Origin of the sequence: Pseudomonas sp. VE 267-6A, from assembly GCF_024126555.1 — a bacterium.
In the GTDB taxonomy this organism is placed as follows: Bacteria; Pseudomonadota; Gammaproteobacteria; order Pseudomonadales; family Pseudomonadaceae; genus Aquipseudomonas; species Aquipseudomonas palmensis.
Genome location: NZ_JAMYBY010000016.1, coordinates 1 through 57,671 on the forward strand (window position 1 = coordinate 1; position 57,671 = coordinate 57,671).

Genomic DNA, 57,671 nt, shown 5'->3' on the forward strand with positions numbered 1-57,671 from the left:
CACGCTGTGTGCGCTTTACACCTTGCTCCATCTGACTCTCCGGAAATTCGGGATGGGAGGTGTAAACCTTATTCAGGACGGGACAGCACGCACAAAAAAGCCGACTCAAAAAGTCGGCTTTTTTGTGCGTTTGGTGCAGAGGGAGATTCGAAAATAGCCTCTAACCTCCATGATTTGGTGGGTCTTGATCCTCCTAGAGAGTATTTCTACTCACAAATCTACTCACATTGGGATGAGCTTTTTCGCTAGGACAGGCGCTAGTCAGTTCAGTCTCAAAATGACATCATTGAGTGCAGAAGCTGATCTCATGGAGTCTGTCTGTGGATGCGATAAATAATTTTCTGGCCACTTATAGAGTCGGTGACTACGCCGGAATTCTAGGTCTAATCGTCTCGGTCATCGGTTTTATATGGACCGTTCGAGCTGCGGTATCATCTAGAGACGCTGCATTGCAAACTAAAGCTGTTGTGCAGGATATACGAAATGATATGCGAAGAACTGAAACAGTTTCCGATTTTTCAGCTGCGGTAGCAATCATGGAGGAGATCAAGCGTTTGCATCGATTGCAGTCTTTGGAACTGCTGCCTGATCGATACTCTCAAATTACTAAATTCTTAATAGGCGTCAGGTCAGCTAATCCGCTTTTGACAGAGGATGAACATAAGGTAATTCAAAGTGCTATCACACAGTTTTCAGCGTTGGAGCGTCTAATTGACGGCTGCTTGGCCAAAACGACTCAGCTTGATACTGCTAAAGTTAATGGTTTGGTATCTAAGCAACTTGAAGCTGTCCATGGCTTGCTTGTAAGCATGAAATCAAAGATTGGCGGAGTGGGCAATGAGTAATCAAAAATTTGTCTCAATTATCAAGAAGCTCATCGAGAAAACTGACTCTGGTGAGTTGGATTGGCAACCTACTGAAATAACAGGCACTTATCAGGTTTCGTTTCCTCGGTTTTCTGTTCGCATATTTTCTCGAGAAGGCGATATGGGGCCGGATATCCACGTGCAGGTTATAAGCGAAGATGGAAGTATCTTGGATGATGTCAAGGATGGGGAATTATCCCAACTAATGCCCGGGGCGTATACTCTCATGGGTAACCTTCTACAGAACGCTAGACGATGCGCTATGGGCGTGGACGCAGCATTAGATGCTCTTCTGGAAGAATTGACTAAAGACGATATACCATTTTAGGGTTTTCAAGGTGAGTGGGTGGCCCTCAACGTTGGGGGTACCCATATCTACCACTGTCTCCTGTGGGTGCAGGGTGGGTGCATTTACCTCCCGTCATCATGGAGGTAGCCACCAGTTGCACCGAGGAGATGATCTGACTCTTGCAAGCCGTGCATCTTGGCCAGATAGCCCATCAGATCAGTGCTGGATCGAGCGTTCACCGTATAGGCACCAAACGAAGTTTGGTGCGGTGACATCACTTATGTCTGGGTTCAAGGTCGCTGGCACTATTTGGCTGCCATCATCGATCTACTCGCCCGCCGCGTGTTGGGCTGGGCATTTTCCGCGAATCCCGATGCCGACCTGGTGATCAAGGCCTTGGACATGGCCTATGAACAGCGTGGTCGGCCACAGAATGTGCTGTTTCACAGCGACCAAGGAAGCCAATATGGCAGCCGAAGCTTCCGTCAGCGGCTGTGGCGTTATCGGTTCAAACAGAGCATGAGTCGACGGGGAAACTGCCACGACAACGCGCCGATGGAGCGGTTGTTTCGCAGTCTGAAAACAGAATGGGTGCCAGAGGTGGGCTACATGAGTGCTTCGCTGGCACAGCAGGATATTGGTCGGTTTTTGATGCAGCGCTACAACTGGCAACGGCCACATCAATTTAATAGCGGGCTGGAGCCTGCTGTGGCCGAAGAAAAACTTAACGCAGTGTCCGGGATTAGTTGACCACTACAGTTCCGTGCAACACGTATACACAGCAACAGCCCGAAAAAAGCGGCCTCTCTCACAGCGACATTGATGCTGCACCCCTTTAACCGTTCAACTCGATCTAGGTTTCAATCCAGAGCCTCGACGTGAAGCTTTTTGGGGTGTTTGCGCCGAAACAGGTAGAGAGAGAAAAGCCCCATGCACAGTTATACGCCCCCCATTATGATGACGGGAGTATTCGTCTTCTCGAGGCTCGGAGTTAGTACCGTGCTAACAGTTTCCGGATTGGCCAACAATCCGATCAACATCATCGCGCCACCGCCAACGAGTGGCACCCAGGTAGATATGCTGCTCAGAATCATCCGGAAAAAGCGTGTGGGTCGATTGCGCTTAAGGCTGCGTGACCGAGTTATCCGCCCCACAGATTTCAAGCCCTTGGGTAACCCTCGCAACGTCCCGCGGATTTCAGCATGGCGTTTAGCGCTTGTGTGGAGAATTTCCACGACTACGCCGTCCCCAGAGCCCAGAAAGCCAAAACCCATTACTGACTCGTTTGGGGCCTCCATGGTGGGAGTTTGAACCCAAAATCCATTCACTACACGGGTCGACTTCAGGATCATGACGGATAGGATTGCTCCGTCATATCCGACATGGAAACGTAATGGGTCGAGGCCAACTAGGTCGTCACCCGAGATTGTGTTTTCGCCAGTGTTCCAGAGGACAATGACCGACTTGGTCAGTCGAGGAATGTTGGTCCCGTGATAATGAACCGAGATGCCGCTAGGGAGTGCGTCGGAGGCGCTTCCCAGCAAATGCTCTCCAAGATACGCATAGCTGAGACTCGTTCGTTGCCTGGTGAGGAAATAAACGATAGGAACGCTAATCAGGCCTAAGAGACCAATGATTGATCCCACCCACCCTGGGGACAAGAAGCTGAGGGTACTGTCAAACCAGCTCATAATCCTTACTATGACGAGGCTAGGACGAAGGCTCTTTGTACGTTGGGCCAAAAAAGGGCCTGCATCGCTGCAGGCCCTTGCTTTGTCTGATGCCGAAACCGAGCTGTGCGCTTGCACTCGCGACAGCCACAGTTATGCCAAAATTACGGCGTAGAAAGAAAAAAGCCTGTAGATCAATGATCTACAGGCTCGTATTGGTGCCCCGAGGGAGACTCGAACTCCCACTCCTTTCGAAAACGGATTTTGAATCCGCCGCGTCTACCAATTCCGCCATCAGGGCTTGTGGCGGCGAAGTATAGTGAGGCGCCTACCGTTGGTCAATCAGCTTTCATGGTCAATTTTGCCGCTTTCCGCTAAACTTTGCGGCCCTGTCAAACCGATCACCATCATGCGCGTCGCCGATTTCTCCTTTGAGCTTCCAGATTCCCTGATCGCCCGCCATCCACTGGCTGAACGGCGCAGCAGCCGGCTGTTGACCCTCGACGGGCCTACCGGCGCGCTCGCGCATCGCCAGTTCACCGACCTGCTCGAGCACCTGCGCCCGGGCGATCTGATGGTGTTCAACAACACCCGGGTGATCCCGGCCCGACTGTTCGGCCAGAAGGCCTCCGGCGGCAAGCTGGAGATCCTCATCGAGCGCGTGCTCGACAGCCATCGCGTGCTCGCCCACGTGCGCTCGAGCAAGTCGCCCAAGCCAGGCACCCAGCTGCTGATCGACGGCGGTGGCGAAGCCGAGATGGTCGCGCGCCACGACGCGCTGTTCGAGCTGCGCTTCACCGAAGAGGTGCTGCCACTGCTCGACCGCGTCGGCCACATGCCGTTGCCTCCTTATATAGACCGCCCCGACGAAGGCGCCGACCGCGAGCGCTATCAGACGGTCTATGCGCAGCGCTCCGGCGCCGTGGCCGCGCCCACCGCCGGCCTGCACTTCGATGAAGAGCTGATGGGCAAGATCGCCGAAAAGGGCGTGAGCACCGCCTTCGTCACCCTGCACGTGGGCGCCGGCACCTTCCAGCCGGTGCGCGTGGAGCGCATCGAAGATCACCACATGCATAAAGAGTGGCTCGAAGTGGGCCAGGACGTGGTGGACGCCGTGGCCGAATGCCGGGCGCGCGGCGGGCGGGTGATCGCGGTCGGCACCACCAGCGTGCGCTCGCTGGAAAGCGCGGCGCGCGACGGTACGCTCAAGCCGTTCAGCGGCGATACCGACATCTTTATTTTCCCGGGCCGCCCGTTCCACGTGGTCGACGCCCTGGTGACCAACTTCCATTTGCCCGAATCCACGCTGCTGATGCTGGTTTCGGCCTTCGCCGGTTACCCCGAGACCATGGCTGCCTACGCCGCAGCGGTGGAAAACGGCTACCGCTTCTTCAGTTACGGTGATGCCATGTTCATCACCCGCAATCCGGCGCCACGCGGGCCCGAGGATCAAGCATGAGTCGCACCTGTCGTATGTCCTTCGAGTTGCTGGCCACCGACGGAAAGGCCCGTCGCGGCCGCCTGACATTCCCCCGGGGCGTGGTCGAAACCCCGGCCTTCATGCCGGTGGGCACCTATGGCACGGTCAAGGGCATGCTGCCGCGCGACATCGAGGCCATCGGCGCGCAGATGATCCTGGGCAACACCTTCCACCTGTGGCTGCGCCCGGGCACCGAGGTGATCAAGGCCCACGGCGACCTGCACGACTTCATGAAGTGGCAGGGCCCGATCCTCACCGACTCCGGCGGCTTCCAGGTGTTCAGCCTGGGCGCGATGCGCAAGATCAAGGAGGAGGGCGTGACCTTCGCCTCCCCGGTGGACGGCTCCAAGGTGTTCATGGGCCCGGAAGAGTCGATGCAGGTGCAGCGCGACCTGGGCTCGGACGTGGTGATGATTTTCGACGAGTGCACCCCGTACCCGGCCGATGAAGATGTGGCGCGCATCTCCATGGAGCTGTCGCTGCGCTGGGCCCAGCGCTCCAAGAACGCCCACGGCGACAGCACTGCGGCGCTGTTCGGCATCGTGCAGGGCGGCATGCACCGCAACCTGCGCGAGCGTTCGCTGGAGGGCCTGGACAAGATCGGCTTCGACGGCCTGGCCATTGGCGGGCTGTCGGTGGGCGAGCCCAAGCACGAGATGATCAAGGTGCTGGACTACCTGCCGGGCATGATGCCGGCTGACAAACCTCGTTACCTTATGGGGGTAGGCAAGCCGGAAGATCTCGTTGAGGGTGTGCGCCGCGGCGTCGACATGTTCGATTGCGTGATGCCCACGCGCAATGCGCGCAACGGTCATCTGTTTGTCGATACCGGCGTGCTTAAAATCCGTAACGCGTTCCATCGCCATGATGATTCGCCACTGGATCCGACCTGTGACTGCTACACCTGCCAGAACTTCTCCCGCGCTTATCTGCATCACCTGGATAAATGCGGCGAAATGTTGGGCAGCATGTTGAATACCATCCACAACTTGCGTCATTACCAGCGCCTGATGGCTGGTTTGCGCGAGGCTATTCAACAGGGTACATTGGCCGCCTTTGTCGATGCCTTTTACGCCAAGCGCGGGCTGCCTGTGCCGCCCTTGGATTGATGTTCTGTCGAACCTGACACACGTACAACAACTTGCAACTTGGAGTGCTAAATGAGCTTTCTGATTCCTGCCGCTTACGCGGACGCAGCAGCCCCGGCAGCTGCCGCCGGCCCAGCCGGTACCGGCTTCGAGTGGATTTTCCTGGTCGGTTTCCTGGTCATCTTCTACCTGATGATCTGGCGTCCACAGGCCAAGCGCGCCAAAGAGCAGAAGAACCTGCTGAGCAACCTGCAGAAAGGTGACGAAGTTGTCACCAACGGCGGTATTGCCGGCAAGATCGTCAAAGTGGCCGATGACTTCGTGGTGCTGGAAGTGTCCGACACCGTGGAACTGAAGTTCCAGAAGGGTGCTATTGCCGCGACCCTGCCCAAGGGCACGCTCAAAGCGATCTAAGTTTCAGATTTTCTACAATCGACGGGGCGCGCAAGGCGCCCCGCGTCTTGAACGGGCGGCGTGATGCTGAACAAATATCCTCTATGGAAATACGCACTGATCCTGGCGGTACTGGCGATCGGTTTTATTTATTCCGCTCCCAACCTCTACCCTGACGACGCGGCTATTCAGGTCAGCGGTGCCAGCACGGCGCTGCAGGTCAGCCAGGCCGACCTGGACCGTGCCACCAAGGCACTGGCCGACGCCGGTATCGCGGTCAAGGGTGCAAGCCTGGGCGAGAAGGGCAAGGGCGCACTGGTGCGTCTGGCCAAACAGGACGACCAACTGCCGGCCAAGGACGTTGTGCGCAAGGCGCTGGGTGACGACTACGTCGTTGCACTGAACCTGGCCCCGACCACTCCGCAATGGCTGCGCAACCTGGGTGCAAGCCCGATGAAGCTGGGCCTGGACCTGTCCGGTGGTGTGCACTTCCTGCTTGAAGTGGACATGGACAAGGCCATGGCGGCACGTCTGAAGGTGTACGAAGGCGAAGTCAAAAGCCTGCTGCGCAAGGAGCGTGTGCGCTACCGCAGCCTGCCGCAGCAAGATGGCGGCATTCAACTGGGCTTCTCCGATGACCAGTCCCGCGAACAGGCTCGCAGCCTGATCCGCAAGAATTTCAACGATTTCGAGCTGACCACCACCGAGCGTAACGGCCTGTCGGTGCTGCGTCTGGCGATTACCCCGGCCAAGGTCGCGGAAATCCGTGAATACTCGATCAAGCAGAACCTGACCACGGTACGTAACCGCGTCAACGAACTGGGTGTGGCCGAGCCACTGGTTCAGCGCCAGGGTGCCAACCGCATCGTGGTCGAGCTGCCAGGCGTGCAGGACACCGCCGAAGCCAAGCGTATCCTGGGCAAGACCGCGAACCTGGAGTTCCGTCTGGGTGCCGAGCCGGGTGCGTCCAAGGCCACTACCGAGACCTTCGAGTTCCGTGAGGGCGGTCGCCCACCGGCAGCGGTCGAGCGTGGCCTGATCATCACCGGTGACCAGGTCACCGACGCCCAGGCCAGCTTCGACGAGCAGGGTCGCCCGCAGGTGAACATCCGCCTGGATGGCCACGGCGGCGAACTGATGAGCCGCGCCACGCGCAGCAACGTCGGGCGCAGCATGGCGGTGATCTTCATCGAACAGCGTCCGGTTACCCGCTACGTCAAGCAGATGGTCGACGGTGTCGAGAAAGACGTGCCGGTGCAGTCGTTCGTGGAAGAGAAGCGCATCATCAGCCTGGCGACCATCCAGTCGCCGCTGGGCAGCCAGTTCCGCATCACCGGCCTGAACGGCCAGGGTGAATCGTCCGAACTGGCCCTGCTGCTGCGTGCCGGTGGTCTGGCGGCGCCGATGTACTTCGCCGAAGAACGTACCATTGGCCCGAGCCTGGGTGCCGACAACATCACCAAGGGTATCGATGCATCGCTGTGGGGCATGCTGTTCGTGTCGCTGTTCATCATGGCCATCTATCGTGCCTTCGGCCTGATCGCCACCATCGCCCTGGCGGGCAACATGGTGCTGCTGCTGGCGCTGATGTCGCTGCTGGGGGCTACGCTGACCCTGCCGGGCATTGCCGGTATCGTGCTGACCATGGGTATGGCGGTCGACGCCAACGTACTGATCTTCTCGCGCATACGTGAAGAACTGGCCAATGGCATGTCGGTGCAGCGCGCCATCCACGAAGGCTTCAACCGTGCCTACACCGCGATCGTCGATGCCAACCTGACCACCCTGCTGGTGGGCGGCATCCTGTTCGCCATGGGTACCGGTCCGGTCAAGGGCTTCGCGGTTACCATGTCCCTCGGGATTTTCACCTCGATGTTCACGGCCGTCATGGTCACCCGCGCAATGGTCAACCTGACCTGCGGTGGGCGGGATATCAAGAAGTTGTGGGTATAAGGGGCTGCCATGTTACGTACCATTAACTTCATGGGTGTGCGGAACGTCGCGTTCGGCGTCACCCTGCTGCTGACTGTGCTGGCACTGTTCAGCTGGTTCTACAAAGGGCTCAACTTCGGCCTGGACTTCACCGGCGGTACGCTCATCGAGCTGACCTACGAGCGCCCGGCCAACCTTGGCGAGGTTCGTGAAGAGCTGGTCAGGTCCGGCTTCCACGATGCCGTGGTGCAGAGCTTCGGTGCTACCACCGACCTGCTGGTGCGCATGCCGGGCGACGACCCGATGCTGGGCAACAAGGTGGCCGAGGCGCTGCAGAAGATCAGCACCGACAACCCGGCCACGGTCAAGCGTGTCGAGTTCGTCGGCCCGCAGGTGGGCGAGGAACTGCGTGACCAGGGTGGCCTGGGCATGCTGCTGGCGTTGGGCGGCATCCTGGTCTACCTGGCATTCCGCTTCCAGTGGAAGTTTGCGGTGGGCGCCATCCTGTCGCTGGTGCACGACGTGATCGTGACCATGGGCATCCTGTCGTTCTTCCAGATCACCTTCGACCTGACGGTGCTGGCGGCGGTGCTGGCGATCATCGGCTATTCGCTCAACGACACCATCGTGGTGTTCGACCGGGTACGGGAAAACTTCCGCGTGATGCGCAAGGCTTCGCTGATCGAGAACATCAACGTCTCGACCACCCAGACCCTGCTGCGTACCGTGGCCACCTCCGTGTCCACTTTGCTGGCGATCGCGGCGCTGCTGTTCTTCGGTGGTGACAACCTGTGGGGCTTCTCGCTGGCACTGTTCATCGGTGTAATGGCCGGTACCTACTCGTCGATCTACATCGCCAACGTGGTGCTGATCTGGCTGAACCTGAACAGTGAAGACCTGATCCCGCCGGTGAAAACCGAGGGTGTGGACGAGCGTCCATAAGGCTTTTTGCCACTGTCCTGAGCGGTACAAGAAGGCGCGAGTATTGAACTCGCGCCTTTTTTTATGCTCCAAGGCTGGGAGAAGCGCGGGCGTGTTCCCGCAGGTAAATCAGGAGGTTCACGTGAACAAGTCAATGCTGGTGGGTGCGGTGCTGGGTGCTGTCGGTGTCACTGCCGGAGGTGCCGTGGCTACCTACAGCTTGGTCAAGGGCGGGCCGCAATACGCGCAGGTGACGTCGGTGCAGCCGGTCAAGCAGACCGTCAAGACGCCACGGGAAGTCTGCAAGGATGTCACGGTGACCCGTCAGGCGCCGGTGAAGGATCAGCACCAGATCGCCGGTACCGTGCTGGGCGCCGTGGCAGGTGGGTTGCTGGGTAACCAGATCGGCGGCGGCAATGGCAAGAAGATCGCGACCGTGGCCGGTGCCGTCGGTGGTGGCTATGCCGGCAACAAGGTGCAGGAAGGCATGCAGAACCGCGATACCTACACCACCACGCAAACCCGCTGCAACACGGTCAATGACCTGAGCGAGAAGGTGGTAGGGTACGACGTGAAGTATTCGATTGGCGACAAGGCCGGGCAGGTGCGCATGGAGCGCGACCCGGGTTCGCAGATCCCGCTGGACGAGAATGGCAAGCTGGTACTGACGCAGGCGCAGCCTGGGCAGTGATGACCCTTTCGCCGGCAAGGCGGGCTCCTACAAAGCCATGCGCAACCTGTAGGCGCCGGCTTTGCCGGCGAAGAGGCCCGAAAGCCAGCCACAAAAAAGCACCCCGAAGGGTGCTTTTTTATTGCCCGGCTGAAACTCAGCGCTTCAGCGAGGCCGGCAGGTGCGGCTGGATCGCCGTCAACACCGCCTTGAAGCACTTGATGTTGCCGGCAACGATGTGGCCCTTCTCGAGGAAGTCATGACCACCGGTGAAGTCGCTCACCAGGCCGCCCGCTTCCTGGATCAGCAGTGCGCCTGCCGCCATGTCCCACTCGCTCAGGCCCGACTCCCAGAACGCATCGAAGCGGCCGGCGGCCACGTAGGCCAGGTCCAGGCTCGCGGCGCCGGCGCGGCGGATGCCGGCGGTCTGGCCGACCAGGGCGCGGAACATGCCCAGGTAGTTGTCCAGGCCATCCATCTGGTTGTCACGGAACGGGAAGCCGGTACCCAGCAGGGCGCCGTCCAGGCTGGTGCGACCGCTGACGCGCAGGCGGCGACCATTGAGCTGGGCGCCACGGCCACGGCTGGCGGTGAATTCTTCCTGGCGTACCGGGTCGAGGACCACGGCGTGTTCCAGGCGGCCGCGGTACTTGCACGCGATGCTCACGGCAAAGTGCGGGACGCCACGCAGGAAGTTGGTGGTACCGTCGAGCGGGTCGATGACCCACAGGTAGTCCTTGCCTTCTTCGCCGTTGCCAGCATGCAGGCCGGTTTCTTCACCGTAGATGGAGTGGTTCGGGTACGCCTTGCGCAGGGCGTCGACGATGACTTTTTCCGCCGCGCGGTCGACTTCGGAGACGTAATCCTTGGCGTCTTTCTCATCTACCTTGATGGTATCCAGGCGCTCGATGGAGCGGAAAATCAATTCACTGGCGCTGCGGGCGGCGCGCAGCGCGATATTCAGCATGGGCTGCATGGACGTTTCACCTGGGTCGTTAAAGAAAGCCGAACATTCTAGCAGAAAACTTTGAACGAAGAAGGGCGACATTTGCTTTCATAGCGTAATGCCGGTCGCTTCTGTAAGATTTGCTCCCTTCCTTCCGTGTCTGTGAGCCGTGCCCGTGCTGCCAAGAATTCGTGTCGTCCTGGTCAATACCAGTCACCCCGGCAATATCGGCGGGGCTGCGCGCGCCATGAAAAACATGGGCCTGTCGCGCCTGGTGCTGGTCGAGCCGAACGACTTTCCTTCCCACGAGGCCAGTGCCCGTGCCTCCGGCGCCGATGACGTGCTGGCGGGTGCCGAGGTGGTGGCCACGCTCGAGGATGCGCTGGTGGGCTGCACCCTGGTGGTGGGCACCAGTGCCCGCGACCGGCGCATCCCGTGGCCCCTGCTCGATCCGCGCGAATGCGGCGCCAAGGTCGTCGAGCAGGCAGGCGAGGGTGCCGAGGTGGCGCTGGTGTTCGGCCGTGAACATGCCGGCCTGACCAACGACGAGCTGCAGCGATGTCATTATCACGTGCATATCCCGTCCAACCCGGATTTCAGTTCGCTGAATCTGGCGGCTGCGGTCCAGGTCCTGGCCTATGAAGTGCGCATGGCCTGGCTGGCAGCCGACGGGCAGGCGTCGAAAGTCGAGAAGGTCGAAGTGGCCTCGGTGCGCAGCGCAGAGCTGGCGACCATGGACGAAATGGAGCTGTTCTACCAGCACCTGGAGTCCGCGCTGGTGGACATCGGCTTTCTCGACCCGACCAAGCCCAAGCACCTGATGCCGCGTTTGCGTCGCCTGTACGGGCGCAGCGCGGTGAGTCGATCGGAAATAAGCATTTTGCGCGGCATCCTCACCGAAACCCAGAAAGCGGCCCGGGGCGATGCGCACAAGCGGAAGGATCAGTAAATGTTCGAGCGTCTGCGTGAAGATATCCAAAGCGTTTTCCACCGTGACCCGGCGGCGCGCAATGCCTTTGAAGTGCTGACCTGCTACCCGGGCATGCATGCGATCTGGCTGCACCGCGCGGCGCATGCCCTGTGGGTACGGGACTGGAAGTGGCTGGCGCGGCTGGTGTCCAACTTCGGGCGCTGGATGACCGGCATCGAGATTCACCCCGGTGCAAAGGTAGGCCGGCGCTTCTTCATCGACCACGGCATGGGCATCGTGATCGGCGAAACCGCCGAGATCGGCGATGACGTGACCCTGTACCAGGGCGTGACCTTGGGCGGCACCAGCTGGAACAAGGGCAAGCGCCACCCGACCCTGGAGGACGGCGTGGTGGTGGGGGCCGGCGCCAAGGTGCTGGGCCCGTTCACCGTGGGCGCAGGGGCCAAGATCGGCTCCAATGCGGTGGTCACCAAGGCGGTGCCGGCCGGCGCCACGGCGGTAGGTATTCCGGGGCGTATCATCGTCAAGTCCGACGCCGAGCAGGAGGCCCGGCGCAAGGCCATGGCCGAGAAGATCGGCTTCGACGCCTACGGCGTGAGCGAAGACATGCCCGACCCGGTGGCCCGCGCCATCGGCCAGTTGCTCGACCACCTGCAAGCGGTGGACGGGCGCCTGGAGGACATGTGCGGTGCGCTCAAGAACCTGGGTAGCGACTACTGCGCCAAGGAACTGCCGGCCCTGCGTGACGAAGACTTCGCGGACGTGAAGGCCGACGCCCGCAGCGACGCGTCGACGCATTGACAGAAGGGCGTGCGCTGGCGCGCCCTACTTTGCTACACTCTGCGCCGCCTCTCAGGCGCAATCCCGACTAAAGCAGTAGGTCTTATAGTTGACTTAAATGCTCGGGAATCGCATACTCGCACACATCCCGTAACTCCCGTGGTACCAAATAGCCATGCGACTGACTACAAAAGGCCGATACGCCGTGACTGCCATGCTTGACCTGGCGTTGCACGCGCAAAACGGGCCGGTGTCCCTGGCCGACATTTCCGAGCGCCAAGGCATCTCCCTTTCCTATCTGGAGCAGCTGTTTGCCAAGCTGCGTCGCAGCAGTCTGGTTTCCAGTGTGCGCGGTCCAGGCGGCGGCTACCAGCTGTCGCGCGTGATGGAAAGCATCCAGGTAGCCCAGGTGATCGATGCGGTCAACGAATCGGTCGACGCTACACGCTGCCAGGGCCTGGGTGATTGCCACGCTGGCGATACCTGCCTGACCCACCACTTGTGGTGTGATCTCAGCCAGCAGATTCACGAATTTCTGAGCGGTATCAGCCTGGCTGACCTTGTTACTCGCCGTGAGGTGCAAGAAGTCGCCCAGCGTCAGGACCTGCGCCGCATGGCGGGCCGGACACCGCATCTGGACAAGATTGAGACATCCGCCGTCGAATGACCGTTTCGACTGCGCGATGAGCCCGCCTGATAGGAGATATTCAATGAAGTTGCCGATCTACCTCGATTACTCCGCGACCACCCCGGTCGACCCACGTGTCGCCCAGAAGATGAGCGATTGCCTGCTGGTCGACGGGAACTTCGGTAACCCGGCCTCGCGTTCCCACGTCTTTGGCTGGAAAGCCGAAGAAGCGGTCGAGAACGCTCGCCGCCAAGTCGCCGACCTGGTCAACGCCGACCCGCGGGAAATTGTCTGGACCAGTGGCGCCACCGAGTCCGACAACCTGGCAATCAAGGGCGTCGCGCACTTCTACGGCACCAAGGGCAAGCACCTGATCACCTCGAAGATCGAGCACAAGGCCGTTCTGGACAGCACCCGTCAGCTGGAGCGTGAAGGCTTCGAAGTCACCTACATCGAGCCGGGCGCCGATGGCCTGATCACCCCGGCCATGGTCGAGGCAGCCCTGCGTGAAGACACCATCCTGGTGTCGATCATGCACGTGAACAACGAAATCGGCACCATCAACGACATCGCCGCCATTGGCGAGCTGACCCGCTCGCGTGGCGTCATGTTCCACGTCGATGCCGCGCAGTCCACCGGCAAGGTCGAGATCGACCTGCAGAAGCTGAAGGTCGACCTGATGTCGTTCTCGGCGCACAAGACCTACGGCCCCAAAGGCATCGGCGCGCTGTACGTCAGCCGCAAGCCGCGCGTGCGTCTTGAAGCCACCATGCACGGCGGCGGTCACGAGCGCGGCATGCGTTCGGGCACCCTGGCTACCCACCAGATCGTCGGCATGGGCGAAGCCTTCGCCATCGCCAAGGAGCTGATGGCCAGCGAGAACCTGCGTATCAAGGCCCTGAGCGACCGCTTCTACAAGCAGGTCGAGAACCTTGAAGAGCTGTACATCAACGGCAGCATGACCGCGCGTATTCCGCACAACCTGAACCTGAGCTTCAACTACGTCGAAGGCGAGTCGCTGATCATGGCCCTCAAGGACCTGGCAGTGTCTTCGGGTTCGGCGTGCACCTCGGCATCGCTCGAGCCGTCCTACGTGCTGCGCGCCCTGGGCCGCAACGACGAACTGGCGCACAGCTCGATCCGCTTCACCTTCGGTCGCTTCACCACCGAAGAAGAAATCGACTACGCCGCGCAGAAGGTCTGCGAGGCCGTGACCAAGCTGCGCGAATTGTCGCCGCTGTGGGATATGTACAAAGACGGCGTCGACATCTCCAAGATCGAGTGGGCTGCGCACTAAGTAGTCGCCAGCAAGAGCGGCTCTCTGATGAGGAAGGAATAGCACCATGGCTTACAGTGAAAAGGTCATCGACCACTACGAAAACCCACGCAACGTCGGCAAGATGAATGCCGAGGACCCGGATGTCGGTACCGGCATGGTCGGCGCGCCTGCGTGCGGCGACGTGATGCGCCTGCAGATCAAGGTCAACGAGCAGGGCGTCATCGAAGATGCCAAGTTCAAGACCTACGGCTGTGGTTCGGCCATCGCTTCCAGCTCCCTCGCTACCGAGTGGATGAAGGGCAAGACCCTGGACGAAGCCGAAACCATCAAGAACACCCAGCTGGCCGAAGAACTGGCGTTGCCGCCGGTGAAGATCCACTGCTCGGTACTCGCCGAGGACGCCATCAAGGCGGCCGTGCGCGATTACAAGCAGAAGAAAGGTTTGCTCTAAGTTCGCCTGTTGCAGGTAAGGAGTCTCGATGGCTATCAGCATGACAGAAGCCGCCGCCAACCACGTGCGGCGCTCCCTCGAAGGACGCGGCAAGGGTGACGGCATTCGCCTGGGCGTTCGCACCACCGGCTGCTCGGGCCTGGCCTATGTGCTGGAGTTCGTCGACGCGCCGGACAGCGAGGACCAGGTGTTCGAAAGTCACGGCGTCAAGGTGATCATCGACCCGAAAAGCCTGGTGTACCTGGACGGAACCGAACTGGATTTCGTCAAGGAAGGGTTGAACGAAGGCTTCAAGTTCAACAATCCCAACGTGCGCGGTGAGTGTGGCTGCGGCGAAAGCTTCAACGTCTGAGGCTGCGCGTGGGTACTCCTTGTCATTTCGCCCTGTTTGACCTGCAGCCGGGCTTTCGCCTGGACCTCGACAAGCTGGCCGCACGCTATCGCGAGCTGGCCCGCGAGGTTCACCCGGACCGCTTCGCCGATGCCCCCGAGCGTGAACAGCGCCTGGCGCTGGAGCGCTCGGCCGGCCTCAACGACGCCTACCAGACCCTCAGGAGTGCGCCCAAGCGGGCGCGCTACCTGTTGGCGATGGGGGGCCACGAAGTGCCGCAGGAAGTCACTGTCCACGACCCCGAGTTCCTCTTCCAGCAGATGCAATGGCGAGAAGAGCTCGAAGACCTGCAGGACAGTGCCGACCTCGATGGCGTGGCCGCGTTCAAGCGCCGCCTGAAGGTCGCCCAGGAAGCACTCAACGAGGACTTCGCCGCCTGCTGGGAGGATGCTGCGCAGCGTGAACAGGCCGAGCGCCTGATGCGCCGCATGCAGTTCCTCGACAAGCTCGCCTATGAAGTGCGCCAGCTGGAAGAGCGCCTCGACGATTAACCCGGTGGCGCCGTTGGCGACACCCCTGGTATCAGATAAGCATGGCCCTACTGCAGATCGCCGAACCCGGTCAGACGCCACAGCCCCATCAGCGCCGCCTGGCCGTGGGCATTGACCTTGGCACCACCAATTCGCTGGTCGCTGCATTGCGCAGCGGCATTTCCGAACCGCTGCCAGACGCCGAGGGCCGGGTCATCCTGCCGTCGGCGGTGCGCTATCACGCCAACCATGTCGACGTGGGCTACAGTGCCCGTGACGCGGCCTCCAGCGACCCGCTGAACACCGTGCTGTCGGTCAAGCGCCTGATGGGGCGCGGCCTGGCCGACGTCAAGCAACTGGGCGAGCAACTGCCCTACCGCTTTGTCGGCGGCGAGTCGCACATGCCGTTCATCGACACGGTGCAGGGCCCGAAAAGCCCGGTGGAAGTCTCGGCCGACATTCTCAAGGTGCTGCGCCAGCGCGCCGAAGCCACCCTGGGTGGCGAGCTGGTCGGCGCGGTGATCACCGTGCCGGCGTACTTCGACGACGCTCAGCGCCAGGCCACCAAGGACGCTGCGCGCCTGGCCGGGCTGAACGTGCTGCGCCTGCTCAACGAACCGACCGCTGCGGCTGTGGCCTATGGCCTGGACCAGAACGCCGAAGGCGTGGTGGCCATCTATGACCTGGGCGGCGGCACCTTCGACATTTCCATCCTACGCCTGACCGGCGGTGTGTTCGAAGTGATGGCCACCGGCGGCGACAGCGCCCTGGGCGGCGATGACTTCGACCATGCGGTGGCCGGCTGGATCATCGAGCAGGCGGGCCTGTCTGCCGACCTCGACCCCGGCACCCAGCGTCAACTGCTGCAAGCTGCCTGTGCGGCCAAGGAAGCGTTGACCAACAGCGATGTCGTGTCCGTGAGCCATGGCGCCTGGCAGGGCGAGCTGACCCGTGCCGGCTTCGACGCGCTGATCGAACCGATGGTGGCGCGCAGCCTCAAGGCCTGTCGCCGCGCCGTGCGCGACAGTGGCATCGAGCTGGATGAAGTCGAAGCCGTGGTCATGGTCGGTGGTTCCACTCGCGTGCCGCGTGTGCGCGAGGCGGTGGGCGCGCTGTTCGGGCGTACCCCGCTGACCGAGATCGACCCCGATCAGGTGGTGGCCATCGGCGCCGCGATCCAGGCCGATACCCTGGCCGGCAACAAGCGCGACGGCGGCGAACTGCTGCTGCTCGACGTGATTCCGCTGTCCCTGGGGCTGGAAACCATGGGCGGGTTGATGGAGAAGGTGATCCCGCGCAACACCACCATTCCGGTTGCCCGTGCCCAGGAATTCACCACGTACAAGGATGGCCAGTCGGCCATGATGATCCACGTGCTGCAGGGCGAGCGTGAGCTGATCAGCGACTGCCGCTCCCTGGCGCGCTTCGAACTGCGCGGCATTCCGGCCATGGTGGCCGGTGCGGCGAAGATTCGCGTCACCTTCCAGGTCGACGCCGACGGCCTGCTCAGCGTTTCGGCGCGCGAGCTGGGCTCGGGTGTGGAATCGAGCATTCAGGTCAAGCCGTCCTACGGCCTGACCGACGGCGAGATCACTCGCATGCTCAAGGACTCCTTCGAGCATGCCGGCTACGACAAGGTGGCGCGCCAGCTGCGCGAGCACCAGGTCGACGCCGAGCGTCTGCTCGAAGCGGTGCAGGGCGCGCTGGACGCCGATGGCGAGCGCCTGCTGGACGCCGAAGAGCGCCTGGCGATCGAACAACAGATGCAAGACTTGCGTGATTTGATGAACGGTACCGATGGCGCCGCCATCGAGCAGCAGACCAAGCGTCTGTCGCAAGTGACCGATGCCTTTGCCGCCCGTCGCCTTGATTCGACGGTAAAAGCCGCTTTGGCCGGGCGCAACCTGAATGAGATCGAGGAATAACTGATGCCGCAGGTGATTTTTCTGCCCCACGAGAAGTTCTGTCCGGACGGAATGGTGGTGGAGGCCGAAACCGGTAAGTCCATCCTTGAAGTGGCCCATGACAACCACATCGAGATCGAAAGCGCCTGCGGCGGCGTCTGCGCCTGCACCACGTGCCACTGCGTGATCCGCGAGGGTTTCAACTCGCTGAACGAGGCCGACGAGCTGGAAGAGGACTACCTCGACCGCGCCTGGGGCCTGGAGCCCACGTCGCGCCTGACCTGCCAGGCCAAGGTCGGCACCGAGGACGTGACCGTCGAGATCCCGAAATACTCGCTCAACCACGCCGCCGAAGCGCCGCACTGACCGTTGGAGTCATCATGAGCCTGAAATGGGTTGATGTACTTGAAATTGCAATTCAGCTTGCCGAAAGCAAGCCGGAAGTCGATCCTCGCTACGTGAATTTCGTCGAACTGAGCCGCTGGGTGCAGGCCCTGCCCGACTTCAGCGACGATCCGAACCGTGGCGGAGAGAAGGTGCTTGAAGCCATTCAGGCCGCCTGGATCGAAGAAGCCGACTGAGCGCACTCGGCAGGTTAGGCAATCCCCCGGAACCCGCGTATAATTCGCGGGTTTAATTTTTCGCTTCACTTACTGTTTCTGGAGTTACACCATGGCTGTTCAACGTACTTTCTCCATCATCAAGCCTGACGCCGTTGCCAAGAACGTGATCGGCGAGATCACCACCCGTTTCGAAAAAGCCGGCCTGCGCGTCGTTGCCTCGAAACTCAAGCAACTGTCCAAAGCCGAAGCCGAAGGCTTCTACGCCGAGCACAAAGAGCGCGGCTTCTTCGGTGACCTGGTTGCCTTCATGATCTCCGGCCCGGTCGTTGTACAGGTTCTGGAAGGCGAAAACGCCATCGCTCTGAACCGTGAGCTGATGGGCGCCACCAACCCTAAAGAAGCTGCTGCCGGTACCATCCGTGCCGACTTCGCCGAGTCGATCGACGCCAACGCCGTTCACGGTTCGGACTCCGAAGCCGCTGCTGCTCGCGAAATCTCGTACTTCTTCGCAGCTACCGAGGTAACCGCTCGCTAAGCGACAGCTTACGAGTGAGGGTGAATCCATGACGACATCGACTGGTAAAACTAACCTGTTGGGCCTGACCCAGCCGGAAATGGAAAAATTCTTCGAGTCCATCGGGGAGAAGCGTTTCCGTGCCGGCCAGGTAATGAAATGGATTCACCACTTTGGCGTCGATGATTTCGACGCCATGACGAATGTCGGCAAGGCCCTGCGCGAGAAGCTCAAGGCCGTTGCCGAGATTCGCGGCCCCGAAGTGGTCAGCGAGGACATCTCCAGCGACGGCACCCGCAAGTGGGTGGTGCGCGTGGCGTCCGGCAGCTGCGTCGAGACCGTGTACATCCCCCAGGGCAAGCGTGGCACCCTGTGTGTCTCGTCCCAGGCCGGTTGCGCCCTGGACTGCAGTTTCTGCTCCACCGGCAAGCAAGGATTCAACAGCAACCTCACCGCCGCCGAAGTGATCGGCCAGGTGTGGATTGCCAACAAGTCGTTCGGCAGCATTCCCGCCACCATCGACCGCGCCATCACCAACGTGGTGATGATGGGCATGGGTGAGCCGCTGCTCAACTTCGACAACGTGGTCGCCGCCATGCACCTGATGATGGACGACCTGGGCTACGGCATTTCCAAGCGCCGTGTGACCCTGTCCACCTCCGGCGTGGTGCCGATGATCGACCAGCTGGCCAAGCACATCGACGTGTCCCTGGCGCTGTCGCTGCACGCACCCAACGACGCCCTGCGCAACGAGCTGGTGCCTATCAACAAGAAGTACCCGCTCAAGATGCTGCTCGAGTCGTGCATGCGCTACATGGCCGAACTCGGCGAGAAGCGTGTGCTGACCATCGAGTACACCCTGCTCAAGGACGTCAACGACAAGCTCGAGCACGCGGTCGAGATGGTCGAGCTGCTCAAGAACATCCCGTGCAAGATCAACCTGATTCCGTTCAACCCGTTCCCGCACTCCGGCTACGAGCGTCCGAGCAACAACGCGATCCGCCGCTTCCAGGACCACCTGCACCAGGCCGGCTACAACGTTACCGTGCGCACCACCCGTGGCGAGGACATCGACGCGGCCTGTGGTCAGCTGGTGGGGCAGGTGATGGACCGCACGCGCCGCAGTGAGCGCTATATCGCGGTACGGCAGCTCAATGCCGACGCCGATATGCCGCAAACCGGCGCGGCGGGCAACTGAGGCCGACATGGGCCTGCGCGCCGCGCTGCCAACCCTGTTGCTGACGCTGCTTGCCGGCTGCGTCGGCAGCGGCAGTTCCGACCCGCTGCAAAGCGGCAAGGGGCGCGAAGAGGCACGCCAGGCCTATGTGCAGCTGGGCCTGGGTTATTTGCAACAAGGTTTGACCGAACGCGCCAAGGTGCCGCTGAAAAAGGCCCTTGAACTGGACGCTCGCGACCCGGCAGCCAATGCCGCGCTGGCCCTGGTGTTCCAGCGCGAGGACGAGCCGGCGCTGGCCGAGGGGTATTACCGCAAGGCCCTGGCTGCCAACCCCGACGACCCCCGTATTCGCAACAATTTCGGCAGTTTCCTATATGCGCAGGGGCGCTATGCCCAGGCGCAGCAGATGTTTCGCCAAGCGGCGGCCGATACCCTGTATCCTGAACGCTCCCGGGTTTTCGAGAACCTTGGCCTGACCGCCATCAAGCTGGGTCAGCGCGAGCAGGCGCGTGAACACCTGCAAAAGGCTTTACGGCTCAACCAGCAGCAACCGCGCGCGTTGCTCGAAATGGCTGAGTTGTCTTACGAAGACAGGCATTATGTGCCGGCGCGCGACTACTACGATCGTTTCAGCCAGCTGAGCGATCACGGCCCCCGCAGCCTGCTGCTGGGTTCGCGCCTGGCAACTGTATTCGAAGAACCTGACAAGGCCGCCGAACTGGGCGTGCAATTACAACGACTTTATCCCGGTACGCCGGAATATCAGCAATACCTGTCGGAGCAATGATGAAAGCGGCGCATCCCGAAGTAGCAGCAGCGACTCGCCAGAATCCCGGTGAGACCTTGCGTCAGGCCCGTGAAAGCAAGGGCTTGTCGCAGGCCGAAGTGGCCCGCAAGCTCAACCTGACCGTGAGTTCCCTGAACAACCTTGAAACCGGCGCGTTCGACAAGCTGCCAGGGCATACCTTCGCCCGCGGCTATATCCGTGCCTACGCCAAGCTGTTCGAGATGGACCAGGCCGAACTGGTGCTGGCCTTCGACCAGGCCACCGGCAGCAATTCCCAGGGCAGCGACGTGCATGCGCTGGGGCGTATCGAAGAGCCGGTACGCCTGTCGCACAACATCCTGCGCATCGTCAGCCTGTTGCTGCTGATCCTGGTGATCGGCGGTGGCTTCTTCTGGTGGCAGGACCAGACCAGCCTGCGCGGCAAGGACCTGGCCAGCCTGGCCATGGAACACGTCGAGGTCGAGAGCGCCGACGGTACCACCCAGATCCACCCGCTGGACGAGCCTGAAGACCAGGCCGTGGCCGAAAGCCAGGAAGCGCCGGCTGCCAGCGCACCGGCCGAGCAGGCCCAGCCTGCCACCGACGAGGCTGCCGCACAGGCCCCGGCCGCCAGCAGCCCGGCGCCAGCTGTGCCTGCCGCACCCGTAACCCCGGCTCCCGTAGCGCCGGCCCCTGCGGCCAGCGCCCCGGCTGTGGCTGCCGCCCCTGCGCCTGCAAACCCCACCACCCCCGCTGCGCCAGCGGCTGCACCGGCTGCCGGCAGCGCCTCGTTGCACATGCAGTTCGTTGCCGATTGCTGGACTTCGGTCACCGACGGCAACGGCAAGGTGCTGGTCAATGCCACCAAGCGCAAGGGCGAGACCCTCGAGCTGACCGGCAAGCCGCCGTTCGCGGTACGCCTGGGCTTTGCCCGTGGCGCACAGATCAGTTTCAACGGCCAGCCCGTCGACGTGGCGCCGTTCACCAGTGGCGAGACTGCTCGCCTGAAGTTGGGACAATAAGTCATGCACGGCGAATCTCCGATCAAACGTCGCGAATCGCGCAAAATCTGGGTAGGTAATGTGCCTGTCGGCGGCGATGCACCCATCGCCGTCCAGAGCATGACCAACACCGACACCAACGACGTCGATGCCACCGTCGCACAGATCACCCGCCTGGTGGATGCCGGCGTCGACATCGTGCGCGTCTCGGTACCGGACATGGACGCGGCCGAAGCCTTCGGCCGCATCAAGCAGCGGGTCAGCGTGCCGCTGGTGGCCGATATCCACTTCGACTACCGCATCGCCTTGCGCGTGGCCGAGCTGGGTGTGGACTGCCTGCGCATCAACCCCGGCAACATCGGCCGTGAAGACCGCGTGCGCGCGGTGGTGGATGCCGCGCGTGATCGCGGCATCCCTATCCGTATCGGCGTCAACGCCGGCTCCCTGGAAAAGGACCTGCAGAAGAAGTACGGCGAGCCCACCCCGGCGGCCCTGGTCGAGTCGGCCATGCGTCACGTGGAGCACCTCGATCGCCTGGACTTCCAGGACTTCAAGGTCAGCGTGAAGGCCTCCGACGTGTTCATGGCCGTCGAGGCCTATCGCCTGCTGGCCAAGCAGATCGTGCAGCCGCTGCACCTGGGCATCACCGAAGCCGGCGGCCTGCGCTCGGGCACGGTGAAATCGGCCGTGGGCCTCGGTATGCTGCTTGCCGAAGGGATTGGCGATACTATCCGCATCTCGCTTGCCGCCGACCCGGTCGAGGAAGTGAAGGTCGGCTACGACATCCTCAAGTCGCTGCACCTGCGTTCGCGTGGCATCAACTTCATCGCCTGCCCGAGCTGCTCGCGGCAGAACTTCGATGTGGTCAAGACCATGAACGAGCTCGAAGGGCGCCTCGAAGACCTGCTGGTACCGCTGGACGTGGCGGTGATCGGCTGTGTGGTCAACGGCCCCGGCGAAGCCAAGGAAGCCCACGTGGGGCTCACCGGCGGCACGCCGAACCTGATCTACATCGATGGCAAGCCGGCGCAGAAGCTGACCAATGACAACCTGGTGGATGAGCTGGAAAAACTCATCCGCCAGAAAGCGGCCGAGAAGGCCGAGGCCGACGCGGCAGTGATTGCCCGCGGTTGACCGACACCGATTTCGTTAAGGATTTACCGTGAGCAAATCGCTGCAAGCCATTCGTGGCATGAACGACATCCTGCCCGAGCAGACCCCGCTGTGGCGCTATTTCGAGAGCACCGTGGCCGGCCTGCTGGACACCTACGGCTATCGCCAGATCCGCACCCCGATCGTCGAGCCGACCGAGCTGTTCAAGCGTTCCATCGGTGAAGTGACCGACATCGTCGAAAAAGAGATGTACACCTTCGCCGACCGCAACGGCGACTCCCTGACCCTGCGCCCCGAAGGCACCGCCGCCTGCGTGCGCGCCGTGCTCGAGCACGGCATCAGCGGTGGTGGCCAGGTGCAGAAGCTCTGGTACATCGGCCAGATGTTCCGCCACGAGCGCCCGCAGAAGGGCCGCTATCGCCAGTTCCACCAGATCGGCCTGGAGGTGTTCAACCTCGATGGCCCGGACATCGACGCCGAGCTGATCGTGCTCACCTGGCGCCTGTGGGGCCTGCTGGGCATCCGCGATGCGGTCAAACTCGAACTCAACAGCCTGGGCACCAGCGAAGCCCGCGGCCGTTACCGTGACGCGCTGGTCGAGTTCCTCTCGGCGCGCCTGGAGCAACTGGACGAAGACAGCCAACGTCGCCTCAAGACCAACCCGCTGCGCATCCTCGATAGCAAGGACGCCAACACCCAGGCGGCGCTGGTGGGTGCACCGAAGCTCGAAGACTACCTGGACGAAGAATCGCGCGTGCACTTCGAGGGCCTCAAGGCTCGTCTGGACGCCGCCGGCATTCCGTTCGTGATCAACACCAAGCTGGTGCGCGGCCTGGACTACTACAGCAAGACCGTGTTCGAGTGGGTCACCGACAAGCTCGGGTCCCAGGGCACCGTATGTGCCGGTGGCCGCTACGACGGCCTGGTCGAGCAGATGGGCGGCAAGCCGACCCCGGGCGTGGGTTTTGCCATGGGCATCGAGCGTCTGCTGCTGCTGATCGAGACCCTGGGCCAGGTGCCCGAGTCGATTTCGCGTCAGATCGACGTCTACCTGTGCGCCTTTGGCGAACAGGCCGAACTCGCCGGGCTGGCCCTGAGCGAGCGTCTGCGTGACCGCCTGCCGGGCTTGCGCCTGCAGGTCAATGCCGGTGGCGGCAGCTTCAAGAGCCAGTTCAAGAAGGCCGACAAGAGCAACGCTCTGTATGCCTTGATCCTGGGGGACGACGAACTGGCGCAACAAGTGGTAGGTTTCAAACCCCTGCGTGGTCAGGGCGAACAACAAAACATTGCCTGGGATGCTCTGGCCGAGCACCTGGAAGCTTCCCTCGCGCAGGCGTGAAGCGGGTCAACAGCCGATTTGGTGAAAAGGAGTATTGGGGTGTCGAGTAGCGATGATGAACAACTGGCCGCATTCAAGGATTGGTGGCAGCGCAACGGCAAACCACTGCTGACCGGTGGCCTGTTGGCGCTGGTGGTAGTGTTGGGCTGGCAGACCTGGCAGAAGTACCAGGGCAACCAGTCCCAAGGTGCTTCGAACCTTTATCAGGCCCTGCTTGAAACCACCCTGACGCCGACCGGCCAGCCGGACATGGCCCAGGTCGCGGACCTGTCGGGCAAGCTCAAGAGCGAGTTCGGCGGCACGGCCTACGCGCAGTACGCCAGCCTGTTCGTGGCCAAGGTCGCGGTAGAGAGCGGCAAGCTCGACGACGCCGCCAGCGAACTGAAAAGCGTGCTCGACAAGCCGGCCGACGCCACCCTGGGCGAAATTGCCCGTCAGCGCCTGGCCCGTGTACTGGCCGCGCAGAACAAGGTCGATGACGCCCTGAAGCTGCTCGATGGCGATGCCGACAAGGCCTTCCTGGCCAGCCGTGAAGAACTCAAGGGCGACCTGCTGGTACAGCTGGGTCGCGCCGATGATGCTCACGCCGCGTATCAGAAGGCCAAGGCCGCGCTGTCGGATGACGCCGCGATCGGTGGCCTGCAACTCAAGCTCGACGACCTTGCCAAAGGGGATGCGTGACGTGATCGGTTGGAAACATGCAGCAGTGCTGGCCGTGGCCCTTCTGGCCGTTGGTTGCAGCAGCAACAGCAAAAAGGAACTGCCGCCGGCCGAGCTGACCAAGTTCACCGAAGAGGTGGTACTGAAGAAGCAGTGGAGCCGTTCGATCGGTGACGGCCAGGGCGAGAGCTTCAACATGCTCGTCCCGGCCATCGAGAACGACCGCATCTACGCCGCCGATGTGACCGGCGTGGTGATGGCGCTGGACCGCATGAACGGCGACGTGATCTGGAAGAAAGACCTCGACCTGCCGGTATCCGGTGCGGTGGGTGTCGGCTACGGCCTGGTCATGCTCGGCACCCTCAAGGGTGAAGTGATCGCCATGGATGCCAGCACCGGCGAAGAAAAGTGGCGTGCGCGGGTCACCAGTGAAGTACTGGCGCCCCCGGCGACCAACGGTGACGTGGTGGTGGTGCAGACCCAGGACGATCGCGTGATCGGCCTGGATGCCAGCACCGGCGACCGCCGCTGGATCTACGAAAGCACCCCGGCCGTACTGACCCTGCGCGGTACCGGTGCGCCGATCGTGACCAACCGCCTGGCCGTGGCTGGCCTCTCGACCGGCAAGGTCGTGGCGCTGGACACCCAGAACGGCGTGCCGGTCTGGGAGCAACGCGTTGCCGTTCCGCAAGGGCGTTCCGAGCTGGACCGCGTGGTGGATATCGACGGCGGCCTGCTGCTGTCGGGCGGTGTGCTGTACGTGGCCAGCTACCAGGGGCGCGTCGCCGGCCTCGAGCTGGAAAGCGGTCGCGTGCTGTGGCAGCGCGATGCCTCCAGCTACGCCGGTGTGGCCCAGGGCTTTGGCAACGTCTACGTGAGCCTGGCGTCCGGTACGGTCGAAGGCATCGACGAGCGTTCTTCGTCGGCGCTGTGGAGCAACGACTCGCTGGCCCGTCGCCAGCTGTCGGCACCGGAAGTGTTCTCCAGCTACGTGGCCGTGGGTGACCTGGAAGGTTACCTGCACCTGCTGAGCCAGGTGGACGGCCGCTTCGTGGGTCGCGAGCGCATCGACAGCGATGGCCTGCGTGCACGCCCGCTGGTGGTAGGTGACATGATTTATGTGTTTGGCAACAGCGGCAAACTCGAGGCGCTGACCATTCGCTGAGTCTATGCTTGAGGCCTGCGGGCCTCGGGCTGCGGCGCCTTCGGGGCGCCGCCCGAACTCCGGCCGCTGCACTGCAGCGGCCTTTGTATTTTTTGAATTCAAGCAGTGGAGAGCCGCATGGTTCCCGTAATCGCCCTGGTGGGCCGACCGAACGTCGGCAAATCTACAATGTTCAACCGCCTGACCAGGACCCGCGATGCCATCGTTGGCGACCTGTCTGGCCTGACCCGTGACCGTCAATATGGCGAGGCGCGCTGGCAAGGGCGCTCCTACATCCTGGTCGACACCGGTGGTATCTCCGGTGACGAACATGGCATGGACGAAAAAATGGCCGAGCAGTCGCTGCTGGCCATCGAAGAAGCCGATGTGGTGCTGTTCCTGGTCGATGCCCGTGCCGGTCTGACCGCTGCCGACCAGATGATTTCCGAGCACCTGCGCAAGCGCAACAAGCGCTCGTTCCTGGTGGCCAACAAGATCGACAACATCGATCCGAACACCGCCATTGCCGAGTTCGCACCCCTGGGCATGGGCAACGCCATCGGCGTGGCCGGCGCCCAGGGCCGTGGCGTGAACAACCTGCTCGAGGCTGTGCTCAGCGACTTCCCGCGGGACAAGGAAGAAGAAGAGATCGACATGAACGTCGCCGAGGGCGAGGAAGCCGTGCGCATTCCTGGCCCCAGCGAGAAGGATGGCATCAAGATCGCCATCATCGGTCGCCCCAACGTCGGCAAGTCGACCCTGGTCAACCGCATGCTCGGTGAAGACCGTGTGATCGTGTACGACCAGCCCGGCACTACCCGCGACAGCATCTACATTCCCTTCGAGCGCAATGACGAGAAGTACACGCTGATCGACACCGCCGGTGTGCGCAAGCGCGGCAAGATCCACGAGGAAGTCGAAAAGTTCTCGGTGGTCAAGACCCTGCAGGCGATCAAGGACGCCAACGTGGTGATCTTCGTCATGGATGCCCGCGAAGGCGTGGTGGACCACGACCTGAACCTGCTGGGCTTCGCCCTGGAAGCCGGTCGCGCCATCGTGATCGCGCTCAACAAGTGGGACGGCATGCAGCCGGGCGAGCGTGACTACGTGAAGACCGAGCTGGAACGACGGCTGTTTTTCGTCGACTTCGCCGACATTCACTTCATTTCGGCACTGCACGGCACTGGCGTGGGCAACCTGTACCAATCGGTGCAGAACTCGTTCAAGTCGGCGGTCACCCGCTGGCCGACCAGCCGCCTGACCCAGATCCTCGAAGACGCGGTCAGCGAGCACCAGCCGCCGATGGTCAACAGCCGTCGCATCAAGCTGCGCTATGCCCACCTGGGGGGTGCCAACCCGCCGATCATCGTGATCCACGGCAACCAGGTGGAGAAGGTGCCCAAGTCCTACTCGCGCTACCTGGAAAACACCTACCGCCGTGTGCTCAAGCTGGTCGGTACGCCGATTCGCATCGAGTACAAGGGTGGCGAGAACCCGTACGAAGGCAACAAGAACACCCTGACCGACCGCCAGGTCAACAAGAAGCGCCGCCTGATGTCGCACCACAAGAAGTCGGCCAAGAAGCGCAAGGACAAGCGCTGATGGTGCGGGAGCCGGCCTTGCCGGCGAAATGGGCAGCGCGGATCAACTGAACCGCGCTTACCCTTTCGCCAGCAACGCTGGCTCCTACAACCTGGCGGTCCAATCCGCTATGCTCGGAGCCTGACCGCGCAGGAAAGAGGGCTCCATGATCAGCAGCAAGTTGCCGAACGTCGGCACCACCATCTTTACCACCATGTCCCAGCTCGCCGTGCAAACCGGCGCCCTGAACCTGTCCCAGGGCTTTCCCGATTTCAACGGCCCGCAAGCGCTGCTGGACGCGGTAGGGCGGCACATCAGTGCCGGCCACAACCAGTATTCCCCCATGACCGGCCTGCCGGCCCTGCGTCAGCAGGTAGCGGCCAAGGTCGCTCGCCAGTATGGCGTGACGGTAGACGCCGACCACGAGGTGACCATCACCCCCGGCGCCACGGCCGCGATCTTCTGCGCCATCCACGCGGTGATCCGCCCCGGCGACGAAGTCATCGTCTTCGACCCCTGCTACGACAGCTACGAACCCGCCGTGGAACTGGCCGGTGGCCGTTGCGTGCACGTGCAACTGGGCGCCGACAGCTTTGCCATCGACTGGCAGAAACTCAGCGATGCGCTGAGCCCGCGTACCCGCATGATCGTCATCAACTCGCCGCACAACCCCAGCGGCGCGCTGATTACCCGTGCCGAGCTGGACCAGCTGGCGGCGCTGATCGCCGACCGTGACATCTATGTGCTCAGCGACGAGGTGTACGAGCACCTGGTGTACGACGGCGCGCGCCACGCCAGCGTGCTGGCCCACGAGGCCCTGTACGCGCGGGCCTTCGTGGTCAGTTCGTTCGGCAAGACCTACCACGTGACCGGCTGGAAGACCGGCTATGTGATCGCGCCGCCAGCCCTGAGTGCCGAGTTGCGCAAGGTGCATCAGTACGTCAACTTCTGCGGCGTGACGCCGCTGCAGTGGGCGCTGGCCGATTTCATGGCCGAGCACCCGGAACATGTCGAAGAGCTGCCGGCGTTCTACCAGGCCAAGCGCGACCTGTTCTGTGGCCTGCTGCAAGGCTCTCGCTTCCAGTTCAAGCCGGTGGCCGGTACGTATTTCCAGCTGGTGGACTATTCGGCGATTCGCCCGGACCTCGACGACGTGCAGATGTCGGTATGGCTGACCCGCGAACACGGCGTGGCGACCATTCCGGTGTCGGTGTTCTACCAGCAACCCATTCCCGAGCAGCGCCTGGTGCGCCTGTGTTTCGCCAAACGCGAGGAGACGCTGCGTCAGGCAGCGGAAAAACTATGCGCGATCTGAGTACATTGCCCAACCTGACCGTGGCGCTGGTGCAGACCAGCCTGGCCTGGCAGGACCGCATGGCCAACTACGAGCATTTCGAGGTGCTGCTGGAGCAGGCCCGCGGCGCGGACCTGATCATCCTGCCGGAGATGTTCACCACCGGTTTTTCGATGGACTCCGAAAGCCTGGCCGAGCCGGAAAACGGCCCCACCTACAAATGGCTCAAGAGCCAGGCCAGGAAGCTCGATGCCGTGGTGACCGGCAGCGTGATCATCCAGGCCGAGGACGGCAGCCACCGCAACCGCCTGCTGTGGGCGCGCCCGGACGGCGAGATCCTGTTCTACGACAAGCGCCACCTGTTCCGCATGGCCGGCGAGCACAAGCATTACACCCCCGGCGAGCGCCAGGTGCAGTTCGAGCTCAAGGGGTGGCGGGTGCGCCCGCTGATCTGCTACGACCTGCGCTTCCCGGTGTGGAGCCGCGATGCACAGGACACCGACCTGCTGCTGTACACCGCCAACTGGCCGGCGGCGCGGCGCCTGCACTGGAACCGCCTGCTGCCGGCAAGGGGCATCGAGAACCTGTGCTATGTGGCGGCAGTGAACCGCGTGGGCACCGATGGCAAGGGCTTTGGCTACAGCGGCGACAGCCAGGTGCTGGACTTCCAGGGCGAGAGCCTGCTCAGTGCCGGCGAGGCCGACGGCGTGTTCACCGTGGTGCTGAGTGCGGCGGACCTTGCCGCATACCGCACGCGGTTCCCGGCCAACCTGGATGCCGACACCTTCGACCTGCACTGACCCCTTCGCCGGCAAGGCCGGCGCCTACGGGCATCCACCAGCCCCGTAGGCGCCGGCCTTGCCGGCGAAGAGTGACGCTCAATACACATCCCGCCGGTACCGCCCCAGCTCGATCAACTGCTCAAGCTCTTCAGCCCCCAGCACCTCGGCCAGCACCGCATCCACACCCGCCGCCATGCCTTCAAGGCTGCCACAGATATAGATCGACGCTCCCTCCGCCAGCCATCGGCGCAGCTCATCAGCCTGTTCGCGCAGCCGATCCTGCACATACACCTTCTGCGCCTGGTCCCGCGAGAACGCCAGGTCCAGCCGCGCCAGTTCACCACTTGCCAGCCAGCCCTGCAGTTCCTCCTCGCACAGGAAGTCATGCGCCCGGTTACGTTCGCCAAACAGCAGCCAGTTGCGTTGCTCGCCGTCCACGATTCGCGCCCTCAGCAGGCTGCGCAACCCGGCCAGCCCGGTACCGTTGCCGATCAGGATCATCGGTGCCGGAGCCGTCGGCAGATGGAAACCGCTGTTGCGGCGCAACCGCACGCTCACGCTCGCGCCCAGCGCCAGGTGTTCGGTCAACCAGCCCGAGCCCAGGCCCAGCGTGCCGTCCGGATGACGCTCCTGGCGCACGATCAGCTCCAGCACACCGTCACTGGCAATCGAGGCGATGGAGTATTCGCGCGCTGCCACCGGGATCAACGCATCCACCAGCGCCTGCGCGTGCAGGCCGATCAGGTGGCCGCGGCTGGCCGGCAACAGCCGCCCGCCCAGTGCATGGTCCAGGCGCTCCTCCAGGCCGTCCACACGCACAAGCGTGTGAGGCTCAAGGCCAAGCCCGTCGAGCAACGCCTTGACCGTCGAACCGGCATTGCGCGGCAGTACATCGACCAGGTCCCCGGCATCCCAGCGCTCTGGCTGCGACGGTTGCAGACCGAGCAAGTACACCGGTGCGCCCTGGCTGCCGGGGTTGAGCAGCTCGCGCCGGGTCAAGGTCCAGGCGCTGAACTGCGGCGGCTGCCAGGCAGACAGCGGCGCTGCGCCGGTCAATGCCGCCAATTGCTGCTGCCATTGCTGCAAGGCAGCAGGATCTGCACTGTCGACTTCCACGGCAGAGAAACTGGCGGTGGCACCGCGAGCCTCCAGCCAGTGCTGCAAGCTGCGCGCAAACCCGCAGAAATGCGGGTACTGGCGGTCTCCCAGTGCGAGCAGGGCGTAGTTCAGGTTACCCAGCGTCCACGGCTGGCCAAGCACCTTGCGCTCGAAGCCGCGGGCGCTGTCCGGCGCCTCGCCGTCGCCAAAGGTGCTGACCACGAACAGCGCGCGTTGCGCCTGCTGCAGATCGGTTTCGGTCAGCGTCGCCAGGGGCTGCACGCGCACCGCCAGGCCCGCCGCCTGCAGTTGCCCGGCGCTCTGCCAGGCCAGTTGTTCGGCGAAGCCGCTCTGGCTGGCAAACCCCACCAGCCATCCGTTGCCTGTGTCGCCGGCCGGGTTCAGGCCCTTGCGGGCCTCGCGTACCTGGCGCTTCTTGCGCCTGCGGTCCAGGTACAGCAGCCAGCCGGTGATGAAGAACAGCGGCATGCTCAGGCTGGCGAGGGTCACCAGGATGCGCCCGGTGAGCCCGAAGTAGCTGCCCACATGCAGGGCATACACGCTGGCCAGCAGCTGCGCCTTGAACGACTTGTCGGCGTAGCGATCGTGCTGGCGTACCACGCCGGTGGCCGGGTCCAGGCTCAGGGTGTTGAGCGCGCGCTCGTGCTCGGCGTTGTCGAGCAGGTAGAACAGGGTGGCGGGCTGGCCGCCGGCCGGTGGCAGGCGCAGGTTATAGGTGCGCAGGCCCGGGCCGGCCGCTGCCTGCAGGCTGGTCCAGATGGCGTCGTAGTCCACCACCAGCGGCGCCGCATCCTTGCCGGGTGCGGGCGGGCGGCCACGGCCTTCGCCGCGCTTGCGCTGTTCGCCAGCGGCCGGTGCATCGCCCAGCAACCGGTTCAGCCCCTCGCGGTACCACTCGTAGGACCAGAACAACCCGGTCAGGGCAAACAGCAGGTAGAACAGCAGGCACCAGGTACCGGCCACCGCGTGCAGGTCCCAGTTGAAGACACGACCTTTCTTCGCCCAGTCCAGGGTCAGCCAGGTTCGCCAGTTCAGCGCCTGACGCGGCCAGCGCAGGTACAGCCCCGACAGGCAGAAGAAGATCAGCATCAGGGTACAGGCGCCGGTGATCTGCCGGCCGGTGTCGCCCATGGCGAGGAAGCGGTGCAACTGCAGCATCAGGTCGAAGAACCCCTGGCCACTGACCGGGGGCTGCAGCTTGCCGGTGTAGGGGTCGGCATAGCGCAGGGTGCCGCGGCGCTCGCCCGGCGGTGGGGTGAAGAAGATGCGCGCAGCTTCGTCGCTGCGCACGTTCACCCACAGCATCGACACCTTGTCGCCCTGTTCGGCCTCGACGCGGCGCACCAGTTCGGCCGGCGGCAGCACGCCTTCGTCGCGCACCTGCACCTTGAGCACCTGTGGGTTGAACAGGCGCAGCAATTCGTCCTGGAACGACCAGGTTGCCCCGGTCACTCCCATCAGCGCCAGCACCAGCCCGGCGGTGATGCCGAAGAACCAGTGCAGTTGAAACAGGCTTTTCTTCACCACATCGACCACCTTGTGTTGCGGGTTGCGTGAATGCGCCGCGCATTATGCCTTGATACACAAAGGCCCCGATCACCGAAGTGAACGGGGCCGGGCCTGCCAGCTGCCGTCAGAAGTGGAAGCTGGTGGTCAGCAGCGCCGTGCGACCGGCCGCCTGGTTGGCGTAGTGCGCCGCGTAGGCCTTGTCGTAGTAGACCTCGTTGGTGAGGTTCTGCACGTTCAGCTGCAGGTCGACGTTCTTGGTCAGCTTGTAGCTGGCCATGGCGTCGTAGCGCCAGTACGAATCGACCATCACGCTGTTGGTCACGTTGCCGAACACGTCGTCGACGTAGAAGGCACCACCGCCGAGGGTGAGTTTTGGCGTGACGTTGTAGGTGGTCCACAGGGTCAGGCTGTTGTTCGGCGTGTTGGGCATCTGGTTGCCGTCGTTGTAGCCGTCCACCAGCACACCGCCGACCGACTGCGCGCCACCGTCGACCAGCTTGGCGTCCATGTAGGTGTAGCCGGCGAACACCTGCCAGTCATTGGTCAGCTTGCCGGTGGCGGTCAGCTCCAGGCCATCGACGCGGCTCTTGCCGGCGTTCTGGTAGGTGTTGGCATCGACCAGTACGCGGGCGTTTTCCTTCTCGGTGCGGAAGATCGCGGCGGTCAGGTTCAGACGCTGATCGAGCAGGTCCCACTTGGTGCCGATTTCGTAGTTGGTGGTCTCTTCGGCCTTCAGGTCGCTGGTGGTGGTCGGCGTCAGCAGCGGGTTGCCGTCGCTGCCTTCACCCAGCGAAGCGCCGGCCGGGGTGGCCGAGGTCGCATACGAGATGTACACGCTGCCGTTGTCGGTCGGCTTCCAGGTCAGGCCCAGCTGGCCGGTCACGAACTCGCTGGTGTCTTCGGTCTTGAAGCTGGTCGCACCGCCCGCCACCTTGGTCTTGGCCTTGGTGTCGAAGTGGTCGTAGCGCAGGCCCATGGTCAGCAGCCAGGCCGGGTTCAGCTCCAGGGTATCGGTCAGGTAGATGGCGCGGGTGCTGCTGGTGGTGTCGGCGCCGGCATCGGTACGGGTCACGTCGCCGCCCCAGGCCTCGTTCGGGTTGGGATTGGGGAACGAGGTGCACACACCCGGGATCTGGCCGGTGGTCGAAGAGCAGTTGCCGGAACGGAAGCCGGTGATGTCGTAGCCTTCCTTGGTGGAGGCCTCGCGGCTCAGCTCGATACCGGTGGAGAAGGTGTTCTTGAACCCGCCGATGTACACCTCGCCGAACAGGTCGGTCTGGTTGGTGGTGGTGCGGGTGTTGGCCACGCGGTTGTTCGGGCGGCGCCAGACTTCACCGTTGAGGATGTTGCCCTTGCTGTCGTCGGGCTGGCTGTAGATGAAGTCTTGCAGGGTGTTGCCGTGGCGCAGGGTGTTCTTGAGGGTCAGCGCATCGTTCAGGTCGTGCTCGACGGCGATGGTCGCGATATCGGCACGGGTCTTGTAGAAGTCGCGATCGACCAGGCCGTAGTAGTTGCTGCTGCGGCCGCCATCGTCAGGCTTGTCCGGGTTGGCCGAGGTGCGCCCGGCGGTGCTGCCCGAGCGCAGGCCGTAGGGGATGCCCGAATCCGGCAGGTCGTCGCTCTCCACGTGGTAGTAGTCCAGGCTCACGCGGGTCGGGGTACCCAGGCCGAATACCAGGGACGGGGCCACGCCCCAGCGGTCGTAGTTGACCTCGTCGCGACCGGCCACGTTGCTTTCGTGGCTCATCAGGTTCAGGCGAAACGCTGCGGTGTCGAGGAACTGGTAGTTGCCATCGAGGGTGTAGCGCTTGGTCTGGTCCGAGCCCCAGGTGAAGGCACCGTCGGTGCTGTTGCCCAGGTGGGCCTTCTTGGTCACCAGGTTGATGGTGCCACCGGCTGCACCGCGCCCGCCGATGGTCGAGTTGGGGCCCTTGGCCACTTCAACCGATTCGATGGCGAAGATCTCGCGGGTCTGCGAGCCCACGTCACGCACGCCGTCCAGGTACATCGAGCCTTGCGAGTCGAAGCCGCGAATGAAAGGGCGATCGCCCGACGGGTTGCCGCCTTCGCCGGCGCCCATGGTGATGCCCGGCACGGTACGCAGGGCATCCTGCAGGGTCAGGGCGTTGGTGTCCTTGATGACCTGTTGCGGCACCACGGTCACGCTGCGCGGGATGTCCACCAGCGGCGCCGTGTACTTCTGCGATGAGGACTTCTCGACCTTGTAGTCGGTGCTGGCGGTATCGGCCTGGCCATTGATGCTGGTGGCATCCAGCGCGATCGAGCCGCTTGTGGCCGGGGCTGCGTCGGCCGCATAGGCCAGGTGGCCGGCGGACGTGGCGCTCAACGCGACCCCTATGGCAGAAGCAAGCAGGCGTGGTGAACTGACAGCGGTAGGCACGTAATGGCGCGACATCGGAAGGTCCCCAAGGTGTGAAGGCGCCGAAATATAATGTAAACAAATATGAGTAACAATTGAGATCAATTGCTATTCGTACTGAATTTACATTCTTTACACCTTTGTGTGGCGGTTTATGCCTGCTGAAACGTCCCGCCCCTCGCAAGGGGCTTGTACTGGTTCAATAAGAATCAATACCATTGACGCCCTTTAGCCGACCCCTGGTGCCTGCGCCATGCTTTTACACATTCCCGGCCTGTTCACCCGCGAAGAAGTGCAGCGTATTCGCCAGGCGCTGGAGCAGGCCGATTGGGCCGACGGCAAGATCACCGCGGGCTACCAGTCGGCCAAGGCCAAGCACAACCTGCAGCTGCCCGAGGCGCACCCGCTGGCCAAGGAAATCGGCAGCGCGATGATCGAGCGCCTGTGGAGCAACCCGCGCTTCATGTCGGCGGCGCTGCCGTTCAAGGTGTTCCCACCGTTGGTCAACTGCTACCGCGAAGGGGGCAGCTTCGGCTTTCACATCGACAACGCCATCCGCCAGCCGCGCGGCAGCCATGAGCGGGTACGTACCGACCTGTCGTCGACGCTGTTCTTCAGCGACCCCGACGAATACGACGGTGGCGAGCTGGAGATCCAGGACACCTATGGCCTGCAGCAGGTCAAGCTGGCGGCAGGCGACATGGTGCTGTACCCCGGCACCAGCCTGCACAAGGTCAACCCGGTAACCCGCGGGGCGCGCTATGCGGCGTTTTTCTGGACCCAGAGCATGGTGCGCGAGGACAGCCAGCGGGCCTTGCTGTTCGAGATGGACAACGCCATCCAGCAGCTCACGGTGGATGTGCCCGACCACCCGTCGCTGATTCAGCTCACCGGCACCTACCACAACCTGCTGCGCCGCTGGGCAGAGGTCTGAGCCGTGACCTTCAGCCTGCGTCGCGAAGAACAGGTCGATATCGACCAGTTGCATCAACTCATCGAACACAGTCCGGGCAAAGCGGCCCAGGCCCTGCTGGCGGCTGCCGCGCAGAACGTTGTCGAGGCCCAGCTGCTGCTGGGGCAGATCCTGCTCGACGGGCGTGGCATCGAGCAGGACCCGGCACTGGCGCGGACCTGGTTCGGCATTGCCGCCCGCCAGGGCAGTTCGATGGGGCACAACATGCTCGGGCGCTGCCTGGAGCATGGGTGGGGAGGGCAGGCCGACCTGGCGGCGGCGGCCGGTCACTACCGTGCGGCCGCTGCCGCAGGGCTGGACTGGGGCCAGTACAACCTGGCCAACCTGCTGGCCACGGGGCGGGGTGTGGGCCAGGACCATGCTGCGGCCCTGCACCTGTATCAGCAGGCCGCCCACGCCGGCCACGCCAAGTCGATGAACCTGCTGGGACGTTACCTGGAGCAGGGGCTGGCCTGCGCGGCCGACCGGCACGCCGCCATGCACTGGTATCGTCTTTCTGCCGAGGCCGGCGATTTTCGCGGGCAGTTCAGCCATGCGGCGATCCTCGCCGAGCAAGGCCACATGGAGCAGTCGCTGGTGTGGCTGCAAAAGGCCCTGGAGCAGGGTAACGGCAACTTCCTGCGTGCTGCAGTGGCCAGCCTGGAGCAGGCCGAGCAGCCGCAGATCCAGGCGATGGCGGGGGCCTATCGGCAGCGTCTGGAGCAGGTGTCGCGGCAGGCCACGGAAAGCCTTCACTCTCGGGTTTAGCCTGCCGCCTTTCTATGCTCGATCACTCCCATGCTTCTCAAGGAAGATCGACCATGAACAGCAACCACCGTCTTGCCAGTCACCCGGGCCTTGCCTGCGCAGGGGGTCCCCATGAGTGACACCTGGAATTTCTCATTCATCGCCAGCCTCTACTCGGTGACGCCGGGCCACAAGGGCCGTATCGGTATCAGCCTGGTCGAAGGCGGCATCGACAACGATGGCTGGTTGCAGGTGATGACCGACACCCGGCTCATCAAGCCGGTCAATTTTCGTTTCGACTACGTCTCCCACACCGACCGGCGCATTACCTACAACATCTCCAGCTCTTCGGATACCGGGTTCTATCGGGGCGCGGCGGTGGGCAAGAACTTCAATCACTATGTGGGCCTGTTCCCGGGGGGTACCAGCGAGCCCTGGCTGGTCAAGCCCATGGGGGAGTGGGGCGACCATGACGTGCTGCGACTGAAGCTCTATGACACCTACGAGTGCAGCATCGGCAACTACCGTCACTCCGACGGCATGGATTACCTGAATGTGATCAGCGGGGAGAACCTCGAGTTCGAGGCACATGTACTGCGTGTGCTGAGCTGACCGCGTGGGCCCATGAAAAAAGGCGACGGTTGCAACCGTCGCCTTTCGTGTGCAACTGACCCGTGGTTACAGGTAGTACGCCTTCAGCGGCGGAAAGCCGTTGAACTCCACCGCGCTGTAGCTGGTGGTGTAGGCGCCGGTCGACAGCCAGTACAGGCGGTCACCGATGGCCAGGTTCAGCGGCAGGCCGTACTTGTAGTGTTCGTACATGATGTCGGCGCTGTCGCAGGTCGGGCCGGCGATCACCACCTCTTCCATCTCGCCTTTCTTCTCGGTCCAGATCGGGAACTTGATCGACTCGTCCATGGTTTCGATCAGGCCGGAGAATTTGCCCACGTCGGTGTATACCCAACGCTCCACGGCGGTACGCGACTTGCGCGCCACCAGCACCACTTCGCTGACCAGGATGCCGGCGTTGGCAATCAGCGAGCGGCCAGGCTCCAGGATGATTTCCGGCAGGTCGTCGCCGAAGTCTTCCTTGAGAAAGCGAATGATCTCTTCGGCGTAGGTTTCCAGGCTGTTGGTACGGGTGATGTAGTTGGCCGGAAAGCCGCCACCCATGTTGATCAGCTTGAGCACGATGCCGTCTTCTTCCTTCAGGCGCTCGAAGATCACCTTGACCTTGGCGATGGCCGCATCCCACACGCTGATGTCGCGCTGCTGCGAACCCACGTGGAAGGAGATGCCGTAAGGCACCAGGCCCAGGTCGCGGGCCAGGATCAGCAGGTCCATGGCCATGTCGGTCTGGCAGCCGAACTTGCGCGACAGCGGCCAGTCGGCGGTGGTGGAGCCTTCGGTAAGGATGCGTACATACACTTTCGAGCCCGGTGCTGCCTTGGCGATATTGCGCAGGTCGGCTTCGGAGTCGGTGGCGTACAGGCGCACGCCCTTCTCGTAGAAGTAGCGGATGTCCTTGGATTTCTTGATGGTGTTGCCGTAGCTGATGCGCTCCGGGCCGATGCCGCGGGCCATCACCTTGTCCAGCTCGTAGATCGAGGCGATGTCGAAGTTCGAGCCCTTGTCCTTGAGCAGGTCGATGATTTCGACCGCAGGGTTGGCCTTGACCGCGTAGTACACCTTGGCGAATTCGAAACCGGCGCGCAGGTCGTCATAGGCCTTGCTGATCATGGCCGTGTCGATGAGCACGAACGGGGTTTCTTGCTTGTCGGCGAACGCCTTCATTTTGTTGAAGGTATCGCGTGCGAAGTAGTCTTCGACCTGGATCGACATGCTGGGGGACTCCATGGGCAAACTGAATGAATAAGTGGCTGCAACTGAGCGCCCTCCGTATCCCCACTTTGGTTCGCCTACTTCCCAAGGCATGTCGCCGAAAGCAAAAAGGTCAACCGGGTCGCAGAAGCTGCGCAGCGGGTGACCTTGCTGTCTCGTCGTCAGTACTTGAGCCGGATGGATCGTTTCCAGCATGGACGCTCGGCGCGAACTTTAGGACCTGAAGGATTCAAGATCAACAAAAAATCTCGCGTTTTTTCGCTACGCTGACGCACGTTGCAGACACCCCTCGTTTTAACCGACCCGGATGACAGGCAGATGTTCCCGAAGTTTTGCGAAGCGTTAAAAATACCCGCACGTTCGCAGCTTTTGCAGGCCAACTCAGCTAAAACAACGATGGCGTCAACTTCGGCGACGATGGCCCCAAAAGGTTGGGCAAGCGCACGCAAACAGCTTGAACGGGCAGGGCACGGGCACCGTTCGCAGCGGGGCGTGTGTGCATATTTTTAGCCGCTCGCATGGGCGCTGTTGCAGGGCAATCGCTCGGCGGTGATTGCCGGGTTTAATAAGAAACATTACTATTCGCAACCTCCCTCCCGCCTAGCGACGACCCCCGCACCGTGTCTCGACACAAAGGCTTCCTCGACCACTACCATGAGCTGATCGGCACCTGGACACGCAAGCTGCGCAGTCGTCAGCAGGCCGAGGACCTCGCGCATGATGCCTTTGTGCGGGTGCTGGAAAACCCCGCCCTGCCAGTCGAGCAGCCGCGCGCCTATCTGCACCAGACGGCACGCAACATTGCCGTGGACGGCTACCGGCGCGAAGACCGGCGCCAGGCCCTGGAGCAGGAAGGGCTGGACCTGTCGCCCACCCCGGGCGATGACCCCGAGGCCTATGTGCATGCACTGGAGCTGGCCGACAGCGTGGAACGCGCCCTGGCCGAGCTGCCGCTCAACTGCCGCAAAGTGTTCATCTGGCAGAAGCTCGAAGGCCTGACCCAGGCCGAGATCGCCGAGCGCATGGGCTTGACCAAGAACATGGTCGAAAAGTATATGATCCGCACGCTCCGGCATCTGCGTGAGCACCTGGATGTGTCAACGAGATGAGTCAGGCAAATGTTTTCATGAATCAGGGCACATGCCCCTGCGGCGATGATGCCGTGCGCGAGCAGGCCGCCGAATGGTTCGCCCGTGGCCGCGATGCGCCCCTGACGCCCCAGCAGCAGGCGCAACTGCATGCCTGGCTGGCGCAGCACCCCCAGCATAAACATGAGTACGACCTGCTCGGGCGCCTGTGGGGCGCGGCCGACCTGCTGCCGCGCGAGCGCCTGCAGGCCTTGTGTGCGCCCGACCCGGTACGCCAGCTGCCGCGTCGACGCCTGTTGCGCCAGGCCCTGGCAGCCAGTGTGGTGGCGGTCGCGGCAGGGCTTGGCTGGTTCGGCTGGCAGCAGCACCAGCTCAATTACCAGGGCCAGATGCAGACCGGCCTGGGCGAGCGTCGCCAGCTCGACCTGCCCGATGGCTCGCGCCTGGAGCTCAACGGCCGCACGCGGGTGCAGGTGAGTTTCAGTGCCGGGCAGCGGGACATTCGCCTGGAGCAGGGCGAGGTGATGTTCAGCGTTGCCCATGATACGGCCCGCCCCTTCGTGGTCAGCACCGGCCATGGCAAGGTCACGGTCACCGGTACGCGCTTCGATGTGCGCCGCGACAGCGAGCAGACCCGCGTGGCGGTCGAGCAGGGTTCGGTGCGCGTGCAGGGCGACGGCCAGGGGCAGGCGCTGCTGAGCGCCGGCCTCGGTTCGCACATCGATGCCCATGGCGCGGTGGCAGCGCCCTATACGGTGGACGCCGCCGCGTTGACCGCCTGGCGCGGCGGCAAACTGGTGTTCAACGATGTGCCGCTGGGCGAGGTGGTGCGCGAGGTGTCGCGCTACCGCGAACACCCGCTGCGCGTGGCCCCCGGCAAAACGGCGGCGCTGCGCCTGAGCAGCAGCTTCAGCACCGATGACACCGACGCCCTGCTGCGCGCCTTGCCCAGCATCCTGCCGGTGGCCATCAAGGCCCATGCCGATGGCTCGCAAGAAATAATCGCAAAATAGATTCAGGTTTTTTTCCCGTTGTTCGTCTTCCTGCCCAACTGCAACTGCCAAGCATTTTCATTCGCAGGCAGTGGCCGATTTTCTGACCCTCAGGACTTCTCGACGACGTGAACAACAACAAGGTTTCCAAACGCTGGCTGCCGCTGGCACTGGCATTGGCCGTCAGCGGCGGCATCGCCAACAGCTACGCCGATTCGGCACCCACCAGCATCCAGATCCAGGCCCAGCCGCTGGCCGCGGCGCTGGGCCAGCTGGGCCGGCAGACATCGCTGCAACTGTTCTTCAGCCCCGACCTGGTGGCCGGCAAGCAGGCCCCGGCGGTGTCCGGCAACCTGTCCCCCGAGCAGGCGCTGCAGGCCCTGCTGCAGGGCAGCGGGCTGACCTACGAGATTTCCCAGGGCACCGTGGTGCTGCACGCGGCGCAGCCGGTGAGCACGGCGCCCGGCACCCTGGAGCTGGCGCCTACCGACATCAGCATGGTCGGCGACTGGCTGGGCGACGCCCAGGAAAGCGTGGTGCAGAACCACCCCGGTGCGCGCACCGTGGTACGCCGTGAAACCATGGTCGAGCAGGGCGCGCTGAGCGTGCGCGACGTGCTGCGCGGGGTGCCGGGTGTGCAGGTGCAGGACTCCAACGGCACCGGCGGCAGCGACATCGCGCTGAATGTCGGCGTGCGCGGGCTCACCTCGCGCCTGTCGCCGCGTTCCACGGTGCTGATCGACGGCATTCCCGCCGCATTCGCCCCGTATGGCCAGCCGCAGTTGTCGATGGCGCCGATTTCGAAAGGTAAACCGTTTCTAATAATATAGGTCGCCAAAGCTACGGGGACTTGTACCCGTGGCTTTGGGGGCCGGGGTTTGCTGAGGATGGCCATTCCTCGCATCATGGCGAAAAGCCTTCAAGCTGACGAACGGTCGGATCCATTCCTGTGCTTGACGACTAAACCCGTATAAAATACACGGCTATCATGTGGCTTAGGTTGAACGCCAACGCTACGCATTTGATATGGGGCGACTGCTTAAAAAAAGAACAATGTTTGTAGTGTGCGATAAATTAATTTGTAGTAAAGCTTGGGTTTCTTTTGTGGATATAGATTTTGAAGGGCGGTCTTGGAATTACCGAAAGTGGATTTTTCAACATATTAGAAATACTCATCTTAATGAAGATGATTACCACAAAGCCACAATTGAGGCAGAGCAGCTAAAGCTAAATGGTCAAATAGGTGAAACAGAGTGGCGGAGTATGGTGCGGTTGGCCAACCAATCATTGCTGCGAAACGCCTGCTATGAATGATTGATATGTTTAGTGTGGGACCTTGAAGGCCAATGTAGTTAATATTGCTGATGCTAATTTTTTCATGGTGTTTTATATTGTTAGTTATTAGTAAATTATCATATTTTTAGAATAATTGAAGGTTAGGGTGTTCTGTGCTATAAAAGTACTGCTGAAGTCGATATTTAAGACTGGAGGTACATTAGGTATGGAAGCCGGGAAAAATTCAATAGCTTATCGCATCTGGGGCTTGGAGCATCTGCATTATGGGATTTTGTGCAAAGCAGAGTATGATTTAGCTATTCTAACTGCTGATAAGTTGTACGAGGAAGGTAAAGTAAGTCGCGATGAATATTTGGAGATGATAAGGCTTGCATGTGGGGCGTTGGCTGGTAGCTAATGGTTTGGAGATATATCTTCGAACCTATGTCTGCTTGGAGCAAGCGAAAGGTTTGGCGGAATAACTTACGCTGTGGTATTCCGTGGATTTTTTAAAAACGGATTATCTACATTTATTGTCGAGTCATGGCGGAAATTCAAGGCCATATTTAAGGCAAATAAAAACCCTCTCGGGTTTTTTGTGTTGTTGGGCGTCACGTAGTTTCATCCCTGTTGCGTTCGCATGTCCTCAATTATTCGCTGTTTGTATTCTTCTGCATCTTCATCAATTTTCCTTTTTGCGTCTCCCCAATGCTCATTATAAGTAATTTTATGCCTTGCGACTAATGAGTGGACGATGCTGTCAAGATTTTGTAGCTTGGCTTTGTTATCTGGAGTTCCAAACTCTTTGACTAACGCATTGTTTGATATGCCTTTGTGTCCAGATAGTCCTATTATCAATTTTTTGGCGAGGCTGGATGTCAGTCTTAAGTTAGGATATTCCTCCATTTCTATGATTTTTAAGAAGTTAATCAAAAATCTTTGACGCTCTCTTCTTTTGAATCCACCAACTATTCCGCCTATCTTGCCTGCTATTTCTGCATTTTTCATACTCTCTCCTGTATTGTTATAAATACAAATAGCACGAAAAATCTATATGTCAATGCTTCGGAGATATATCTTTGAAGTTGTCATGGTGGCTATGCTCGATGTGTCAAATTGAGGCAAGGTTTTGAAATTTTCATTTTTTGGGGTGGCCTATCCCCCACATTCAATCTTGAAATTAAACTGGGAGCGATTGTTCGAAAATTCCCGATAATTTTTTGCAGGTGGTTAGTTGCAAAGCTCAACTAAGTAAAATCAATTAGGGTAGAACCATAAATGTGAATAAGGTTGAACGATAAAAATATTTTCGATTTGCTATTGACAACGTTTTGTGCCGTATTTAAGCAATAAATTGATGGTCGGAAAAATCAAGTTATCAATTTTTTGATATAAAGTTATAAAAAAATTCCGTAATTTTTTTGAAAATAGCACTTTAATGCTTGCTGTTCGGTGGTGTGGTTTTTGATCGAAAAATACCTGTTTTGGGTTTAGGACAAAAACAGCCGGTTGGTGAAAATTGATATTGTTTGTTGTGGCGGGTTGTCCTATGAAATTTGATATGTATGTATACATACATATAGGTTTGGAGATATATCCCCGAACCTCTGGAAGTATTGGGTTGAGTGGTTAACGCTGTTTTGGACTATTTTTGATATAGGCTTTTTGCACTAACCATGATGCTGCGAGGTGTAACACATTTGGCTATTTTAGGCGTGTAGTGGTGTGGTTTGGTGTCGTTGTATCAACGGAGTGGAAGAAGGTCGATTTTGACTAATTCCGTGCGTTATATCGCTATCGGTGGTGCGGTGTATGTATATGTGGGGGTAGGGGGAGGAAAGGGAGGGGGATGGGCGGAAGGAAGAAGAAACACCCTCGTCGGGTGCTATTATCTGATATAGGCTTTTAGACAGATTATAATGTCATGAATTAAATCTCCAGTTGTAGGCTGTTGCTCTGCTTACATTTAACGCCTTCATTACTTCCTTAATGGTTGCCCCTGCTTCAAGCAAGATAATCCCTCGTTCTCTCTTGGTTTTTCCCTTTTGTTTACCCCTGAAAGCCTGTATCTCGCTTGTGTGGGTTCTTGCAACATAATCGTCAAATGTGCCACGGTTAAAGTTTCTATGCGTCCACTTCGCGACGCTTTTGGCCGTGTGTTTTACTTCGGACATGTCCAGTGGTGTAGCAAAATTGACGTTGTAGCCTGTTGCACGGTCAAGGCAGGCGTTTAGCCATTGATCATAGTTCGGCCAGCCTTGGCGGATAGCTTTGTATGCCCAAGCCCTTAACTCATCAAAAAGCATACAGTTGCGACCCAATCCGTAATCCTCTACGGGGTTCTGTTTGGCCTTTTCCGGTGTTAAATCAACGTACTCAGCCAAGTCGTCCAAGGTGTATGGATCGGCCTGCCATTGGGTCACTATCCAATGGGAATTGATCGGGTTCTTGCAGATCAGGCCGGAATAGCCTCGGTCTGCTCCTAAACGATTACGCAAGCCTGCTTCAATAGCTGCTGCATAGCGTAAAGGGGCTGTTTTAGCGTCGATTGCGGTTCGGATAGGGGTTTGTAGCAAGTAGAGCAAATGGGCGTGCCCATTGGCCGGATTTCGAGCGATTAGGTTAGGGGCTGGTGCTCCAACGTCATCCCAGTGCATTCCGGCGTTGGATCTGTCGAGGTCGAAAACCATCCAGTATCTATGGGTTGGCCCGTTTGGTTGGACCAGTCGAGCAAGTTTTGCTTTTTCTTTTTTATTGATTTTTAGGCCACTGACTAAATCGTCTGTGTGATAAGGTCTATTTGGTAAGTAGTCCTCAAATATTTTTACGCATCCCATCGTTATCCTCTTCTAATATTAAATTTAGAAAAAGAAAACCTTGAGAAGGGACTTGACAATATTTTATTTGGTGATTAAATGGAGGTGTAAGTTTTATAAAATATTGTTATATGTATGTATGTCTTGCCACCTTCCCCAAGGTGGTTTTCTTTTTCTTCTTCCTTCAAATTGCCATACTTTAAAGTTTTGTCAAATTTGGATGGTAAAAAGCCCGCTCTTTGGCGGGTTTTTATTGCCTGTGGTTTCGAATTAGCAAATGAATCCTAATGTGATAAAATGTTAGTAATTAACAATTACAGCTACTATGAATAAGATTATTTAATACACGTTTCGCTGATGAGGTAGAAGACAAATTAATGAGGTTGGTTGACGAGTACAGTAAAAGTCTCGAAAAAAAATTTAAAGCAGAGGGGGCTTTTGTAGGGCTTAACGGATTGCTCTTCGTTAAACGAGCAAAAGACAAGATGGCATCTATAGGGCTGGATGTTGGAGGTAAAGACTTGCACTTGTTGTTGGCAAAAAAAGCCCGCACTAGGCGGGCAAATGTCGATCAAGTAGGAAAATCCATTCCTCGTAGACGGACGGATCATACTTGAGAGCAAAAGGCTCGTCAATTAGTCGAAGATTTATTGCGAAATAAAGTATGGCCTAACAAAATATCCTTAAAGAATTTTGAGTTGTTGCCGATATTGTCGTTACATACCATTGGGTTTAAAGATGAAAGGAGGGATTATGAGCTTGAGAAATATGAATATCGGGAGTCGGGCTGGCCTCGGCTTTACGATAATTGGGTTCTTGGTTTTGGCGATGGGGTTGATTGCTCTGTTCCAAGCCAACGAGATGGATGACGCGACTGCTGAAATCCGTGTCGAGTGGTTGCCAGCGGTGCAGGACGTGGGAGAGATTGGTAGTGGTCTGGGGCGTACCAGAGCGTTGACGCTCAGGACGCTTACCATGAAAGAAGGCGATCAGTTAAAAGAAACGGTTGGTTTGGTAAGACGTATCAATCAAGAAATATCCGCTTTTTTAATTAATTATGAAAAAGGAATAGACTCACCTGATGATCGAAAGCTGTTTGAGGACTTCAAAAGTTCTTACGCCAAATATTTATCCTATCAAGAGCGGATACTGGATGGTGTACTTGCGTCAGTAGAACGTGGTGATGAGATTGAAGTGGCTAATGGGCCGCTTGCTAGTGCAGCGGATCAGATGATGGCTGCCTTGAATAAACTGATCAAGTTTAATGAGCAAGGTGCTGTTCACGCCGCCGATCAGACAAGCAAAGCATTCGATGCTGCAGTGTTTATGATTGTTGTAGCGTTGATCCTGATCTTGATGCTAATGGTCGTAATTGCTATCGTGTTGACTCGGAGCATTGTGTCTCCACTATCTGAGGCAGTTATAGTTGCTGATAGAGTTTCCAGTGGTGATCTTACTCAAAATATTCATGTTACTGGAAGCGATGAGCCTGCTCATCTGCTGATTGCTTTGAAGCGGATGCAAGATAGTCTGCATGAGACAATAGAGAAAATTTCTGAATCGTCCACTATGCTTGCCTCTGCCTCGGAAGAGCTACATGCTGTAACTGAGGATACGAATCGCGGACTTAATCAGCAAAGTGCTGAAATTGACCAAGCAGCTACGGCAGTTAATCAGATGACAGCAGCGGTTGAAGAAGTGGCTCGCAACGCTGTTAATACTGCTGATGACTCAAAAGCTGCTGATAAGAGCACCTATCAAGGTCGAGAAAAGGTTAGTCAGGCTTTAGAGTCTATTAACCGGCTTGTTGGTAACGTTTCTGATACTTCGGAAGAGGTTAAGTTGTTGGCACAAAATGCCAATGAGATTAGTCAGGTCTTGGTAGTGATTCGCTCAATTGCGGAACAGACCAACCTGTTAGCACTTAATGCTGCAATTGAAGCTGCTCGGGCTGGTGAAGCTGGTCGAGGGTTTGCAGTTGTAGCTGATGAAGTAAGGGCACTGGCCTATCGTACTCAACAATCGACAGGCGAAATTGAAAAAATGATTGAAGGGATTCAATCTGGTACTGATCGTGCGGTTGATGCTATGAATGAGAGCCAAGAGCGAGCTAATGGCACGTTGCAGGTGGCTCGGGAGGCTAATGATGCTCTGGACGTGATTGGTGAGGCTATTGCTTCGATAAATCAAAAGAATTTGGTTATTGCCAGTGCCTCTGAAGAGCAAGCACAGGTTGCCCGTGAGGTAGACAAAAATCTTGTGAATATCAGAGATTTGTCAATGCAAACTTCTGCTGGAGCAAATCAGACGAACGCATCCAGTCAAGAGCTATCGCGTCTTGCCGTGGATTTACATGCGATGGTTTCAAAGTTCAGGCTTTGAATGCGGCAATAGAGCGTAAAAGCGTTAAAGCCCCATCTCGGGGCTTTTTTATTTCTGGAGGTTTAAAAGCTCTGTCAGTTTCTGGTTTTTTTGCTTCTCTTCCTCTAACGCGGTTTCTGCAATTTTCCGATAGGTCATTTCATCAAGTAGTTCACCTGCTTGATCAAGATTGATTTTCTTCGCAAGGTCAAGGTCATATCGTAGTTGTTCATTTTCATTGATAAGGGTTTGAGTTTTTTCTCCAAGCTCTGACTTCTCTGTATTCCAAGCCTTTTGAGCTTTTCTGAGGTTTTCACCTGCAGCGTGTTCTGCAATGCTCCAAAGCGTTGCCGTCGCTTCACTGATGGCTTTCTGAAAGGTTTCAGAGCCGTTTGACTGGTCGGATTTCTCCGCGTCCATTTCTTTACGCCATTGCCTCATTGCTTCACTGGTCGTATTCATATCTGTCTTAGCTATGGCTCGGACTTGGTGAACTGTTGGATATGATTTTTTACCATTTGTCATATACAACTCTGTAGCTACGTTGAGAATTCTTTCTAATACTGTGTTGTTCATTTATTTCCTCCTAATAATAAGAATAATAAGTACTGAATTATTATTGCTACTACAATAATAATAAGAATAATATCGTTATTATTTTCGTTATCAATGAGTTTTGTGGTTTGCACCAAAGGGTGGAAACCCAGCAGAATCAAGGAAAACTCAGAGGGATAGCGAGAATAATATCTTATTATCTTCCTTGTGATAATAAGAATAATTAAGTTGCTATTATTGTTATTGCAATAATAATGATAATAGTGACTTATTATTGCTATTATTAAATCATATAAAAATAGAGTTTCAAGGGGTGAGGCTAAAAATACTATTGTGCTATATGATGTATCGTATCCTCCAAGAGCAGAAAACCGCACTATGCGGTTATTGATATGGGTCGTAAGGGTCTTGAAATGGGCTTGGCGGTTTGGGTTTTAGTAGTCTTCTCTTTCTGGCCGCTTTTGCCTGCTCGGCTTCTTCCTTGTCGAATTCAACCACTTGCTTGCTGGTGAACGTGTCAGATGCCCAAAGTTTTACCTTGTCGGTAATTCCTAATGTTGCTTGGGTATGGTCTAAACCTTGTTCTTTGAGTTGCTCCGTAACGTTAAATAGATAGTCCTTTCGTTTCTCTTTGCCCAAACGACTAGCCATTTCATAGGTGTTTTCTCGTAATCTCTTATAGTATTGCTCTGGGTTCTCGTCGAGCCTTCTGGCTTCAAGTATGCGATCCACTAGGATATCAAAGCGTTTAATCAAAGGTTCAAGCTCTTCCTCGTATGCCTTGATTGCTTTTTCCAAGACTGATTTTCTATTGGTGTCCTCTTTGATTTTCTTGCGTAACTCATTAAGTTCCTTGGTCATTCTCTCTTTCATGGTTTTGAAGTTTGAAGAAAGCTCTTTTGTTTTTGTGGTTTTTTCGGTGATTTCGTCATTTAATTTCTGTTTGTGATGGTCAAGCTCATCGTTTTCTTTTTTCTGCTCATTAGCTTGTATTTCCAGAGTCTGAATGGTTGCCTTATAAGTGGCTACGGTGTTTCTTAGGTCATTTATTGTTGTGTTTAGGGTGACGGCAGTGGCCCTTTGCTCGATAAGTTCAACCTCCTTCGTGGTTAGTTCTTGCTGCAGCTTCTCTATTTGTCTGGTGTAATAGTTGTGGCTTCGTTCACTTTTCGGTTTTTTTGCTTCCTGCTCAACTTTGCTTACAAATTCTTGATGCTCTTTAGACTTTGGTAGGAATTTGGCTTGTAAGCCATATGCAGCGGCTAAGCTGTTAAAGTGCTCATAGAAAGCCACCTGCATGACTTTTGACTTCCATGATTCGCGTGCTCGGATAAACCTATGGTTCTGCTTTTCCTCACTACGGTTGGGGAGTTTGAAGTCTTCTAATTTCGGTGGTTCTGATATCTTGTCAAGTCGAGCCTTATTCTTCGCGTAGTATTGTGATGCGAACTCAAATTCTTGGGCTGAAAAATCATATTTCCCAGTTTTCGTATTTTGAAGGTCAAGGAAGGCGTGGACGTGGTTTGTGGTTTCGTCCAAGTGACTGAACGAAAATAGAATGTCGTTGTTGGGAAAATTCTTTTGGTAGAACTGGTGCAAGGCTTTCTGTAGCAGGTCAGTGTAAGCCTTGGTTATTGCCAGTTTGTTGGGTTCAGGGATTACAAGGATGATCTCTTTAACCCTGTTGACCGTCCTTGATACGGCTCGATCTGGTGAGTTTTGCTCGATCTCTCGCTTCTTGGTGATGTAGTTCTCCAAGAGGTCGATACGTTGGGATATACGGCTGATTTTGTGCTGATTGAGTAGGGCGGCGTAGTCTCCCACTACCAGCGGCCTTTCTCCCTCCATAACCGATGTGACGTATTCTTTTATCTCTGTGGGTTCGGTTGCGTTGATGAATTTAACCAGCTTGGATTTTAGTTTTCTCAGTTTTTCTTTTTCTGAAGCTATTTCATCAGACGCTTCTGTTTCTTTGAGTTTGGTTTGTAGTTGGTCGTTGAAATCGGTCAGTAATTGCTCTGCCAATTCTCTCGTTAGTATCTGTTCAATACCACCCACAATGGCGATATTGGGGTGCGGTGGGTTGGGGTTGAATTCAAAGTCGTCATACTCGTTTTGGTCCAGCCTAAGCGAGTGTTTCAACGAACTATCCAGCCCCTTCAGGTTGGAATAGTTTCTGTCTCTTTTAGTCAGCGTAATTATTTGCAAATTGGTATCATTCATTTTATCCTCAGTGGTGGGTTGGTTTTTGCTCTTGGTTTTTGCTTCTGTCCTGCCGACAAGGCACCTGCGTTAACCGTCACATCTTTTGCGTAGCAAAAGTGGGATGGTTAACATAGCAGGTATGCTTTAAAGGGCTTCTTTTAAAAATTGCACTATATACATATATTTAACCACATAAAGAATTTATATCAAGCATGATGATGTAGGTGGTTTTGTATGGTGGTGTTGGTTGGGTACGTGCGTGCGGTATAGTAATCTTTATTATAGTTATCTAATCTATATGGTTTCTGTATATTGATAACTGAAGAGGTGTGCGGGTGCGTGCGTACACATGAGGCGTGTGCAGGGGCGTGCATTACGCGAGACGATTTGTAAAAATATGGTGGTTTAGAAAAGGTCAAAAGCTATTCTGGTGGTTAAGAGCATAGTGCCTTTTGTTTTTGTTCGGGTTTTTAACGTGTAACGCCTTGGTTTTTTAATGTGTAACCCCTCCAATTTTCGGTTTATTAGAGGGGCTTGCGTTTATTTTATGATGTGGGAAAGGTCTGGTATTCCAAATGGTGTTAGTGGAGCTTTTTGTTTGAAGAATTGATGGGTATAAAGGTTGAAGTATTTTTCACCTTTTATACGAATGTCCATGCCGACGAGATTTGTTTCTTTGTCAATTTTAATGTCGAAGGTGATCCCTCGTGTGATGAAAAATGTATTGAGCTTCAATCGGCCTTCTTCTGTTTCGTAAAGGGCTATTATGTCTTCGTAGGTAGTGATTTCGAGCGTTTCCGCTTCGATTGCTAATGTGCCTTCAAGTTTTTGGATCTCGCTTTCTAACGCTGTGATCCGTGCTTCGCTATCGGCCACACGCCTGATAAATGTATTTGGAATTATTCCGTCAAACTGAGCTAGCGAAGCCTCTAACATATCCAATGTGGTTTTTTCGGTTGTTAGCTTGGCTTTCTTGGCTCGTATTTCTTCTTTTGGTGCCGAAGTATCACGAACGGAAAAGAAACGGCTGAATGCGTCGTTTACGGTGTCCATTTGCTTGTATTGGTCTTGGCTGAACCAAGTGAAGTCTTTTCGCTTCTTGTCTGTCCTTTCGTCTATGTAGCGATTTTCCGACAACTGTTTCACGAAAGCGAGGAATGTGCCGAAAACAAGCTCAAATCTAATTCGATTGTTACATTCGCATACTCGCTCGGCTCTGTTGGAACAAACAAGATAGGCATAACGTTTTTTCTCTGTTCCTAATATTTGGAGATTGAAAATCATGCCGCATTTATGCTCTTCGCATTGAATGCAATGCCGGAAAATATTGTAATGGTGGGGTGTTCTGCGTCCGAATTTTCGCCCGTTTAATCGGTTTTTCATCGCGGATACGGCGGTGTCAAACTCGATTTCGTCAATGATTTTCGGAAAATAGTCGGGGATATAACGATCAAAGGCTTTGGTGCCGTTCTCGTTGCGACGTTGCAAGCGTAGGACGCCAATGGGGCTTCTGCTGTTAATAAGTTCCCGTACTGAAGTTCTGGTCCAACGACGTTTCGAGTATTTATTTACTCGTTTAATGCTTTCCAAAGCTCCAACGTGTTTAAGCAGGTCGAAAAGATGCCGAATTTCTTGGGCTTCATCTTCAACAATGACAAAAGATTGGCTTTGCTCATCAAAGCGAAAACCGTAGGGGCATCGTTTACCTATAACGCTGGTTTCGGCTGTATCTCGCTTCTTTACCCACACGGATTTCAGGCGTTTGCTCTTGGTCTCGCTTTCTTCGTGTGCCCGCTTGGCGATTACACCTACAAGGATCAAGGTTTCGAGGTCTCGGCTTGGATCGTCGTAGGAATATGTCTTGTTGTCGAAAACGGTGTGTAGTCGCACGCCTTTTTTGAGAATTGACTGGATAAGGTCAACGGAATCGGTGAGCTTCTGTCGGGTTAGTCGGTCGATTGATTCGACAATGATGTAGTCGCCATGCTCAATTTCTCCACTCTCTATCCTGTCCAATAACCCTTTTAACTGGCCGATCCGGGCGTTTGCACCACGGAATGCACTGATCCCCTTGTCGATGACGGTTTCGACCACGGGCACGCCTGTGGCTTCTGTAAATGCTTGGAGTGGGGTGGTCTGACGGTCGTGGCTGTCTCGGCCTTCCTCGCCCTGCGAGGCGGTTGACCATCTGACGTATGCGTATGCCTTGGGCATTGAATCGGCTCCGAGTAAGTTCTGGTTCATTTTATTAGAAAATAGCTTACCGTGGTCCTCGGGCAACCTGGACAGCATCGACGTGGTGCGCGGCGCAGGCTCGGTGCGCTATGGGCCGCAGAACGTCGGCGGGGTGATCAACTTCGTCACCCGAGCCATCCCCGAGAAGGCCACCGGCGAGCTGGGCACCACGATCCAGACCTCGCGTCATGGCGGCTGGAAGCACATCGAGTCGGCCTTCCTTGGCGGCACCGCCGACAATGGCCTGGGTGCGGCGTTGCTGTACTCCGGGGTCAAGGGCAATGGCTACCGCAGCAGCAACAACAGCAACGACATCGACGACGTGCTGTTCAAGACCCACTGGGCGCTGACCGACCGTGACGAGCTGTCGCTGAACTTCCATTACTACGATGGCAAGGCCGACATGCCCGGCGGCCTGACCCAGGCCCAGTTCGACAAGAACCCCTACCAGTCCGACCGCGACCACGACAACTTCACCGGTCGGCGCAAGGATGTCTCGCTCAAGTACCTGCGCCAGATCGACGACGTGACCCAGTTCGAGGTGCAGACCTACTACACCGACAGCTTCCGTGGCAGCAGCATTGCCGCGCGCGACCAGCAGACGCTGTCGTCGTACCCGCGCAGCTACCACACCTTTGCCGTCGAGCCGCGCCTGTCGCGGGTGTTCGTCACCGGCCCGGCCACCCAGGAGGTCAGCGTCGGTTATCGCTACCTCAAGGAAGCCATGCACGAGCAGGCCACGCGCCTGGCGCTGATCGACAACGTGCCCACCGTGACCCCGGAATCCGACGGCCACGTGTACCAGGACCGTACCGGCGGCACCGAGGCCAGCGCCTACTACATCGACAACAAGATCGACGTGGGCAACTGGACCATCACCCCCGGCGTGCGTTTCGAGCACATCAACACCGACTGGAACGATCGCCCGGTCATGGGCCTGGGCAACAAGCCGGTGGTGGCCAAGAGCCGCAGCGTGACCAGCAACGAACCGCTGCCGGCATTGAGCGTGATGTATCACCTGTCCGATGCGTGGAAGCTGTTCGCCAACTACGAGACCTCGTTCGGCAGCCTGCAGTACTTCCAGCTGGGCCAGGGCGGGCAGGGCGACCAGACCGCCAACGGTTTGCAGGCCGAGAAGGCCAAGACCTACGAGATCGGCACGCGCTATGACAACGGCAACTGGGGCGGCGAGCTGACCGCGTTCTACATCGACTTCGATGACGAGCTGCAGTACATCAGCAACGACGTGGGCTGGACCAACCTGGGCGCGACCAAGCACCAGGGCATCGAGGCCTCGATGCACTACGACCTGGCAGGGCTGGACCCGCGTCTGCAGGGCTTGAGTGCGAACGCCGGCTTCACCTACACCCGCGCCACCTATGAAGGGGCGATCCCGGGCTTCGAAGGGCGCGACCTGCCGTTCTACTCACGCCAGATCGCCAATGCCGGGCTGCGTTACCAGGTGGACCGCTGGACCTGGAATGTGGACGCCTATGCGCAATCCAAACAGCGTGCTCCGGGTACCGGCATGACCAGCAAAGGTGCCTTCACCGGCGACTACATCACCGAACCGACGGCTGATGGGCAGTATGGCGACATTCCGGGGTATGTGACCTGGAGTGCGCGGGGCGGGTATGACTTTGGTGCGCAGCTGTCGAACCTGAAGCTGGCGGCGGGGGTGAAGAACATCTTCGACAAGCAGTTCTTCACCCGTTCCAGCGACAACAATTCGGGGATCTACCTGGGCGAGCCGCGCACGTTCTATGTGCAGGCCAGTGTAGGGTTCTGACAACGCCTTCGCTACGCCGATCACACAGGCCATGGCCTGCCGGACCGGCGTTGTCAGCCTTGTCTGTTCGGCAGTAGATCGCGGTGGAGCTATTCAGGCCACCGTTTCGGCCGGCGACACGATGCTGGTCTTCATGCCCCGCGAACGCCCCGAACTCAGGTACGCGGCAATCGATTCCTGGGTGACCTCGCCCAGGAACACGTTCTCGGCATCCAGCACCGGCAACCACGAACGGTTGAACTCGTACATGCGTGACAGCAGGATGCGCAGGTGCTCGTCGTGCGCGGCGGTGGCGTTGAACGTGCGCAGGAAGTCCGCGCAGGTGCCCTGCTGACGGTGCAGGTCGCGCCGGCGCACATAGCCCATCGCCTTGTTCTGGCCATCGGTGACCACCACGTAGCGACGGTCATGTTCGTCCATCAGCTCCAGCGCATCGGCCACCGACGTCTCGGGGCTCACCGATGGCGCGTTGTCCGCCGCATCCTCGGCACGCACCAGCAGCAGGCGCTTGAGGGTGCTGTCCTGGCCCACGAAGTTGCTCACGAAGTCATCTGCCGGGTGCGCCAGCAAGGTGTCGGGGTGGTCGATCTGGATCAGCTTGCCGGCGCGGAAGATGGCGATCTTGTCGCCCAGCTTGATCGCCTCGTCGATGTCGTGGCTGACCATGATCACGGTCTTGTTCAGTGCACGCTGCATTTCGAAGAATTCGTTCTGGATCATCTCGCGGTTGATCGGGTCGACCGCACCGAACGGCTCGTCCATCAGCAGCAGCGGCGCATCCGCCGCCAGCGCGCGGATCACGCCGATACGCTGCTGCTGGCCACCGGACAGTTCACGCGGGTAGCGGTGCAGGTACTGCTTTGGCTCGAGCTTGATCATGCTCATCAGCTCGCGGGCCCGCTCGTGGCACTTGTGCTTGTCCCAACCCAGCAGGCGCGGCACCACGGTGATGTTCTCCTCGATGGTCATGTTGGGGAACAGGCCGATCTGCTGGATCACATAGCCGATGGTGCGACGCAGCGTCACCGCGTCCAGGTCGGTGGTGTCTTCGCCATTGATCAGCACCTTGCCCGAGGTGGGCGCGATCAGGCGGTTGATCATCTTGAGGGTGGTGCTCTTGCCGCACCCGGACGGGCCGAGGAACACGCAGATCTCGCCTTCGTTGACCGTCAGGCTTACCGAGTCGACGGCCTTTACGTCCTTGCCGTTGCTGTGGAAGGTCTTGCACAGGTTCTGAAGTTCGATCATTTGAGCAGTCCTTTTGGAGTCAGCGAGCGTTGCAGGGCTTGCAGCAGCAGGTCGGCGAAGATGGCCAGCAGGCTCACCAGCACGGCGCCGACCAGCAGCATCGACATGTCGCTGCGGCTGATGGAGGTCAGGATAAGTACGCCAAGGCCACCGGCACCGATGGTCGCGGCAATGGTCATCACGCCGATGTTCATCACCACGGCGGTGCGTACACCGGCCAGAATCACCGGCACCGCAATCGGCAACTCGACCATGCGCAGGCGCTGGCCGAAGGTCATGCCGATGCCGCGGGCGGCTTCGCGTATGCCGGGCTCGACGTTGGTCAGCGCCAGGTAGGTGTTGCGCAGAATCGGCAGCAGTGAGTACAGAAACACCGCGGTGATCGCCGGCAGCGGGCCCAGGCCCTGGCCGAACTTGGAATAGAACGGCAGCAGCAGGCCGAACAGGGCGATCGACGGCACGGTCAGCAGCACCGTGGCGCTGGCCTGCAGAGGCCCGGCAAGCACCGGAAAGCGGGTCATCAGGATGCCCAGCGGTACGCCGATCAGAATGGCCAGGGTGACCGCGATGCCGACCAGGGTGATGTGCTCCCAGGTCAGTTGCAGCACCTGGGCCCAGTCCAGGTGGGCGAAGGTATCAAGCAGACTCATGGTTGCTCCTCGGCAGGTGGATGCTGGCGCAGGTAGGCGGCGGCGACTTTGCTCGGGCTCTGGTGCTCGACGTCCACCTTGGCATTGAGCTGGCGCATGGTCTCGTCATCCAGTTGCTCGGCCAGCGGCTTGAGCAGCCCGGCCAGTTGCGGATGGGCGTCGAGCACGGCCTGGCGCACCACCGGGGCGGCGGTGTAGTCGGGGAAGTAATGCAGGTCGTCGTCCAGCAGCTTGAGGTCGAAGGCGCTCAGGCGCCCGTCGGTGGTGTACACCAGCCCGCTGAACACCTGGCCGTTGCGCAGCGCGGTGTACACCAGCCCGGCGTCCATCTGGCGGATGTCGCGGCGGGTGAACTGCAGGTCGTAGGTCTGGGTCAGGCCCACCAGGCCGTCGGGGCGGTTGGCGAACTCGGTGTCCAGCGCCAGTACATGGCTGCGGTCGGGCTCGTCGCGCAGCACCTGATTGAGCTGGCTGATGCTGTTGACCTGCGGGTACTGCTCGGCGATGTTGCGCGGCAGCGCCAGGGCATAGGTGTTGCTGAACCTCGAGGGTGCCAGCCACACCAGGCCCTTTTTCGCGTCCAGCTGCTTGACCCGGGCGTAGGTGGCCTCGGCGCTGTCCATGCGTTCGTCGATATGGTTGTAGGACACCAGCGACACGCCGGTGTATTCCCACACCATGTCCAGCTGGCCGCTTTCCTGCGCGCTGCGCGCCAGGGTGCTGCCCAGGCCGCCGGTGATGCGCACGTCGAAGCCGTGGCTGCGCAGGTACTGCGCGGTGATTTCGGCCAGCACGGTCTGTTCGGTGAACACCCGCGCGCCGAGGCGGATCAGGGGTTTGTCGGCGGCCTGGGCGAATCCTGCGAACAGCAGGGCCGCGCCCAGCAACAAGGCGATTCTTTTCATGGGGGTTCCTTCGCTTAGTTGGCCAGGCCGCGTTCGAGCCAGCGGCGACTGCATTGGCTGACCAGCGCATCGAGCAGCAGGGCGAGCAAGGCCGTGGTGGCGGCGCCCAGCAACAGTTGCGGCTGGTTGTTAAGGGCGATGCCGGGGAAGATCAGGCTGCCCAGGCTGTTGGCGCCGATCAGGAACGACAGCGGCGCGGTACCCACGTTGATTGCCAGTGCCACTCGAACGCCGCCGACGATGATCGGTACCGCATTGGGCAGCTCGACCCGCCACAGCGTCTGACGCGGGGTCATGCCGATGCCGGTGGCGGCTTCCTTGAGCGAGGCGGGGACGTTTTTCAGGCCTTCGTAGGTGTTGCGCACGATGGGCAGCAGGGAGGCGAGGAACAGCGCGAAGATTGCCGGGCCTGCGCCGATGCCCAGAAAGCTCAGGGCGATGGCCAGAACGGCCAGGGGGGGAACGGTGTTGCCAATGTTGAAGATCTGCATGAAGCGTTCGGCGCGGTCGACCCGGTGCGGTCGACTCAAGGCAATGCCGGCGGGGATACCCACGGCCAGCGCCGCCACCATCGAGCACGCCACCAGCATCAGGTGCGCTTGCAGGTAGAACCACAGATCGGCGCGGTAGTGCGCGATCGTATCGATGCCGATCCAGTGGATCAGCAGGGCCAGGATGACGAGCGCGGCGGCCCATCCCATCAGCCCCTTGCCATAGCGTTTAGCCACAGGCGGACTCCTTTTTTTGTCGGCGGGCACACTCCCGTGGCGGCTGCCGGTCCAGGCAGCAGGCAGTGTGATCGCGATAAGCAGCGGGTCGCTCCGGTAGAGCGGAACACGCCATGAGCGCAGCCTCGTCAGGCGCATGTTGCCGATGAAACCCACCCTGACGAACGGTTGAAAACCGTATACGTAACATCTCGTAACAGGGCAGTGGACGTCTCCGCAGTTGCAAAGGTTCCCATCCGAAGCGGCATTTGGCCAGCGCAGATCGACCCAGTGGTTCAGTTAGGGGGTGAGTTTGGGCTATAATCGCCGCCCTTTTTTGAATCTCCAGTCAGGCGATTTCCCATGACCAACCAGGCCGCCGAAGTCGCGAAACGCCGCACCTTCGCCATCATTTCCCACCCCGATGCGGGTAAGACCACCATCACCGAGAAGCTGCTGCTGATGGGCAAGGCGATTGCCGTCGCCGGTACGGTGAAATCGCGAAAGTCCGACCGCCATGCCACCTCCGACTGGATGGAAATGGAAAAGCAGCGCGGCATCTCCATCACCACCTCGGTGATGCAGTTCCCGTATCGCGACCATATGGTCAACCTGCTCGATACCCCCGGCCACGAAGACTTCTCCGAAGACACCTACCGCACCCTGACCGCAGTGGACTCGGCGCTGATGGTGCTCGACGGCGGCAAGGGCGTAGAGCCACGTACCATCGCCCTGATGGACGTGTGCCGTCTGCGTGACACGCCCATCGTCAGCTTCATCAACAAACTCGACCGCGATATCCGCGACCCGATCGAGCTGCTCGACGAGATCGAGGCGGTTCTCAAGATCAAGGCCGCGCCGATCACCTGGCCGATCGGCTGCTACCGCGACTTCAAGGGCGTGTACCACCTGGCCGGTGACTACATCATCGTGTACACCCCGGGCCACGGCCACGAGCGTACCGAGGTGAAGATCATCGAGAAGCTCGACTCGGACGAAGCCCGCGCCCACCTGGGTGACGAGTACGAGCGCTTCATCGAGCAACTGGAACTGGTGCAGGGCGCCTGCCATGAGTTCGACCAGGACGAGTTCATCAACGGCCAGCTGACCCCGGTGTTCTTCGGTACCGCGCTGGGCAACTTCGGTGTCGATCATGTGCTCGACGCGGTGGTCGACTGGGCGCCACGTCCGCTGCCACGTGTGGCCCATGAGCGCACCGTGGAGCCGACCGAAGAGAAGTTCAGCGGCTTCGTGTTCAAGATCCAGGCGAACA

51 protein-coding genes, 1 tRNA gene and 3 pseudogenes (1 of these 55 running past the window's edge) are annotated in these 57,671 nt (G+C 59.2%); 41 read left to right on the plus strand and 14 right to left on the minus strand.

What is annotated here, in order from left to right:
* Positions 1-290 precede the first annotated feature (290 nt).
* The 3 genes and pseudogenes from NJH59_RS18660 to NJH59_RS18670 all read left to right on the plus strand — a co-directional run.
* The gene (locus NJH59_RS18660; RefSeq protein ID WP_148071541.1) at positions 291-845 is read left to right on the plus strand and encodes a hypothetical protein; all 555 of its coding nucleotides are present in this window, start codon (positions 291-293) and stop codon (positions 843-845) included.
* On the plus strand, positions 838-1,194 hold the full coding sequence (locus tag NJH59_RS18665) for a hypothetical protein (RefSeq protein ID WP_148071542.1): 357 nt from the start codon (positions 838-840) through the stop codon (positions 1,192-1,194). Before NJH59_RS18660 ends, NJH59_RS18665 begins: the two co-directional genes overlap by 8 nt.
* A 171-nt stretch (positions 1,195-1,365) precedes the next feature.
* Positions 1,366-1,905 (plus strand): annotated as a pseudogene (locus NJH59_RS18670) (IS3 family transposase); the annotation flags it as partial.
* A 1,136-nt stretch (positions 1,906-3,041) separates the two neighbouring features.
* Here the strand turns inward: NJH59_RS18670 and NJH59_RS18675 are convergent.
* A tRNA-Leu gene (locus tag NJH59_RS18675) sits at positions 3,042-3,126 on the minus strand.
* Positions 3,127-3,234: 108 nt separating this feature from the next.
* Here NJH59_RS18675 and queA point away from each other — a divergent pair.
* The 6 genes from queA to NJH59_RS18705 all read left to right on the plus strand — a co-directional run bounded on the left by queA (position 3,235) and on the right by NJH59_RS18705 (position 9,330).
* Positions 3,235-4,284, plus strand: coding sequence for a tRNA preQ1(34) S-adenosylmethionine ribosyltransferase-isomerase QueA (gene queA, locus NJH59_RS18680; RefSeq protein ID WP_043864453.1), 1,050 nt, complete (start codon positions 3,235-3,237; stop codon positions 4,282-4,284).
* A 14-nt stretch (positions 4,285-4,298) separates the two neighbouring features.
* Positions 4,299-5,414: a tRNA guanosine(34) transglycosylase Tgt gene (tgt, locus tag NJH59_RS18685; RefSeq protein WP_162484886.1), complete on the plus strand. Its 1,116-nt coding sequence runs from the start codon at positions 4,299-4,301 to the stop codon at positions 5,412-5,414.
* Positions 5,415-5,465: 51 nt separating this feature from the next.
* Positions 5,466-5,807, plus strand: coding sequence for a preprotein translocase subunit YajC (yajC, locus tag NJH59_RS18690; protein WP_043864455.1), 342 nt, complete (start codon positions 5,466-5,468; stop codon positions 5,805-5,807).
* A 63-nt stretch (positions 5,808-5,870) separates the two neighbouring features.
* Complete coding sequence (gene secD, locus NJH59_RS18695; protein WP_054916607.1) at positions 5,871-7,739, plus strand: protein translocase subunit SecD; 1,869 nt, start codon at positions 5,871-5,873, stop codon at positions 7,737-7,739.
* 9 nt (positions 7,740-7,748) lie between these two features.
* On the plus strand, positions 7,749-8,660 hold the full coding sequence (gene secF, locus NJH59_RS18700; protein ID WP_043864457.1) for a protein translocase subunit SecF: 912 nt from the start codon (positions 7,749-7,751) through the stop codon (positions 8,658-8,660).
* 121 nt (positions 8,661-8,781) lie between these two features.
* Positions 8,782-9,330 (plus strand): glycine zipper 2TM domain-containing protein, encoded by a 549-nt coding sequence (locus NJH59_RS18705; protein ID WP_043864458.1) that lies wholly within the window; start codon positions 8,782-8,784, stop codon positions 9,328-9,330.
* Positions 9,331-9,466: 136 nt separating this feature from the next.
* On the opposite strand, the gene suhB is transcribed toward NJH59_RS18705, so the two are convergent.
* Positions 9,467-10,285: an inositol-phosphate phosphatase gene (suhB, locus tag NJH59_RS18710; protein ID WP_043864459.1), complete on the minus strand. Its 819-nt coding sequence runs from the start codon at positions 10,283-10,285 to the stop codon at positions 9,467-9,469.
* 145 nt (positions 10,286-10,430) lie between these two features.
* Here suhB and trmJ point away from each other — a divergent pair, with 145 nt between their 5' ends.
* The 21 genes from trmJ (at position 10,431) to NJH59_RS18815 (ending at position 29,041) form a co-directional block, all read left to right on the plus strand.
* Entirely contained in the window at positions 10,431-11,204 is a 774-nt protein-coding gene (gene trmJ, locus NJH59_RS18715) for a tRNA (cytosine(32)/uridine(32)-2'-O)-methyltransferase TrmJ (RefSeq protein WP_043864460.1), read from the plus strand.
* A complete protein-coding gene (gene cysE, locus NJH59_RS18720) occupies positions 11,205-11,987 on the plus strand; it encodes a serine O-acetyltransferase (RefSeq protein WP_054916605.1) in 783 nt (260 codons plus the stop codon). It begins immediately after the preceding gene.
* Between the two features lie 154 nt (positions 11,988-12,141).
* A complete protein-coding gene (gene iscR, locus NJH59_RS18725) occupies positions 12,142-12,633 on the plus strand; it encodes a Fe-S cluster assembly transcriptional regulator IscR (RefSeq protein WP_043864462.1) in 492 nt (163 codons plus the stop codon).
* Positions 12,634-12,676: 43 nt separating this feature from the next.
* Entirely contained in the window at positions 12,677-13,891 is a 1,215-nt protein-coding gene (locus tag NJH59_RS18730; RefSeq protein ID WP_043864463.1) for an IscS subfamily cysteine desulfurase, read from the plus strand.
* A gap of 46 nt (positions 13,892-13,937) precedes the next feature.
* A complete protein-coding gene (gene iscU / locus NJH59_RS18735) occupies positions 13,938-14,324 on the plus strand; it encodes a Fe-S cluster assembly scaffold IscU (RefSeq protein ID WP_002552476.1) in 387 nt (128 codons plus the stop codon).
* A gap of 28 nt (positions 14,325-14,352) precedes the next feature.
* Entirely contained in the window at positions 14,353-14,676 is a 324-nt protein-coding gene (gene iscA / locus NJH59_RS18740) for an iron-sulfur cluster assembly protein IscA (RefSeq protein WP_043864464.1), read from the plus strand.
* An 8-nt stretch (positions 14,677-14,684) separates the two neighbouring features.
* Positions 14,685-15,206 carry a co-chaperone HscB gene (gene hscB / locus NJH59_RS18745; RefSeq protein WP_043864465.1) on the plus strand — a complete coding sequence of 174 codons (522 nt, stop codon included), beginning with the start codon at positions 14,685-14,687 and terminating at the stop codon, positions 15,204-15,206.
* A gap of 41 nt (positions 15,207-15,247) precedes the next feature.
* On the plus strand, positions 15,248-17,110 hold the full coding sequence (hscA, locus tag NJH59_RS18750; protein ID WP_043864466.1) for a Fe-S protein assembly chaperone HscA: 1,863 nt from the start codon (positions 15,248-15,250) through the stop codon (positions 17,108-17,110).
* A 3-nt stretch (positions 17,111-17,113) separates the two neighbouring features.
* Complete coding sequence (gene fdx, locus NJH59_RS18755; RefSeq protein WP_043864467.1) at positions 17,114-17,455, plus strand: ISC system 2Fe-2S type ferredoxin; 342 nt, start codon at positions 17,114-17,116, stop codon at positions 17,453-17,455.
* 14 nt (positions 17,456-17,469) lie between these two features.
* Complete coding sequence (gene iscX, locus NJH59_RS18760) at positions 17,470-17,670, plus strand: Fe-S cluster assembly protein IscX (protein ID WP_043864468.1); 201 nt, start codon at positions 17,470-17,472, stop codon at positions 17,668-17,670.
* 91 nt (positions 17,671-17,761) lie between these two features.
* Positions 17,762-18,187 (plus strand): nucleoside-diphosphate kinase, encoded by a 426-nt coding sequence (ndk, locus tag NJH59_RS18765; protein ID WP_043864469.1) that lies wholly within the window; start codon positions 17,762-17,764, stop codon positions 18,185-18,187.
* A 28-nt stretch (positions 18,188-18,215) separates the two neighbouring features.
* Complete coding sequence (gene rlmN / locus NJH59_RS18770) at positions 18,216-19,364, plus strand: 23S rRNA (adenine(2503)-C(2))-methyltransferase RlmN (RefSeq protein WP_054916603.1); 1,149 nt, start codon at positions 18,216-18,218, stop codon at positions 19,362-19,364.
* Positions 19,365-19,371: 7 nt separating this feature from the next.
* Entirely contained in the window at positions 19,372-20,130 is a 759-nt protein-coding gene (gene pilW / locus NJH59_RS18775) for a type IV pilus biogenesis/stability protein PilW (protein WP_043864471.1), read from the plus strand.
* Positions 20,130-21,131 carry a RodZ domain-containing protein gene (locus tag NJH59_RS18780; RefSeq protein WP_253087164.1) on the plus strand — a complete coding sequence of 334 codons (1,002 nt, stop codon included), beginning with the start codon at positions 20,130-20,132 and terminating at the stop codon, positions 21,129-21,131. Before pilW ends, NJH59_RS18780 begins: the two co-directional genes overlap by 1 nt.
* Positions 21,132-21,134: 3 nt before the next feature.
* Positions 21,135-22,244, plus strand: a complete 1,110-nt coding sequence (gene ispG, locus NJH59_RS18785; protein WP_043862521.1) for a flavodoxin-dependent (E)-4-hydroxy-3-methylbut-2-enyl-diphosphate synthase — start codon at positions 21,135-21,137, stop codon at positions 22,242-22,244.
* Between the two features lie 28 nt (positions 22,245-22,272).
* Entirely contained in the window at positions 22,273-23,562 is a 1,290-nt protein-coding gene (hisS, locus tag NJH59_RS18790) for a histidine--tRNA ligase (RefSeq protein ID WP_054916601.1), read from the plus strand.
* A gap of 39 nt (positions 23,563-23,601) precedes the next feature.
* Positions 23,602-24,243 carry a tetratricopeptide repeat protein gene (locus tag NJH59_RS18795; RefSeq protein ID WP_043862519.1) on the plus strand — a complete coding sequence of 214 codons (642 nt, stop codon included), beginning with the start codon at positions 23,602-23,604 and terminating at the stop codon, positions 24,241-24,243.
* Positions 24,236-25,387 carry an outer membrane protein assembly factor BamB gene (bamB, locus tag NJH59_RS18800; protein WP_054916600.1) on the plus strand — a complete coding sequence of 384 codons (1,152 nt, stop codon included), beginning with the start codon at positions 24,236-24,238 and terminating at the stop codon, positions 25,385-25,387. Before NJH59_RS18795 ends, bamB begins: the two co-directional genes overlap by 8 nt.
* A 117-nt stretch (positions 25,388-25,504) precedes the next feature.
* Positions 25,505-26,968 (plus strand): ribosome biogenesis GTPase Der, encoded by a 1,464-nt coding sequence (gene der / locus NJH59_RS18805; RefSeq protein WP_043862517.1) that lies wholly within the window; start codon positions 25,505-25,507, stop codon positions 26,966-26,968.
* A 145-nt stretch (positions 26,969-27,113) separates the two neighbouring features.
* Complete coding sequence (locus NJH59_RS18810; RefSeq protein WP_116052914.1) at positions 27,114-28,262, plus strand: pyridoxal phosphate-dependent aminotransferase; 1,149 nt, start codon at positions 27,114-27,116, stop codon at positions 28,260-28,262.
* Positions 28,250-29,041 (plus strand): amidohydrolase, encoded by a 792-nt coding sequence (locus tag NJH59_RS18815; protein ID WP_043862515.1) that lies wholly within the window; start codon positions 28,250-28,252, stop codon positions 29,039-29,041. The genes NJH59_RS18810 and NJH59_RS18815 overlap by 13 nt, the downstream gene beginning before the upstream one ends.
* 78 nt (positions 29,042-29,119) lie before the next feature.
* On the opposite strand, the gene NJH59_RS18820 is transcribed toward NJH59_RS18815, so the two are convergent.
* Together NJH59_RS18820 and NJH59_RS18825 are read right to left on the minus strand one after the other, a co-directional pair.
* Positions 29,120-31,669: a sulfite reductase flavoprotein subunit alpha gene (locus NJH59_RS18820; protein ID WP_253087165.1), complete on the minus strand. Its 2,550-nt coding sequence runs from the start codon at positions 31,667-31,669 to the stop codon at positions 29,120-29,122.
* Positions 31,670-31,775: 106 nt separating this feature from the next.
* A complete protein-coding gene (locus NJH59_RS18825; protein WP_253087166.1) occupies positions 31,776-34,067 on the minus strand; it encodes a TonB-dependent siderophore receptor in 2,292 nt (763 codons plus the stop codon).
* 217 nt (positions 34,068-34,284) lie between these two features.
* Between NJH59_RS18825 and NJH59_RS18830 the strand changes: the two genes are divergently transcribed.
* The 3 genes from NJH59_RS18830 (at position 34,285) to NJH59_RS18840 (ending at position 36,342) form a co-directional block, all read left to right on the plus strand.
* On the plus strand, positions 34,285-34,965 hold the full coding sequence (locus tag NJH59_RS18830; protein WP_043862512.1) for a Fe2+-dependent dioxygenase: 681 nt from the start codon (positions 34,285-34,287) through the stop codon (positions 34,963-34,965).
* Between the two features lie 3 nt (positions 34,966-34,968).
* Entirely contained in the window at positions 34,969-35,751 is a 783-nt protein-coding gene (locus NJH59_RS18835; protein ID WP_116052917.1) for a tetratricopeptide repeat protein, read from the plus strand.
* A 111-nt stretch (positions 35,752-35,862) separates the two neighbouring features.
* Positions 35,863-36,342, plus strand: coding sequence for a hypothetical protein (locus tag NJH59_RS18840; protein WP_054916403.1), 480 nt, complete (start codon positions 35,863-35,865; stop codon positions 36,340-36,342).
* A 66-nt stretch (positions 36,343-36,408) separates the two neighbouring features.
* Here the strand turns inward: NJH59_RS18840 and NJH59_RS18845 are convergent, their stop codons facing one another.
* Positions 36,409-37,572 carry a type III PLP-dependent enzyme gene (locus NJH59_RS18845; protein ID WP_043862509.1) on the minus strand — a complete coding sequence of 388 codons (1,164 nt, stop codon included), beginning with the start codon at positions 37,570-37,572 and terminating at the stop codon, positions 36,409-36,411.
* 620 nt (positions 37,573-38,192) lie between these two features.
* Between NJH59_RS18845 and NJH59_RS18850 the strand changes: the two genes are divergently transcribed.
* The 4 genes and pseudogenes from NJH59_RS18850 to NJH59_RS18865 all read left to right on the plus strand — a co-directional run bounded on the left by NJH59_RS18850 (position 38,193) and on the right by NJH59_RS18865 (position 41,345).
* Entirely contained in the window at positions 38,193-38,681 is a 489-nt protein-coding gene (locus tag NJH59_RS18850; RefSeq protein WP_043862508.1) for a sigma-70 family RNA polymerase sigma factor, read from the plus strand.
* Between the two features lie 17 nt (positions 38,682-38,698).
* The gene (locus NJH59_RS18855; protein ID WP_043862507.1) at positions 38,699-39,673 is read left to right on the plus strand and encodes a FecR family protein; all 975 of its coding nucleotides are present in this window, start codon (positions 38,699-38,701) and stop codon (positions 39,671-39,673) included.
* Positions 39,674-39,780: 107 nt separating this feature from the next.
* Positions 39,781-40,455, plus strand: a pseudogene (locus NJH59_RS18860) (secretin and TonB N-terminal domain-containing protein); the annotation flags it as partial.
* A gap of 698 nt (positions 40,456-41,153) precedes the next feature.
* The gene (locus tag NJH59_RS18865) at positions 41,154-41,345 is read left to right on the plus strand and encodes a hypothetical protein (RefSeq protein WP_078473300.1); all 192 of its coding nucleotides are present in this window, start codon (positions 41,154-41,156) and stop codon (positions 41,343-41,345) included.
* Positions 41,346-41,548: 203 nt separating this feature from the next.
* On the opposite strand, the gene NJH59_RS18870 is transcribed toward NJH59_RS18865, so the two are convergent.
* Positions 41,549-41,935: a hypothetical protein gene (locus tag NJH59_RS18870; protein ID WP_153050284.1), complete on the minus strand. Its 387-nt coding sequence runs from the start codon at positions 41,933-41,935 to the stop codon at positions 41,549-41,551.
* A gap of 914 nt (positions 41,936-42,849) precedes the next feature.
* Positions 42,850-43,764, minus strand: coding sequence for a replication initiation protein (locus NJH59_RS18875; protein ID WP_253087167.1), 915 nt, complete (start codon positions 43,762-43,764; stop codon positions 42,850-42,852).
* Positions 43,765-44,120: 356 nt separating this feature from the next.
* Here NJH59_RS18875 and NJH59_RS18880 point away from each other — a divergent pair, with 356 nt between their 5' ends.
* Positions 44,121-44,360 (plus strand): hypothetical protein, encoded by a 240-nt coding sequence (locus NJH59_RS18880; protein WP_253087168.1) that lies wholly within the window; start codon positions 44,121-44,123, stop codon positions 44,358-44,360.
* A 136-nt stretch (positions 44,361-44,496) separates the two neighbouring features.
* Positions 44,497-46,125, plus strand: a complete 1,629-nt coding sequence (locus NJH59_RS18885; RefSeq protein ID WP_253083900.1) for a methyl-accepting chemotaxis protein — start codon at positions 44,497-44,499, stop codon at positions 46,123-46,125.
* Between the two features lie 48 nt (positions 46,126-46,173).
* Here NJH59_RS18885 and NJH59_RS18890 read toward each other — a convergent pair whose 3' ends face one another.
* The 3 genes from NJH59_RS18890 to NJH59_RS18900 all read right to left on the minus strand — a co-directional run bounded on the left by NJH59_RS18890 (position 46,174) and on the right by NJH59_RS18900 (position 51,078).
* Positions 46,174-46,680: a DNA-binding protein gene (locus tag NJH59_RS18890; protein WP_253087169.1), complete on the minus strand. Its 507-nt coding sequence runs from the start codon at positions 46,678-46,680 to the stop codon at positions 46,174-46,176.
* A gap of 363 nt (positions 46,681-47,043) precedes the next feature.
* On the minus strand, positions 47,044-48,882 hold the full coding sequence (locus NJH59_RS18895; RefSeq protein WP_232877673.1) for a hypothetical protein: 1,839 nt from the start codon (positions 48,880-48,882) through the stop codon (positions 47,044-47,046).
* Between the two features lie 522 nt (positions 48,883-49,404).
* Entirely contained in the window at positions 49,405-51,078 is a 1,674-nt protein-coding gene (locus NJH59_RS18900; protein WP_253087170.1) for a recombinase family protein, read from the minus strand.
* Positions 51,079-51,124: 46 nt separating this feature from the next.
* Between NJH59_RS18900 and NJH59_RS18905 the strand changes: the two are divergent.
* Positions 51,125-52,888: pseudogene (locus NJH59_RS18905) on the plus strand (TonB-dependent receptor family protein); the annotation flags it as partial.
* A gap of 93 nt (positions 52,889-52,981) precedes the next feature.
* Here NJH59_RS18905 and NJH59_RS18910 read toward each other — a convergent pair.
* Genes NJH59_RS18910 through NJH59_RS18925 form a run of 4 tightly spaced genes read right to left on the minus strand, consistent with a single transcriptional unit; the run spans position 52,982 to position 56,419 of the window.
* On the minus strand, positions 52,982-54,136 hold the full coding sequence (locus tag NJH59_RS18910; protein WP_043862505.1) for a betaine/proline/choline family ABC transporter ATP-binding protein: 1,155 nt from the start codon (positions 54,134-54,136) through the stop codon (positions 52,982-52,984).
* Complete coding sequence (locus tag NJH59_RS18915; RefSeq protein WP_043862504.1) at positions 54,133-54,786, minus strand: ABC transporter permease; 654 nt, start codon at positions 54,784-54,786, stop codon at positions 54,133-54,135. Before NJH59_RS18915 ends, NJH59_RS18910 begins: the two co-directional genes overlap by 4 nt.
* Positions 54,783-55,691 (minus strand): glycine betaine ABC transporter substrate-binding protein, encoded by a 909-nt coding sequence (locus NJH59_RS18920; protein ID WP_253087171.1) that lies wholly within the window; start codon positions 55,689-55,691, stop codon positions 54,783-54,785. Before NJH59_RS18920 ends, NJH59_RS18915 begins: the two co-directional genes overlap by 4 nt.
* 14 nt (positions 55,692-55,705) lie before the next feature.
* A complete protein-coding gene (locus NJH59_RS18925) occupies positions 55,706-56,419 on the minus strand; it encodes an ABC transporter permease (protein ID WP_054916398.1) in 714 nt (237 codons plus the stop codon).
* A 342-nt stretch (positions 56,420-56,761) separates the two neighbouring features.
* On the opposite strand from NJH59_RS18925, the gene NJH59_RS18930 reads away from it, so the two are divergent.
* Positions 56,762-57,671, plus strand: partial view of a peptide chain release factor 3 gene (locus tag NJH59_RS18930; RefSeq protein WP_043862501.1) — the 5' portion only. 674 nt of this gene lie beyond the right edge of the window; 910 of the gene's 1,584 nt are visible here — the first part of the coding sequence; its start codon is at positions 56,762-56,764; the stop codon falls past the right edge of the window.

Bases quoted from the DNA above. Each gene is read 5' to 3' on its own strand.
- NJH59_RS18665 (WP_148071542.1), top strand. From the start codon at position 838: ATGAGTAATCAAAAATTTGTCTCAATTATCAAGAAGCTCATCGAGAAA.
- queA (WP_043864453.1), top strand. From the start codon at position 3,235: ATGCGCGTCGCCGATTTCTCCTTTGAGCTTCCAGATTCCCTGATCGCC.
- tgt (WP_162484886.1), top strand. From the start codon at position 4,299: ATGTCCTTCGAGTTGCTGGCCACCGACGGAAAGGCCCGTCGCGGCCGC.
- yajC (WP_043864455.1), top strand. From the start codon at position 5,466: ATGAGCTTTCTGATTCCTGCCGCTTACGCGGACGCAGCAGCCCCGGCA.
- secD (WP_054916607.1), top strand. From the start codon at position 5,871: ATGCTGAACAAATATCCTCTATGGAAATACGCACTGATCCTGGCGGTA.
- secF (WP_043864457.1), top strand. From the start codon at position 7,749: ATGTTACGTACCATTAACTTCATGGGTGTGCGGAACGTCGCGTTCGGC.
- suhB (WP_043864459.1), bottom strand. From the start codon at position 10,285: ATGCAGCCCATGCTGAATATCGCGCTGCGCGCCGCCCGCAGCGCCAGT.
- cysE (WP_054916605.1), top strand. From the start codon at position 11,205: ATGTTCGAGCGTCTGCGTGAAGATATCCAAAGCGTTTTCCACCGTGAC.
- iscR (WP_043864462.1), top strand. From the start codon at position 12,142: ATGCGACTGACTACAAAAGGCCGATACGCCGTGACTGCCATGCTTGAC.
- NJH59_RS18730 (WP_043864463.1), top strand. From the start codon at position 12,677: ATGAAGTTGCCGATCTACCTCGATTACTCCGCGACCACCCCGGTCGAC.
- iscU (WP_002552476.1), top strand. From the start codon at position 13,938: ATGGCTTACAGTGAAAAGGTCATCGACCACTACGAAAACCCACGCAAC.
- iscA (WP_043864464.1), top strand. From the start codon at position 14,353: ATGGCTATCAGCATGACAGAAGCCGCCGCCAACCACGTGCGGCGCTCC.
- hscA (WP_043864466.1), top strand. From the start codon at position 15,248: ATGGCCCTACTGCAGATCGCCGAACCCGGTCAGACGCCACAGCCCCAT.
- fdx (WP_043864467.1), top strand. From the start codon at position 17,114: ATGCCGCAGGTGATTTTTCTGCCCCACGAGAAGTTCTGTCCGGACGGA.
- iscX (WP_043864468.1), top strand. From the start codon at position 17,470: ATGAGCCTGAAATGGGTTGATGTACTTGAAATTGCAATTCAGCTTGCC.
- ndk (WP_043864469.1), top strand. From the start codon at position 17,762: ATGGCTGTTCAACGTACTTTCTCCATCATCAAGCCTGACGCCGTTGCC.
- rlmN (WP_054916603.1), top strand. From the start codon at position 18,216: ATGACGACATCGACTGGTAAAACTAACCTGTTGGGCCTGACCCAGCCG.
- pilW (WP_043864471.1), top strand. From the start codon at position 19,372: ATGGGCCTGCGCGCCGCGCTGCCAACCCTGTTGCTGACGCTGCTTGCC.
- NJH59_RS18780 (WP_253087164.1), top strand. From the start codon at position 20,130: ATGAAAGCGGCGCATCCCGAAGTAGCAGCAGCGACTCGCCAGAATCCC.
- ispG (WP_043862521.1), top strand. From the start codon at position 21,135: ATGCACGGCGAATCTCCGATCAAACGTCGCGAATCGCGCAAAATCTGG.
- bamB (WP_054916600.1), top strand. From the start codon at position 24,236: ATGCGTGACGTGATCGGTTGGAAACATGCAGCAGTGCTGGCCGTGGCC.
- der (WP_043862517.1), top strand. From the start codon at position 25,505: ATGGTTCCCGTAATCGCCCTGGTGGGCCGACCGAACGTCGGCAAATCT.
- NJH59_RS18810 (WP_116052914.1), top strand. From the start codon at position 27,114: ATGATCAGCAGCAAGTTGCCGAACGTCGGCACCACCATCTTTACCACC.
- NJH59_RS18815 (WP_043862515.1), top strand. From the start codon at position 28,250: ATGCGCGATCTGAGTACATTGCCCAACCTGACCGTGGCGCTGGTGCAG.
- NJH59_RS18825 (WP_253087166.1), bottom strand. From the start codon at position 34,067: ATGTCGCGCCATTACGTGCCTACCGCTGTCAGTTCACCACGCCTGCTT.
- NJH59_RS18830 (WP_043862512.1), top strand. From the start codon at position 34,285: ATGCTTTTACACATTCCCGGCCTGTTCACCCGCGAAGAAGTGCAGCGT.
- NJH59_RS18840 (WP_054916403.1), top strand. From the start codon at position 35,863: ATGAGTGACACCTGGAATTTCTCATTCATCGCCAGCCTCTACTCGGTG.
- NJH59_RS18845 (WP_043862509.1), bottom strand. From the start codon at position 37,572: ATGTCGATCCAGGTCGAAGACTACTTCGCACGCGATACCTTCAACAAA.
- NJH59_RS18855 (WP_043862507.1), top strand. From the start codon at position 38,699: ATGAATCAGGGCACATGCCCCTGCGGCGATGATGCCGTGCGCGAGCAG.
- NJH59_RS18865 (WP_078473300.1), top strand. From the start codon at position 41,154: ATGGAAGCCGGGAAAAATTCAATAGCTTATCGCATCTGGGGCTTGGAG.
- NJH59_RS18870 (WP_153050284.1), bottom strand. From the start codon at position 41,935: ATGAAAAATGCAGAAATAGCAGGCAAGATAGGCGGAATAGTTGGTGGA.
- NJH59_RS18875 (WP_253087167.1), bottom strand. From the start codon at position 43,764: ATGGGATGCGTAAAAATATTTGAGGACTACTTACCAAATAGACCTTAT.
- NJH59_RS18880 (WP_253087168.1), top strand. From the start codon at position 44,121: ATGAGGTTGGTTGACGAGTACAGTAAAAGTCTCGAAAAAAAATTTAAA.
- NJH59_RS18885 (WP_253083900.1), top strand. From the start codon at position 44,497: ATGAGCTTGAGAAATATGAATATCGGGAGTCGGGCTGGCCTCGGCTTT.
- NJH59_RS18890 (WP_253087169.1), bottom strand. From the start codon at position 46,680: ATGAACAACACAGTATTAGAAAGAATTCTCAACGTAGCTACAGAGTTG.
- NJH59_RS18895 (WP_232877673.1), bottom strand. From the start codon at position 48,882: ATGAATGATACCAATTTGCAAATAATTACGCTGACTAAAAGAGACAGA.
- NJH59_RS18900 (WP_253087170.1), bottom strand. From the start codon at position 51,078: ATGCCCAAGGCATACGCATACGTCAGATGGTCAACCGCCTCGCAGGGC.
- NJH59_RS18910 (WP_043862505.1), bottom strand. From the start codon at position 54,136: ATGATCGAACTTCAGAACCTGTGCAAGACCTTCCACAGCAACGGCAAG.
- NJH59_RS18915 (WP_043862504.1), bottom strand. From the start codon at position 54,786: ATGAGTCTGCTTGATACCTTCGCCCACCTGGACTGGGCCCAGGTGCTG.
- NJH59_RS18920 (WP_253087171.1), bottom strand. From the start codon at position 55,691: ATGAAAAGAATCGCCTTGTTGCTGGGCGCGGCCCTGCTGTTCGCAGGA.